The organism is Streptomyces sp. NPDC057616, from assembly GCF_042800575.1.
GTDB lineage: Bacteria > Actinomycetota > Actinomycetes > Streptomycetales > Streptomycetaceae > Streptomyces.
In genome coordinates, this window is the sequence record NZ_JBHVGU010000010.1 from 1 (window position 1) to 43,221 (window position 43,221).

42 protein-coding genes and 4 pseudogenes are annotated in these 43,221 nt (G+C 71.4%); 29 read left to right on the plus strand and 17 right to left on the minus strand.

Translation table 11 applies throughout. From position 1 onward, the window contains the following. The 3 genes and pseudogenes from ACFU97_RS14210 to ACFU97_RS14220 form a co-directional block, all read right to left on the minus strand. Window positions 1-886 (minus strand): ATP-binding cassette domain-containing protein (locus ACFU97_RS14210; protein ID WP_384255369.1); only part of this gene is annotated, 886 nt, incomplete at its 3' end. Between the two features lie 167 nt (window positions 887-1,053). After that, window positions 1,054-1,845, minus strand: a complete 792-nt coding sequence (locus ACFU97_RS14215; protein WP_384255371.1) for a hypothetical protein — start codon at window positions 1,843-1,845, stop codon at window positions 1,054-1,056. A gap of 158 nt (window positions 1,846-2,003) precedes the next feature. Further along, window positions 2,004-2,401, minus strand: a pseudogene (locus ACFU97_RS14220) (flavodoxin family protein); the annotation flags it as partial. Between the two features lie 115 nt (window positions 2,402-2,516). On the opposite strand from ACFU97_RS14220, the gene ACFU97_RS14225 reads away from it, so the two are divergent. Both ACFU97_RS14225 and ACFU97_RS14230 read left to right on the plus strand, forming a co-directional pair. Further along, entirely contained in the window at window positions 2,517-2,846 is a 330-nt protein-coding gene (locus ACFU97_RS14225) for a TfoX/Sxy family protein (protein ID WP_384255373.1), read from the plus strand. Between the two features lie 86 nt (window positions 2,847-2,932). After that, a complete protein-coding gene (locus tag ACFU97_RS14230) occupies window positions 2,933-3,511 on the plus strand; it encodes a dihydrofolate reductase family protein (protein WP_384255376.1) in 579 nt (192 codons plus the stop codon). 18 nt (window positions 3,512-3,529) lie between these two features. On the opposite strand, the gene ACFU97_RS14235 is transcribed toward ACFU97_RS14230, so the two are convergent. Further along, complete coding sequence (locus ACFU97_RS14235) at window positions 3,530-4,996, minus strand: sensor histidine kinase (RefSeq protein ID WP_384255378.1); 1,467 nt, start codon at window positions 4,994-4,996, stop codon at window positions 3,530-3,532. Next, complete coding sequence (locus ACFU97_RS14240; RefSeq protein WP_384255381.1) at window positions 4,989-5,675, minus strand: response regulator transcription factor; 687 nt, start codon at window positions 5,673-5,675, stop codon at window positions 4,989-4,991. The genes ACFU97_RS14235 and ACFU97_RS14240 overlap by 8 nt, the downstream gene beginning before the upstream one ends. Window positions 5,676-5,813: 138 nt before the next feature. On the opposite strand from ACFU97_RS14240, the gene ACFU97_RS14245 reads away from it, so the two are divergent. From ACFU97_RS14245 to ACFU97_RS14265, 5 genes are all read left to right on the plus strand, one after another. Continuing rightward, complete coding sequence (locus tag ACFU97_RS14245) at window positions 5,814-6,482, plus strand: PepSY domain-containing protein (RefSeq protein ID WP_384255383.1); 669 nt, start codon at window positions 5,814-5,816, stop codon at window positions 6,480-6,482. Window positions 6,483-6,811: 329 nt separating this feature from the next. Continuing rightward, window positions 6,812-8,677 carry a phosphatidylglycerol lysyltransferase domain-containing protein gene (locus ACFU97_RS14250; RefSeq protein ID WP_384255385.1) on the plus strand — a complete coding sequence of 622 codons (1,866 nt, stop codon included), beginning with the start codon at window positions 6,812-6,814 and terminating at the stop codon, window positions 8,675-8,677. Between the two features lie 9 nt (window positions 8,678-8,686). Continuing rightward, the gene (locus ACFU97_RS14255) at window positions 8,687-9,067 is read left to right on the plus strand and encodes a BlaI/MecI/CopY family transcriptional regulator (RefSeq protein WP_384255388.1); all 381 of its coding nucleotides are present in this window, start codon (window positions 8,687-8,689) and stop codon (window positions 9,065-9,067) included. A 123-nt stretch (window positions 9,068-9,190) separates the two neighbouring features. Continuing rightward, window positions 9,191-10,201, plus strand: a complete 1,011-nt coding sequence (locus tag ACFU97_RS14260) for a hypothetical protein (RefSeq protein ID WP_384255390.1) — start codon at window positions 9,191-9,193, stop codon at window positions 10,199-10,201. Beyond that, window positions 10,176-10,742 (plus strand): GtrA family protein, encoded by a 567-nt coding sequence (locus ACFU97_RS14265; protein ID WP_384255393.1) that lies wholly within the window; start codon window positions 10,176-10,178, stop codon window positions 10,740-10,742. Before ACFU97_RS14260 ends, ACFU97_RS14265 begins: the two co-directional genes overlap by 26 nt. Here ACFU97_RS14265 and ACFU97_RS14270 read toward each other — a convergent pair. After that, window positions 10,654-12,978, minus strand: coding sequence for a glycoside hydrolase family 95-like protein (locus ACFU97_RS14270; RefSeq protein WP_384255395.1), 2,325 nt, complete (start codon window positions 12,976-12,978; stop codon window positions 10,654-10,656). The two genes, ACFU97_RS14265 and ACFU97_RS14270, sit on opposite strands and share 89 nt — an antisense overlap. 218 nt (window positions 12,979-13,196) lie before the next feature. Between ACFU97_RS14270 and ACFU97_RS14275 the strand changes: the two genes are divergently transcribed. Both ACFU97_RS14275 and ACFU97_RS14280 read left to right on the plus strand, forming a co-directional pair. Then, window positions 13,197-13,670: a carboxymuconolactone decarboxylase family protein gene (locus tag ACFU97_RS14275; RefSeq protein WP_384255398.1), complete on the plus strand. Its 474-nt coding sequence runs from the start codon at window positions 13,197-13,199 to the stop codon at window positions 13,668-13,670. Between the two features lie 142 nt (window positions 13,671-13,812). Further along, window positions 13,813-14,709, plus strand: coding sequence for an RNA polymerase sigma-70 factor (locus ACFU97_RS14280; protein WP_384255400.1), 897 nt, complete (start codon window positions 13,813-13,815; stop codon window positions 14,707-14,709). Window positions 14,710-14,855: 146 nt separating this feature from the next. On the opposite strand, the pseudogene ACFU97_RS14285 reads toward ACFU97_RS14280, so the two are convergent. Further along, window positions 14,856-14,939, minus strand: a pseudogene (locus tag ACFU97_RS14285) (chemotaxis protein CheB); the annotation flags it as partial. 177 nt (window positions 14,940-15,116) lie between these two features. Here ACFU97_RS14285 and ACFU97_RS14290 point away from each other — a divergent pair. From ACFU97_RS14290 to ACFU97_RS14300, 3 genes are read left to right on the plus strand one after another with little or no spacing between them, the layout of a single operon-like run. After that, complete coding sequence (locus tag ACFU97_RS14290; protein WP_384255402.1) at window positions 15,117-15,479, plus strand: DUF2089 domain-containing protein; 363 nt, start codon at window positions 15,117-15,119, stop codon at window positions 15,477-15,479. Further along, window positions 15,479-15,736: a hypothetical protein gene (locus tag ACFU97_RS14295; RefSeq protein WP_384255404.1), complete on the plus strand. Its 258-nt coding sequence runs from the start codon at window positions 15,479-15,481 to the stop codon at window positions 15,734-15,736. Before ACFU97_RS14290 ends, ACFU97_RS14295 begins: the two co-directional genes overlap by 1 nt. Window positions 15,737-15,767: 31 nt before the next feature. After that, a complete protein-coding gene (locus ACFU97_RS14300; protein WP_384255406.1) occupies window positions 15,768-16,199 on the plus strand; it encodes a hypothetical protein in 432 nt (143 codons plus the stop codon). A gap of 30 nt (window positions 16,200-16,229) precedes the next feature. Here the strand turns inward: ACFU97_RS14300 and ACFU97_RS14305 are convergent, their stop codons facing one another. Further along, window positions 16,230-16,931, minus strand: coding sequence for a TetR/AcrR family transcriptional regulator (locus ACFU97_RS14305; RefSeq protein ID WP_384255409.1), 702 nt, complete (start codon window positions 16,929-16,931; stop codon window positions 16,230-16,232). Window positions 16,932-17,048: 117 nt separating this feature from the next. Here ACFU97_RS14305 and ACFU97_RS14310 point away from each other — a divergent pair, with 117 nt between their 5' ends. The 3 genes from ACFU97_RS14310 to ACFU97_RS14320 all read left to right on the plus strand — a co-directional run bounded on the left by ACFU97_RS14310 (window position 17,049) and on the right by ACFU97_RS14320 (window position 20,901). Continuing rightward, window positions 17,049-18,185 carry an FAD-dependent oxidoreductase gene (locus tag ACFU97_RS14310; protein WP_384255411.1) on the plus strand — a complete coding sequence of 379 codons (1,137 nt, stop codon included), beginning with the start codon at window positions 17,049-17,051 and terminating at the stop codon, window positions 18,183-18,185. Window positions 18,186-18,366: 181 nt separating this feature from the next. Then, on the plus strand, window positions 18,367-20,067 hold the full coding sequence (locus tag ACFU97_RS14315; RefSeq protein WP_384255965.1) for an FAD-binding protein: 1,701 nt from the start codon (window positions 18,367-18,369) through the stop codon (window positions 20,065-20,067). Between the two features lie 87 nt (window positions 20,068-20,154). Then, a complete protein-coding gene (locus ACFU97_RS14320) occupies window positions 20,155-20,901 on the plus strand; it encodes an SDR family oxidoreductase (RefSeq protein WP_384255413.1) in 747 nt (248 codons plus the stop codon). A 55-nt stretch (window positions 20,902-20,956) separates the two neighbouring features. Here the strand turns inward: ACFU97_RS14320 and ACFU97_RS14325 are convergent, their stop codons facing one another. Both ACFU97_RS14325 and ACFU97_RS14330 read right to left on the minus strand, forming a co-directional pair. Further along, window positions 20,957-22,519: a cytochrome bc complex cytochrome b subunit gene (locus ACFU97_RS14325; RefSeq protein ID WP_384255416.1), complete on the minus strand. Its 1,563-nt coding sequence runs from the start codon at window positions 22,517-22,519 to the stop codon at window positions 20,957-20,959. Window positions 22,520-22,688: 169 nt separating this feature from the next. After that, entirely contained in the window at window positions 22,689-22,973 is a 285-nt protein-coding gene (locus ACFU97_RS14330; protein ID WP_384255418.1) for a WhiB family transcriptional regulator, read from the minus strand. A 230-nt stretch (window positions 22,974-23,203) separates the two neighbouring features. On the opposite strand from ACFU97_RS14330, the gene ACFU97_RS14335 reads away from it, so the two are divergent. From ACFU97_RS14335 to ACFU97_RS14345, 3 genes are all read left to right on the plus strand, one after another. Then, on the plus strand, window positions 23,204-24,139 hold the full coding sequence (locus ACFU97_RS14335) for a tyrosine-type recombinase/integrase (protein ID WP_384255421.1): 936 nt from the start codon (window positions 23,204-23,206) through the stop codon (window positions 24,137-24,139). Window positions 24,140-24,204: 65 nt separating this feature from the next. Next, window positions 24,205-26,628 carry a hypothetical protein gene (locus ACFU97_RS14340; RefSeq protein ID WP_384255423.1) on the plus strand — a complete coding sequence of 808 codons (2,424 nt, stop codon included), beginning with the start codon at window positions 24,205-24,207 and terminating at the stop codon, window positions 26,626-26,628. Continuing rightward, a complete protein-coding gene (locus ACFU97_RS14345; protein ID WP_384255425.1) occupies window positions 26,625-27,149 on the plus strand; it encodes a DUF6262 family protein in 525 nt (174 codons plus the stop codon). The genes ACFU97_RS14340 and ACFU97_RS14345 overlap by 4 nt, the downstream gene beginning before the upstream one ends. A gap of 39 nt (window positions 27,150-27,188) precedes the next feature. Here ACFU97_RS14345 and ACFU97_RS14350 read toward each other — a convergent pair whose 3' ends face one another. Beyond that, the gene (locus ACFU97_RS14350) at window positions 27,189-27,662 is read right to left on the minus strand and encodes a diadenosine tetraphosphate hydrolase (protein WP_384255428.1); all 474 of its coding nucleotides are present in this window, start codon (window positions 27,660-27,662) and stop codon (window positions 27,189-27,191) included. A 128-nt stretch (window positions 27,663-27,790) separates the two neighbouring features. Continuing rightward, window positions 27,791-27,931 (minus strand): annotated as a pseudogene (locus ACFU97_RS14355) (WhiB family transcriptional regulator); the annotation flags it as partial. 218 nt (window positions 27,932-28,149) lie between these two features. Here ACFU97_RS14355 and ACFU97_RS14360 point away from each other — a divergent pair. Beyond that, window positions 28,150-28,938 carry an RNA polymerase subunit sigma gene (locus tag ACFU97_RS14360; RefSeq protein WP_384255430.1) on the plus strand — a complete coding sequence of 263 codons (789 nt, stop codon included), beginning with the start codon at window positions 28,150-28,152 and terminating at the stop codon, window positions 28,936-28,938. On the opposite strand, the pseudogene ACFU97_RS14365 reads toward ACFU97_RS14360, so the two are convergent. Together ACFU97_RS14365 and ACFU97_RS14370 are read right to left on the minus strand one after the other, a co-directional pair. Continuing rightward, window positions 28,853-29,616, minus strand: a pseudogene (locus ACFU97_RS14365) (sigma factor). The gene ACFU97_RS14360 and the pseudogene ACFU97_RS14365 sit on opposite strands and share 86 nt — an antisense overlap. A 59-nt stretch (window positions 29,617-29,675) precedes the next feature. After that, on the minus strand, window positions 29,676-31,055 hold the full coding sequence (locus ACFU97_RS14370; protein WP_384255432.1) for an NAD(P)/FAD-dependent oxidoreductase: 1,380 nt from the start codon (window positions 31,053-31,055) through the stop codon (window positions 29,676-29,678). 126 nt (window positions 31,056-31,181) lie between these two features. Here ACFU97_RS14370 and ACFU97_RS14375 point away from each other — a divergent pair, with 126 nt between their 5' ends. Beyond that, on the plus strand, window positions 31,182-32,366 hold the full coding sequence (locus ACFU97_RS14375) for a Rieske 2Fe-2S domain-containing protein (RefSeq protein WP_384255434.1): 1,185 nt from the start codon (window positions 31,182-31,184) through the stop codon (window positions 32,364-32,366). A gap of 64 nt (window positions 32,367-32,430) precedes the next feature. On the opposite strand, the gene ACFU97_RS14380 is transcribed toward ACFU97_RS14375, so the two are convergent. Continuing rightward, entirely contained in the window at window positions 32,431-32,676 is a 246-nt protein-coding gene (locus tag ACFU97_RS14380) for a DUF397 domain-containing protein (protein ID WP_384255437.1), read from the minus strand. Window position 32,677: 1 nt separating this feature from the next. After that, entirely contained in the window at window positions 32,678-33,544 is an 867-nt protein-coding gene (locus tag ACFU97_RS14385) for a helix-turn-helix domain-containing protein (RefSeq protein WP_384255439.1), read from the minus strand. 345 nt (window positions 33,545-33,889) lie between these two features. Between ACFU97_RS14385 and ACFU97_RS14390 the strand changes: the two genes are divergently transcribed. The 5 genes from ACFU97_RS14390 (at window position 33,890) to ACFU97_RS14410 (ending at window position 37,987) form a co-directional block, all read left to right on the plus strand. Continuing rightward, on the plus strand, window positions 33,890-34,384 hold the full coding sequence (locus tag ACFU97_RS14390; protein ID WP_384255442.1) for an ATP-binding protein: 495 nt from the start codon (window positions 33,890-33,892) through the stop codon (window positions 34,382-34,384). Then, the gene (locus tag ACFU97_RS14395; RefSeq protein WP_384255444.1) at window positions 34,381-35,082 is read left to right on the plus strand and encodes a DUF6624 domain-containing protein; all 702 of its coding nucleotides are present in this window, start codon (window positions 34,381-34,383) and stop codon (window positions 35,080-35,082) included. The genes ACFU97_RS14390 and ACFU97_RS14395 overlap by 4 nt, the downstream gene beginning before the upstream one ends. A 91-nt stretch (window positions 35,083-35,173) precedes the next feature. After that, window positions 35,174-35,668 (plus strand): peptidylprolyl isomerase, encoded by a 495-nt coding sequence (locus ACFU97_RS14400; protein ID WP_384255447.1) that lies wholly within the window; start codon window positions 35,174-35,176, stop codon window positions 35,666-35,668. A 154-nt stretch (window positions 35,669-35,822) separates the two neighbouring features. Next, on the plus strand, window positions 35,823-37,055 hold the full coding sequence (locus ACFU97_RS14405; RefSeq protein WP_384255449.1) for a CaiB/BaiF CoA transferase family protein: 1,233 nt from the start codon (window positions 35,823-35,825) through the stop codon (window positions 37,053-37,055). Next, entirely contained in the window at window positions 37,052-37,987 is a 936-nt protein-coding gene (locus ACFU97_RS14410) for a hydroxymethylglutaryl-CoA lyase (RefSeq protein WP_384255451.1), read from the plus strand. Before ACFU97_RS14405 ends, ACFU97_RS14410 begins: the two co-directional genes overlap by 4 nt. A gap of 34 nt (window positions 37,988-38,021) precedes the next feature. Here ACFU97_RS14410 and ACFU97_RS14415 read toward each other — a convergent pair whose 3' ends face one another. Further along, complete coding sequence (locus tag ACFU97_RS14415) at window positions 38,022-38,801, minus strand: IclR family transcriptional regulator (protein ID WP_384255453.1); 780 nt, start codon at window positions 38,799-38,801, stop codon at window positions 38,022-38,024. 233 nt (window positions 38,802-39,034) lie between these two features. Here ACFU97_RS14415 and ACFU97_RS14420 point away from each other — a divergent pair, with 233 nt between their 5' ends. From ACFU97_RS14420 to ACFU97_RS14435, 4 genes are all read left to right on the plus strand, one after another. Next, the gene (locus ACFU97_RS14420; protein WP_384255455.1) at window positions 39,035-40,456 is read left to right on the plus strand and encodes an MFS transporter; all 1,422 of its coding nucleotides are present in this window, start codon (window positions 39,035-39,037) and stop codon (window positions 40,454-40,456) included. 71 nt (window positions 40,457-40,527) lie between these two features. Continuing rightward, the gene (locus ACFU97_RS14425) at window positions 40,528-41,007 is read left to right on the plus strand and encodes a MarR family winged helix-turn-helix transcriptional regulator (protein WP_384255457.1); all 480 of its coding nucleotides are present in this window, start codon (window positions 40,528-40,530) and stop codon (window positions 41,005-41,007) included. Next, window positions 41,004-42,494 (plus strand): MFS transporter, encoded by a 1,491-nt coding sequence (locus tag ACFU97_RS14430; protein WP_384255460.1) that lies wholly within the window; start codon window positions 41,004-41,006, stop codon window positions 42,492-42,494. Before ACFU97_RS14425 ends, ACFU97_RS14430 begins: the two co-directional genes overlap by 4 nt. Next, the gene (locus ACFU97_RS14435; protein WP_384255462.1) at window positions 42,491-43,087 is read left to right on the plus strand and encodes a cysteine hydrolase family protein; all 597 of its coding nucleotides are present in this window, start codon (window positions 42,491-42,493) and stop codon (window positions 43,085-43,087) included. The genes ACFU97_RS14430 and ACFU97_RS14435 overlap by 4 nt, the downstream gene beginning before the upstream one ends. Window positions 43,088-43,221: the final 134 nt, after the last annotated feature.

Sequence of the window (43,221 nt, forward strand, 5' to 3'; positions counted from 1 at the left end):
CGGCATCCCTGGTCAGCTCCATGAACGCCTCCTCCAGCGACACCGATCGCGCGGTCAGCTCGAACAGCGGGATCCCGTGCTCGGCGGCCTTCAGCCCGATCTGGCGGGCGGTCAGACCGGTCACGTGCAGCTCCTCGGAGCCGATACGGCCGGTGATGTCGACGCCGGGCCCGGCCAGGACGTCGCGCAGCCGCGCCGGGTCCTCGGTGGCGACCGTGACCGTGTCGCCGCCGGCCTCGCGGACGAGGTCGCCCACGGTCGTGTCGGCCAGCAGCCGCCCGCGGCCCACGACGATCAGGTGGTCCGCGACCAGGGCCATCTCGCTCATCAGGTGCGAGGAGACGAACACCGTGCGGCCCTCGTCGGCGAGCGCCTTGAGCAGGTTGCGGATCCAGAGCACGCCCTCGGGGTCCAGCCCGTTGACCGGCTCGTCCAGCATCACCGTCTGCGGATCGCCCAGGAGCGCCGCCGCGATGCCCAGCCGCTGGCCCATGCCGAGGGAGAAGGCACCGGCGCGCTTCCCGGCCACGCTGCCCAGTCCGGCGAGCTCGATGACCTCGTCGACCCGGCGGCGCGGAATGCCGTGGGTGAGCGCCAGGGCCCTGAGGTGGTGGTAGGCCGAGCGGCCCGGGTGGACCGACTTGGCCTCCAGGAGGGCGCCGACCTCCTGCAGAGGTGCGCGGTGGCGGGCGTAGTGCTGTCCGTTCACGGTGACGGAGCCGCTCGTCGGGGCGTCCAGGCCGACGATCATGCGCATGGTCGTGGACTTGCCGGCGCCGTTGGGCCCCAGGAATCCGGTCACCGTGCCGGGCTTCACCTCGAAGTCCAGCCCGTCCACGGCGGTCTTCTCGCCGTACCTCTTGGTCAACTGCCGTGCGTCGATCATGCGCGCTCTTCCTGTCGGCCTGCGGCGTCGGTCGCCTGCGGCGCCTCACGACCACGCTAAGAGCCGGATCACCCCGAAACCGTGGTACCGGGAGGCTGGATTGCGCCGGGCGGGTGGTACCGCGGTACTACGCGCGGCTCCCCCCACGGGGCGCGGGTGCCGGCGGGTCACGCCGGGGCGTCGTGCTGGACGTCCTTGCGGGAGACGGCCAGGTGGCCGACGAAGCCGAGGATGGCCACGGTCCAGGACAGCGTGACCGGTCCCAGGCCCAGGGCGAGCCCGCCCCGGCCGTGCCCGACGGCCATCCAGTCGGCGACGGAGGCGCCGAGCGGGCGGGTGATGACGTACGCCGCCCAGAACGCGGTCACCGCGTTCAGGCTCCCCCAGCGGTGGGCGACGGCCGGGACGGCGATCGCGGCGGCGTACAGGACGGCGGAGCCCAGGTAGCCCAGGCCGATCGTCGCGGTGAGGTCACCGGCGGCGGTGCCCAGCGCGAACGTGGCCAGGACGGCGGCCCAGTAGAAGGCCTCACGGCGCCGCGTGTGGATGCTGTGGATGGACAGGGTGCCCTCGCTGCGGTGCCAGAGGACGAAGACGGCGGCGAGCGCGGCGAGGAAGAAGGGGGTGGACAGGGTGTACGGCACGCCGAGGCCGACGTGCAGGACGTCCGCGGCCATCGTGCCGAACACGCTGACCATCACGATCGCCGTCCAGTAGATCCAGGCGACGTAGCGCCGGACGGCGAACTGCACCGCCAGGGCGGCCGCCAGCGCGATGCCGCCCAGACCGACCGCCGGGACGGGGCCGAGCAGATGGGCCAGGAAGTCGGAGGCCGTCTCGCCCATCCCGGTCGTCAGCACCTTGATGATCCAGAAGTAGACGGTCACCTCCGGCACCTTGCTCGCCGCGTGTCGTACGTGGCGCATGGGTCGGTCGTGCGTGAGGTGATCTGTCGTCATGCGGGGCACCATGACACGGCGCCCGGTGATCACCCCAGACCCCTTTGCCATTGTTTTGGCGCTTCTGGAGACCGAGTTGGCCGAGGCCGCGGCGGGCCTGAACACAACCTGAACACCGAGGCCTACGGGCTGGTCAGAGGCGTGCGGCGGGTGTTAGGGGCGGTGTTGCCGTTGGTGAAGCCGTTCTCCGGGCCGCCCGATCCGGTGTCCAGGTACGAGGGGCCGGGGCCGGCCTGCCCGATCCAGCCGGCGTCCGCCTGCGGCGGGATGGTGTGGCCGAGGTGCTGGAGGCTGTAGAGGATGTTCATCGCGCGGTGCTTCACGCCGTCCGGGCAACGGCATGGGCGGCCACACCGACCGAGCTGTTGTCGCCCCGCCAGATCGGCCCCGCCAGCACCAGGCGGTCCGCGGCCATCACCTGCTCGTACAGCGCGGGCCACTCGTCCGTCGCGAAGCCGTGCTCGGTCATGTCGGGGTAGACGCCGGGCGCGAGGTCGTGGTCGACGGCGCGGGTCTCGGACACACTGACCCCCTGCGACATCATGATCGCCGCGCTCGTCATTCCGACCGATGTCGCGCGTCACGTCGCGGCCGCTGCGATCCTGGCCCTACGGCGGTCGAGCCGCTCCGGCCGGGCGGGCGACGGCGCCGGGAAGGAGGCGAGGCGTCCGATGGCGTACGACGAAGGGCTTGCCGAGCGGGTGCGGGAACGGTTGCGTGCCGATCCCGGGATCGGTGAGAAGCGCATGTTCGGGGGCATCGCCTTCCTGTACCGCGGCAACATGGCCGTCGGCGTCACCGGCGACGACCTCATGGTCCGGGTCGGACCGGATGCCACGGACGCCGCACTGGCCCGGCCGGGCGCGCGGCTCTTCGACATGACGGGCCGGCCGATGCGCGGCTGGGTCGTGGTGGCGGGCTCCGCCGTCGCGGAGGACGAGGCGCTCGGCGAGTGGATCGACGAGGGGCACGCGTTCGCGGCGGGTCTGCCGCCCAAGTAGCGCGGCCGCCGGGACGCCGCGATGACTTTCTTGGAGGGCCCCGGTCTGCACCTGTGACACGTGACCTCACACGCGAGGAGATCATCATGACCGCCACCTACACGTTCGACGTCTTCTGCAGCCTCGACGGCTTCGGCGCCGCCGGCGGCGACTGGACCGGCTACTGGGGCAAGCAGGGCCCCGAACTCCTCGACCACCGGCTCTCGTTGTACCGCGAGAAGCAACGGATGGTCTTCGGGGCCAACACCTACCGCGAGTTCGCGCAGATGCTGGCGTCCAGCACCGAGGAGTCCGAGGTGCGCGACCCCTGGGTCACCCGGATGAGGAACATGCCGGCCACGGTGGTGTCGTCCACCCTGGAAGGCAAGCTCGACTGGCCGGACGCGACCGTCGCCCGGGGCGACGCCGTCGACGTCGTCGCGCGGCTCAAGGAGGAGTCGGACGTGCCGCTGCGCTCGCACGGCAGCCTGTCGATGAACCGCGCGCTGATGGCCGCCGGCCTGGTCGACCGCGTCCAGGTGACGCTCTTCCCGGTCATCACCGGCGAGACCGGGCTCGACCCGATCTTCCGGGACGCGCCCGACTTCGACCTCGAACTGCTCGAGACCCGCACCCTCGACGGCCGCACCCAGGAACTCGTGTACCGGCCCACCCTGCACGGCTGAGTCCGGTCGCGCGGGAGTTCAGGCGAGGCGGGGGAACACGGCCCGGAAGACCGCTCCACCGCCCGGCTCCTGACCGAGCGTCAGCGTGCCGCCGTGGCGTTCCACGACGTCGCGGGCGATGGCCAGGCCGAGGCCGGCGCCGCCGTCGTAGCGGGTACGGGCCTCGTCGAGGCGGACGAAGCGCTCGAAGACGCGCTCACGGTCGGCCTCGGGGACGCCGGGCCCGTCGTCGTCGACGGTGAGCACGGCGTCGGCACCCTCGGCGCGCAGAGCGACGCCGACCGTGGAGGTGGCGTGCCGCTGGGCGTTGTCGAGGAGGTTGGCCAGCACTCGGGCCAACTGACCGCGGCTGCCCGCCACTTGGAAGTCCCCCTCGTCGAGGGTGGCGTTCGGGGTGATGTGGTCCGTGGCGGCGCGCTCGGCGATCTCGTCGCGGACGAGCGCCGCGAGGTCGACGCGGCCCTCCGCGGGGCGCTCCCCCGCGTCGAGACGGGCCAGCAGGAGCAGGTCGGCCGCCAAGTGCTGCAGCCGGACCACGTCCTGGAGCACGTCCTCGACGTCCAGCAGGCCGGGGTGCGCGAGCGCCACTTCGAGCTGGGTGCGCAACGAGGCGATGGGGCTGCGCAGTTCGTGGGAGGCGTCCGCGACGAAGCGGTGCTGCCGCGCCACGGACTGCTCCAGCGCGGTCAGCGTCTCGTTGGTGGTGGCGGCGAGCCGGGCGATCTCGTCGTGCGAGTCGGGCCGCGGCACACGGCGGGACAGGTCGCCGCTGGCCGTGATCTCGGCCATCTCGGCGCGGATGCCCTCCACCGGGCGCAGCGCCCGCCGGGTGACCAGCCAGGTCACCCCCGCCACCACGACGAGCAGGAACGGCAGCCCGATCAGCATGGCCTGGCCGACCTGGTCGAGGGTGGCCTGTTCGTCCCGGAGGGAGGTGCCGGCGTAGACGGTGTAGGTGCGGCCGTCGTAGGTCGTGCCCTGCACGGCGGCGAAGCGGTAGTCGTAGGTCTCGTCGCCGAGCCGGACCGCGAATGTCTCGCGGTCCACGTCCGTGCCCACCTTGCCCCTGGCCGGGGTGCTGTCGTCGTCGTCGCTGTCGTCGTCGCCGTGGCCGCCGCCGTGGTCGTCGCCGCCGCGCGACCCCGTGCTCGACGCGTCGGCCTCGGGAGCGGGCGCGTAGTTCGTGAGACGGCCGCGATCCTCCAGTTCGTCCCCGGCGGCCAGCACCTTGCCCGCGGAGTCGACGACCTGGACGAGCCGGTCCTCGTCGTCGGGCAGATCCAGGGAGCCGAAGTTCCCGTTGATCGCGGCCTGGGAGCCCGCCACCGTGCGGGCGGTGACCTCGGACTCCAGGCCCGCCCGGTCGGTGAGGTTGTGGCGCAGTACGGCGATCAGGGCGAGGCCCGCGACGACGAGGGCGACGGCGACCACCACCGTCGCGGCGAGCGCGGCGCGGGACCGTACGGAGGCGAACGGCCTACGCATGGCGGCCGCCGTCGGCCTCCAGCCGGTACCCGGCGCCGCGCACGGTGGTGATGGAGCGCCGCCCGAAGGGCACGTCGAGCTTGCGGCGCAGGGCGCTGACGTAGACCTCGACGATGTTCGGGTCGCCGTCGTAGGCGAAGTCCCAGACGTGGGCGAGGATCTCGGCCTTGGACACCACCTGGCCCGCGTGCAGGGTGAGATGTTCCAGGACCGCGAACTCCTTGGCGGTGAGCGGGACTTCCGTGCCCGCGCGCTCCACGCGCCGGGCCCCTGGCTCGACGGTCAGGTCGCCGATCCGCAGCACCTGCGCGCCGGCGCGGGTGCGGCGGCGCAGCAGGGCGCGGATGCGGGCCTGCAGGACGACGTAGGAGAAGGGCTTGGTGAGGTAGTCGTCCGCGCCGGTGTCCAGCCCCTCGGCCTCGTCCCACTCGCCGTCCTTCGCGGTGAGCATGAGGATCGGCGTCTCGTCGCCGGCCGCGCGCAGTTGGGCGCAGACGCGGTAGCCGTTCAGGCCGGGCAGCATGATGTCCAGGACGATCAGGTCGTAGTCCTGCTCCCGCGCCAGGTGCAGGCCGCTCACGCCGTCGTGGGCGACGTCGACGGCGAAGCCCTCGGCGGACAGGCCCCGGGCGAGGGCGGTGGCGAGGCGTTGTTCGTCCTCGACGATCAGCAGGCGCATACGCACAGCGTCGCAGACCCTTCCTGAACTGATCTTCAGGAAGCTTCAGCGTGGCTTCAGGGTGGTCCGCGCAGGGTTGTTTCCCGTCGGGCCGATCACCGTCGGCCTCCGTGACCCGAGAGGAAGGGACCACCCACCATGAAGGTTCTCCAGCGCCCTCCGACCGGCCGGCGCCGCACCGCCGCCGCCGTGCTCGCGACCGCCGTGCTGCTCGGCGGCGCGGGCGCCGCCACCGCCGTCCCCGTCGCCGACGACGGGGACGACGACGGCGCCCGGACGAGCGCCGGCTACGACCGGGAGAGGCGCGACGACCACGGCCGCGACGACGCGTACGACGACTCCGACGACGGCCGGGCCCGCGCCGCGAGCACCGGGACCGGCCTGAAGCAGGCGGCCGAGGCGGCCGTGAAGTCGGTTGCGGGCACGGTCACTTCGGCCGAGTTCGAGGAGGAGCACGGCAGGGCCGTATGGAAGGTCGACGTGCTCGACGCCGCAGGCACCGAGCACGACGTCACCGTGAACGCCGACGGGAAGGTCGTCGCCCGCAGCACTGACCAGGACGACGGCGACGACGCCGCCAGGGTGAAGCTCGACCGGACCGGCCTCGGCCGGGCGGTGGACGCCGCCCTCGGCAGGAGCGCGGGCACCGCGACCTCCGCCGAGCTCGACGACCACGGCCGCGCCGTCGCCTGGCAGGTCGACGTCACCGACGCCCGGGGCACCGAGCACGAGGTCACCGTCGACGCCCGGTCCGGGCAGGTCACGGCCACCACGGTCGACCGGGACGACGACCGTCACGAGGACTGAGTCACCGTCCCCGTTCCGGGTACCCGCGGGATGGTCGCCACCCGCCCCCTCCACCCCTACAACGTGTAGGGTTCTCTGTGCCCCGCAAGGCGTGGGGTGGGGCGGGTGGTGAGCACACGGGAGCAAGCATGGACAGAGCGCCGTACGCCCTCCCCGGCCGGCCGCCGCATCGCGTACGGTGAGCCACCCCACCTCGGGCATCGCGGACCTACGGCCGGCGCCTTCCACGGACTGCGCCACGCCGGAGGCCCGGCACGCGGCCACCCACCGCGCGCCCCGTCCCCACCCGTCCCGCACCCACCGCTCATTCCCCAAGGTGACCGCCAGTCATGTCCGTCCAGCAGCAGTCGGCACCGGTCCCCCGCCGGCGCACCGCTCCCGAACAACCGTCCGCCCCGTCCCAACTGCGCGCCCGGGCAGCCTCGTTCACCGTCTGGTACCTGCGGCTCATCGCCCTGGTCAACATCGTGGCGGTCATGTCGGTGCCGTTCCGCCGCGAGGTCGCGGAGCACAACACCGGCCGGATCTACGCCTCGCACACCGCCCACCGGTTCCACGCGCACCACGCGGGTGAGTACTTCACGCCGTACCTGGCCACGGCCGGCCTGGTCTCGGCGGCGCTCGCGATCTTCCTGTCGCTCGTGATGCGGCGCGGGAAGCGGGCCGCCTGGGTGGTCAACATGGCGCTGGCCGGGCCGCTGTTCGTGCTCTACGCCGTCGCCCTCACCCAGGACCCCTACCGCGCACACCTCTTCAACTGGGTCTCCGCCCTGCTCACCGGCCTGTTCGTGGCCGCCCTGATGATCGGGCGGCGGAACTTCGAAGCGGTCGGGGACCCGTCCAACCCGAAGCTGGCGCTCGCCGTCGGCGCGGGCGGCCTCGTGGTGAGCGGCACGATCGGCACGCTGCTCGTCGGCGCGACCAACACGCTGCAGGGCGCCACCCTGTTCGACAAGGTCGCGTACACGCTGCTGCGCGGCATCAGCGTCGGACCGCTCGCCGACCGGGTGTCGGCCGTGCACGCGCCGCGCTGGGTGGACGTAGTGATCAACCTCATGATGGCGGCGGGCTTCTGCCTGGTCCTCTACGCCGGCTTCCGCTCGCCCCGCGGCCGCGAACTGCTCGGCGAGGACGACGAGAAGCGGCTGCGCGCGCTGCTCGACCGGCACGGCGAGCGCGACTCCCTCGGCTACTTCGCGCTCCGCCGCGACAAGGCCGCCCTCTTCTCCCCCACCGGCAAGGCCGCCGTCACCTACCGCGTCGTCGGCGGCGTCAGCCTCGCCTCCGGCGACCCGATCGGCGATCCCGAGGCCTGGCCCGGTGCCATCGACGCCTGGCTCGCCGAGGCCCGGCGGCACGCCTGGACTCCCGCCGTGATGGGCGCGAGCGAGGAGGGCGGCACGGTCTACGGCCGGCACGGCCTGGACGCCCTGGAACTGGGCGACGAAGCCATCGTGGACGTCGCCGACTTCACCCTCGACGGGCGCGCCATGCGCGTCGTGCGGCAGGCCCACAACCGGGTGCGGCGGGCCGGGTACACCGTGCGCATCCGCCGCCACGCGGACATTCCCGACGACGAGATGGCCACGCTGATCGACCGGGCCGACGACTGGCGCGACGGCGCGACCGAGCGCGGGTTCTCCATGGCGCTCGGCCGGCTCGGCGACCCGGGCGACGGGCGCTGCGTGACGCTGGAGTGCCGGGACGCCGAGGACCGGCCGCGGGCGCTGCTGAGCTTCGTGCCGTGGGGCGAGCGCGGGCTGTCCCTGGACCTGATGCGCCGCGACCGGGCCTGCGAGAACGGCCTGATGGAATTCATGGTCGTGGAACTCCTGCTGCACGCGAAGGAGTTGGACGTACAGCGGGTGTCCCTGAACTTCGCCATGTTCCGGGCCGTCTTCGAGCGCGGCGCCCGGCTCGGCGCCGGGCCCGTGCTGCGGCTGTGGCGCTCGATCCTCACCTTCTTCTCCCGCTGGTGGCAGATCGAGTCCCTCTACCGCGCCAACGCCAAGTACCGGCCCGTGTGGGAGCCCCGTTATCTGCTGTTCGCCAAGAGCGCCGACATCCCGCGCATCGGTCTGGCCAGCGCCCGCGCCGAGGGCTTCCTGACCCCGCCGCGCCTGCCCCGGCTGGTGAACCGCCGCGCCCCGCAGGCGGCGGCGCCGGGCGGGGCCCACGAACCCTCCGCACCGTAGGGTTTCGGCATGGCAGGCACATCTCCCCGTGGCGGTGGGGAACGGCGCAGCGCCGGCGCGCTGGAGAGCGAGGTCCTCGCCGCGCTCTGGGCGACCGAGGACGCGCTGTCCCCGGCCGAGATCCAGGACCGGCTCGGCGGCGACCTGGCGTACAACACCGTGCACACCATCCTCAAGCGCCTGTACGACAAGGGGCTGGTGCTGCGGGACGTCGACGGGCGGCGTGGCGCGTACCGCCCGGCGAAGAACGCCGCCGAAGTGACGGCCGACGCCATGCGCCGGGCCCTGGACCGCGGGCCCGACCCGATCGCCGCGCTGCAGCAGTTCGTCAGCGAGCTGACCCCGCAGGAGGAGCAGGCGCTGCGTGACCTGCTCGACGAGGAGCCGTAGGGGGCCGGGCTCAGGCACCACCGGCGCCCTGCACCTCTACCCGACACGACGTAGGGTTGAGGAAGGGAGCCACGGGCGTCCCGGCCCGGACTCCACGTGTCAGCGGCCGAGGGGAACGGGCCGATGGGTGACTTCGGACAGCAGGCGTCGCGGCTCGGACGCCGGACCGTACTGCTGGCGGCGAGCGGCCTGGCGCTCGGCGCCGCGGGCTGCTCCACGTCCCACCCGCACCCCGCCGCCTCGCGCACCCGGAGCACGCAGGCGCCGGGACGGCAGCCGTCCGCGGGCACCAGCACACCGCCCGCCTTCCCGAGCGCCGTGGCCTGGCGCCCGAGCCCCGCAGACGTCGACCCGCAGGTCAAGCTCCGCGCGGTCCGGCTCGTCGAGGCACTCGGCAGCTGGCCGGCCGGGGATCACGGCATGGCCGCGGCCCGGCGCCGGGTGTCCACCCTCGGGCTCGATCCGGGACTCGCCGACTCTGCGAAACCGCTGCTCGCCACCGCCGACGAGGCCGTGCTGCGGGTGGTGGACGCGCAGTACGGCGGCATCCTCGCCGACACGGGCAGCGTGCTGGTGGTCTGCCGGCAGTGGACCCGCCGCGGAGGCACTGTCACCGCGGGCGGCACCACCGTGGACGTGCGCCTCAGCCGCGCCCGGCCGCGGTGGACGGTTACCGCCCTGCACCCGGCCGCCCCCGGCCCGGCGCTCCCGTCCCTGCCCGCCGCCGCGCACAAGGTGCTGGACGACGCGCGGATCGGGCTGCCGCCGGCCGCACGGGCCGATGTGCGCAGCGGGCACATCCACCCCTCCGTCCTGAGGGCGCTGCTGGATCTGGCGGGCACGTACCGGATGACCGTGAGCGTGCTCCGCTCGGGGCACCCGCTGTACGTCTTCGGCACCTCCCGCCGCAGCGACCATCCGCGCGGCCGGGCGTTCGACGTCTGGCAGATCGACGGCCGGTCCGTGGTCGATCCGGCCACCCCGCGCCGTCTGGTCGAGTCGTTCATGCGGGACGCGGCGGCGGCCGGCTCCTACAATGTCGGCGGCCCGGTACTGCTGAGCGGCCGGACCCCGGGCCAGTTCTTCAGCGACCCCACCCACCACGATCATGTCCACGTCGGCTTCCTCGCCTGACCGGCCGCCGGGCGAACCCCCGCGTCGCGCCCGCCGCGCGCTGACGGGCGAGATCGTGCGGTTCGCCGCGGTGGGCGGCCTCGGCGTGGTGGTGAACTTCGCGGTGTTCAACCTGTGCCGCGCGCTCACCCCGCTGCCCGTGGTGCGGTGCAGCGTCATCGGCACCGTCGTGGCCCTGCTCGTCAACTACGTGGGCTTTCGCTACTTCGCCTACCGCGACCGCGACAAGCGCCGGCCGGCCCGTGAGTTCACGCTGTTCATCGTCTTCAGCATCGTCGGCCTGGTCATCGAGAACGGCGTGCTGTACGCGGCCACGTACTGGTTCGGCTGGGACAGCGCCGTCCAGAACAACCTGTTTAAGGCGGTGGGCCTCGCGATCGCCACCGGCTTCCGCTTCGCGGTGTACCGCACCTGGGTGTTCCGGCCGCGGGACCCCGAGGGCGCACCCGGACTCAGCCCAGGGGCAGCCCCCAGCGGGGCTCATCCGCGTTCGGCCGTACCGGCGCCACGATCGGGTCAGGACGATCGCCCCTGGCTGTGATCAGCGCCGACTCCCCCTTCGCCAGGGCGACTTGAATCGCTCCGTCGCCCGCGTCGGAGTGGTCGAGGAGGCGGCCTCGGCGGTCGCGTACGTCGACCGGTCCCGGGATGCCGTGGCGTACGACGCAGGGGGCGCCCGCCTCGCTGACGAGGCGCACCCAGCGGGTGGCGCCGGCCTCGCGGTGGGCGCTCAGCAGGAAGGCGCCCTGGGTGCGGAAGCCGTGGACGGTGAGGTCGGCCCAGGCCGCGGGGAGCGCGGGGAAGACGCGGACGACGCCGCCCCAGGACTGGCAGATCATGTCGTGCAGGGACTGGGCCGCCGACAGGGGTGTCTCGATGACCGGGCCGGACTCCAGGTACATGGTGTTGGGCTTGATGAAGCGGGTCATCAGCTCGCCGAGGTAGTGCAGCGCGTCCTCGCCCTTGCCGAGCAGGGCCGACATCGAGGCGGCGCCGGTGAAGGTGTAGCCCTGCAGCGCGCCCTCGAAGCCGACCCAGTGGGCGAGGGACTTCTCGATGAGGGCGCGTTCGTCCGGGGTGCGGCCGGTGATCTCGTACAGCGGGTAGACGGCGAGCAGGTGCGAGTAGTGGCGGTGGGACTTCGCGAAGGGGATGTCCGCGCCGATCATGAAGCCGTTGGCGTCCGTCGGGTACGGCACCCGCCTGGCGAGGACCTCCCGCCAGCGGGGTGCCGACTCGTCGTCGACGCCCAGGAGTTCGGCGGACTCGAGGAGGGTGCGGCAGCCCCAGGTCAGGAGCATCAGGTCGTAGTTGCAGTCGCGGGAGTCGCCGCCGTACTCGGGGGAGAAGGTGGCGGGCAGGTGGAGTCTGCCGTCGGGGCCGGGTTCGAGGAAGTGCAGGTAGTAGGCGATCGCCTTGCGCAGCAGGGGGAAGAGGACGTCGCGGAGGAGCGTGATGTCCATGGTGTGGCGGTAGCTGAGCCAGACGTTGTGCAACGCCCAGGTGAGGTTGCCGACTTCGGGGGTCGGCGGGTCCTGGCCGGGGATGCCGACGCCGTAGCCCATGAGGGAACTGGCCGCGCCGTTGACCAGTTGGGGGTCGGTGGTGCGGGGGATGCCGAGCGAGTCGGCCCGGTAGGGCTGTGCGACCTCGGCGGCGAGGTTGTCCCGGAACTCGCTCAACGCCCTGGTGATCGCGTCGAGTTCCAGGTGGTTGGAGCCGTGGATCAGCCAGTACTCCAGCTGGGCGTTGAGGTTCCACCAGGTGTTGGGCCACGGGGTGGGTTCCAGCCAGGGGCCGCTGGTGGCCATGACGGGGGCGTCGCGCCGGGCGGCGGAGGCGGCCTTGTAGAGCTGGATCCAGTAGAAGCGCTGGATCCGGGCGTCGGGCACGGAGAGGAAGCTCTTGCGGTAGTACGCGTGCCACCAGGCGCGGTGGGGCACGGCCAGGGCGGCGTAGGGCAGCCGAGCCGCGTCGCGGACGGCCTTGAGGGCCCGGGCGAGGGCCGTGGTGTGCGGGTACGAGTGGGCCACGTGCACATACAGCGTGCGCGTCGCTCCTCCGGTGCGCTCCCGCCACGCGGTGACGTGCTGCCCGCCGGCCAGCAGTGGCTGTACGGCCGCGCTCACGCCGTTGTGATCGGTGACCTCGGCGGGCGGGTTGCCCCGGTAGCCGTCGGGCAGGTCCTTGAACGCCGCCCGCGGGCTGATCGCGTCCGCCGCGTGGAACACCCAGCGGAATCCGCGCTCGCCGTGGCTCGGGGTGACCTCCACGGCGAGGAGGGAGCGATCGTTGTGGACCAGGGCGCGCAGGGCCAGCGTGCCCCGGTCGGTGGTGAGCGTGCCGGTCAACTCGGCGTCGTGCAGCGACAGTCGCCAGTCGACACCCGTGATCGCGCCCACCGGCTCCAGCGTGAAGTACCCGATCGGCAACCGGGCGAGACCGAAGAGGGAGCCGAACTCGGGCCGGTGGTCCTGCACTTCGGAGTGCTGGACGTTGAAGCGCACGGCCGTCGAGGCGGCGCCCGGCTCGGCGTAGATGCCGGAGCCGAGGAGGCCGTTGCCGAGGAACGGGCCCTCGTACCAGGCCGCCGGCATCTTCTGCCACACCATGTCGGCGTCGTCGAGGACGATGCGCCAGGGGTCGCCGGGCGGCGAACCGGCCGCCGTCCGGTCGGCGGCGTCCGCCGGGGAGGCCGTCGGGCCGGCGGTCAGCAGCGTGCCGCCCAGGGCGGATCCGGTGGCGAGGACGGTACGTCTGGACGGGTGGTCGGGCACGGTACCTCCAGGCAGGCTCAGCGATTCATCGGAGCTATCCCGGGTTGCAACCTAGGGATGAGGTAGAAGTGCGTCAACAGGGCGTGACAGGTCCGATCTATCGAAGGCCGTCTGAGCACAGCGCGACGCGGTGACACAGGTCACCTCCAGCGACCTGTCACAGACCGCCGGGCCACCTGGTCAAGAGTGCGTATCCGCATCACGGCTAGGAGATCACCGTGGAATCACGTCTCAACTTCTTCACCCACCCCCTCGCGGGCAAGGTGCTGCGGCACATCAACTCCGCCAACAAGGTGGTGGCCGACTCGACCCTGCCGCTCGCCACGCAGGAGCTGGTGAAGATCCGCGCGAGCCAGATCAACGGCTGCGGCTTCTGCACCGACATGCACACCAAGGACGCCACGGCCGCCGGTGAGACCCAGCAGCGCCTCAACCTCGTCGCGGCCTGGCGGGAGGCCACGGTGTTCACCGAGGCCGAGCGCGCCGCGCTGGAGCTGGCCGAGCAGGGCACGCGTATCGCGGACGCGGCCGGCGGCGTCCCGGACGAGGTCTGGGAGAACGCCGCCAAGCACTTCGACGAGGACCAACTCGCCGCGCTGGTGGGCCTTATCGCGATCATCAACGCCTACAACCGTGTGAACGTCATCATCCAGCAGCCCGCCGGGGACTACCAGCCCGGCATGTTCGGCTAGTCCGCGCGCCCTTGCCGGTTCGGGGCCCACGTGCTCGACGTGGGCCCCGGAAGGTCGCGCGCGGGCCGAGGTGGCACGCGGCGCCGACCTTCACGGCCGTGGGGCGGCTTGTAGCATGGTGATCCACTTCTGGAGGACTCACATGCGCGCCGGAGAAGACCCAGACTCCCTCGATCAGGCGACGAGGGAGTTCATGGCCGCGCGGCCGCAGCTCTTCGGCATCGCCTACCGCGTACTGGGCAGCGCCACGGAGGCCGAGGACATCGTCCAGGAGGCGTGGCTGCGCTGGCAGCGGACGGACCGCACGGAGATCCAGGACCCGACCGCCTTCCTGGCCACGGTCACGTCCCGGCTGGCGATCAACCTCGCCCAGTCCGCGCGGAAGCGGCACGAGACGTACACCGGGCCCTGGCTGCCCGAGCCGGTCGACACCAGCAAGGATCCGCAGCTGGGCGCGGAGCGCGCGGAGGCGCTCGACATGGCGGTGCTGTTCCTCCTGGAGAAGCTGAACCCCGTCGAGCGCGCCGCCTACGTCCTCCGCGAGGCCTTCGACTACCCGTACCGGCAGATCGCCGAGATGCTGGAGACGAGCGAGGCCAACACGCGGCAGCTGGTCAGCCGGGCACGCAAGCATCTGGCGAAGGAACGCAAGGAGCCCGTCAGCCCCGAGGCGCACCGGCGGCTGCTGGAGGTGTTCCTCGCCGCCGCACAGACCGGCGACCTGTCGGTCCTGGAGGACGTGCTCACCGCGGACGTGGTCAGCTACACCGACGGCGGAGGCATCCGCGGGGCGACCAGGATCCCGGTCGTCGGGCGCCTGCACGTCTCGAAGTACCTCGCCGCCTTCGCGCCGCGCTTCTGGCCGCAGGCCGAGGTCCGCTGGGTCGAGGCGAACGGCTGGCCGGCCGTCCTGGTCACGTCCGGCGGCAAGGCGGTGGCCCTGCTCAACATGGAGGCGTCGGAGCACGGCATCGAACGCCTCATGTGGGTCATGAACCCGGCCAAGCTGGCGCCGTACGTGGCCTCGCTGGACGACTGAGACGCACCCGCTCTTCCACGGCGAAGGGTGCACAGAAGGCCGGTGATGGTGGGGGAATGGCGTCGAGCGGTGCGACGTAGTCCACGGCCCGTGCCGGCGGCGGCCTTGGGCATGCCCTCGAACTGGGCCGTCCCGGGGTCCTGCTCGATGACCGTGCCTCCGTGGTCCTTGACCGCTTCCACACCCCGGGCGCCGTCGCTGTCCGTGCCGGTGAGCACGCAACCGATGACTCCGGGCCCGTACTCCTGCGCCGCCGACTCGAAGAGCGGATCGGCTGCCCGGCGGGCGAGGCGATGTGGACGGTCCCCGCCTGAAGATTGAAAAAATTAAGCTGGCCGTGATGTGACCTTAAAAAAATCAAAGTACAAATAAATGACGGGCAGTCGCCGGACGTAAGGGAGCCGAGGGTGGACTGGCAGGAACTGACGGACCTGACGCACGGCCGGCCGTTCGTCGTGGAGCGCGTCCGCCTCGCCGACAGCGGCGTGGCGATCGAGGGGCAGTTCGAGCCACCGCAGCTCGCTCAACTCGGCATCGAGGACCAGGTGTTCGTCGCGGCGTTCGTACGGTCGCACGGTTCGATCAAGGAGATGGAGCGGGTCTTCGGGGTGAGCTATCCGACGGTCAAGGCCCGTCTGAAGCGGATCGCCGTGCAGCTCGACTTCGTCGACATCGAACCGGCGGCCCCGGGCGCCGATGTCGTCGACCGCCTGCGGCGCGGGGAGATCAGCGCCCAGGAGGCGCTGGCCGAACTGGAGAACTCCCGTTGATGCCGCAGCTGGTGACGGTGCGCCGCCGCCGTCCCGACGGCCGCCGGCGACGCCTGTACGTACCCGTCGTGCCGGTACTGCTGGTGCTGTCCCCGCTGTTGCTGCTCGCGGCACTGGCGGGCCTGGTCGCGTGCCGGGTCTTCGGGGTGAGTCCGGCGGGCGCGCTGCGCGGCACCGGGCAGCTGCTGTGGGCGCTGCCCGGCACCCGGTTCGAGCTGGAGTACGACCGCAAGGCCGTACTGGTCAGCGTCAGATGAGTCACCGCGGTTCGAAGCAGAAGGAGCAGCAATGAACGAGCAGCGCCGTCAGATCCTGGAGATGCTCGCCGAGGGCAAGGTCACCACGGACGAGGCCGAGCGGCTCATCGACGCCCTCGAACGGCAACGGCCCGAGGCGGCGCCGGGAGCGGCGTCCCGCGCGAGGACCCGGCCCAAGTACCTGCGCCTCATGGTGCTGTCGGGCGAGACCACCGAGGGCGACGGGCCGAGCCGGGTCGACGTCCAGATCCCGCTCCAGCTCCTGCGTGCCGGTGTCCGGCTCGCCGGCCTCATCCCTCCGCAGGCACTCACCAAGGTGAACGCGGAGCTGGCCAGGTCGGGCGTGCCGATCGACCTCACCGAGCTCAAGCCGCAGCAGCTGGAGGAACTCGTCGACCACCTCGACGACGTCACCGTGAACGTCGAGGAACCCGATGCCAAGGTGATGGTGTTCTGCGAGTGACTCCGTCGCGGGTGGCGCCGCGACGGCGCGTCAGCGAGCCGCCATCCCCGCGAGGACGAGATCGATCCCGGCGAGGAACTGCTCACGGTCGTCGTGCCCCCGCATCCGGTGCGCGACGGGGCGGGTGAACGGGTAGGCGTCGGGGTCGAGTTGCTCCCATTGCGCCGACACGTCGTCGAGGAACCGGGCACGGTCGACGCCGGGTCCGAGCGCGCGGCCGCTCTCGGTGTTGACCGCGTTCTGGCCGGCGGCGCCGAGGATGTAGTGGACCAGCACCGAGGTCGCGGTGAACCAGCCGTCCTCGGACACGCCGAGCGCGCCGACCTGCCGCCCGATCCCTTCGAAGATGCGCGGTGCCACCGGCCCGCCGGGGCTGCGGGACAACTGCAGCGCCAACTGCGTCGCCAGCCATGGGTGCGCCTCGATCGCGTCGTACAGCCCGAGCGCGACGGCGCGGACCCCGTCCCGCGGCGAACCCGCCGACCGCGGCGAGGACACATCGGCGGACACCGCCTCCGCCACGACCGCGTCCGTCGCCGCTGCCAGTAGCTCGCCCTTGTTGGCCACGTGCCAGTAGATCGCCCCGGCGCCGGTGGAGAGGCGCTCGGTCAGGGCGCGGAAGGTCAGCCCGCTCTCGCCCGCCGTGTCGAGCAGTTCGACGGCGGCCTCGACGATGCGCTCACGCGAAAGCGCCTCTGTGCGCCGCGGTGACCGGCGCGCCCGTGGTGTCATGCGGCCATTTTGACATGACTGGAATGACGTTCCAAGATGGGGACAGGAAAATGGAATGACGTTCCAGAGTGGGCGGCCCCACTGGTCCGGGCGGCCTCGGCACCGAAGGAGTCCACCATGAACACCGCACCCGTCACGATCATCGGCGCCGGACTCGGCGGCCTCACCCTCGCCCGTGTCCTGCACATCCACGGCATACCCGTCACGGTCCACGAGGCGGAGGCCTCGCCGACCGCGCGCACGCAGGGCGGCATGCTCGACATCCATGAGCACACCGGACAGCCCGCGCTCCAGGCCGCCGGGCTGACCGAGGAGTTCCGCGGCCTCGTCCTGGAGGGCCGGCAGGCCACACGGATCCTCGGCCGGGACGGCACCGTCCTGTTCGACGAGCCCGACGACGGCACGGGCGGACGTCCCGAGGTGCAGCGCGGCGAGCTGCGCCGCGTCCTGCTCGACTCGCTCCCGGCCGGCACCGTCCGCTGGGGGCACAAGGTCAGCTCCGTCCGCCGCCTCGGCGAGGGCCGGCACGAGGTGGCCTTCGCCGACGGCACCACCGCCGCCACCGGCCTGCTGGTCGGCGCGGACGGCGCCTGGTCACGGGTCCGGCCGCTGCTCTCCGACGCCACGCCCGAGTACATCGGCAGGTCGTTCGTCGAGACCTGTCTGTTCGACGCCGACACCCGGCACCCCGCCGCCGCCAAGGCGGTCGGCGGCGGATCGCTGTTCGCGCCCGCGCCGGGCAAGGGCATCCAGGCCCACCGGGAGAGCGGCGGGACCCTGCACACCTACGTGGCGCTCTCGAAGCCGCACGACTGGTTCGCCGCCGTCGACTTCTCCGACCCCGCCGCGGCGGCCGCGCGGATCACGGCGGAGTTCGACGGCTGGGCCCCGGAGCTCACCGCGCTGATCACCGACAGCGACACCGCGCCGGTGCTGCGCCCCCTCAACGCCCTCCCGGTGACGCACCGTTGGGACCGGGTGCCGGGTCTGACCCTGCTCGGCGACGCCGCCCACCTCGCGGCACCGAACGGCGAGGGCGCCAACCTCGCCATGTACGACGGTGCCGAACTGGGCCGCGCCCTTGCCGCGCACCCGGACGACGTGGAGGCCGCACTCACCGCGTACGAGCAGGCCCTGTTCCCGCGCAGCGCCACGGCCGCCGCCGACGGCGACGAGCTTCACGAGCTCCTCTTCGGAGACGAGGCGCCGCACAGCCTGGTTGCCATGTTCGCCGGGGACCCGCGGACCGCCTGAGCCGGCCGTCGTCCCACGTCGTCCCCGGCTCCCGGCCGGCGTACCGCCGCGGGTGCGCGGTGGCGGCAGCCGCGGGAGAATGTCACAGACGCCCCGCTTGCCCGGTCGTACTGATGGAAGTGCACGACAACCTTGGCAACCGGAGACGACCGTGGCTCTCACCGAACAACGTCTTTCGACCATGGTGCTGGTGATCGGCACCGGAGGAGCGGGCCTGCGGGCGGCGATCGAACTGGCCGAGGCCGGGGTCGACGTGCTCGCGGTCGGCAAGCGTCCCAAGGAGGACGCCCACACGGCCCTTGCCGCCGGCGGCATCAACGCCGCGCTGGCCACCATGGACCCCGAGGACAGCTGGCAGCAGCACGCGGCGGACACGCTCAAGGAGAGCTATCTGCTGGCCGACCCCCGGACCGTGGAGATCGTCACCCAGGGCGCCGCCCGCGGCATCGACGATCTGGAGCGGTACGGCATGGCCTTCGCCCGCGAGGAGGACGGCCGGATCTCCCAGCGCTTCTTCGGGGCGCACAAGTTCCGGCGGACCGCGTTCGCCGGTGACTACACCGGCCTGGAGATCCAGCGCACCCTCGTCCGCCGGGTGGAGCAGCTCGACATCCCCGTACTGGAAGGGGTGTACATCACGCGGCTGCTGGTGCACGAGGGCGCCGCCTTCGGCGCGTACGGCTTCGACCTGACCAACGGCAGGCGCTACCTGATCCACGCCGACGCCGTCATCCTGGCCGCGGGCGGCCATACGCGGATCTGGCGGCGCACCTCCTCGCGGCGCGACGAGAACACCGGCGACTCCTTCCGCCTGGCGGTGGAGGCCGGGGCCCGGCTCCGGGACGCGGAGCTGGTGCAGTTCCACCCGTCCGGGATCATCGAGCCGGAGAACGCGGCCGGCACCCTGGTCAGCGAGGCCGCGCGCGGCGAGGGCGGGATCCTGCGCAACGCGCTCGGCGAACGGTTCATGACGCGCTACGACCCCGAGCGCATGGAACTGTCCACGCGTGACCGGGTGGCCCTGGCCTCCTACACGGAGATCAAGGAAGGGCGCGGGACGCCCAAGGGCGGCGTATGGCTCGACGTCTCCCACCTGCCCCGGCAGACGATCATGACGCGGCTCCCCCGCGTGTACCAGACCATGCTGGACCTGCAGATGCTGGACATCACCCGCGAGCCGGTCGAGATCGCGCCCACGGCGCACTACTCGATGGGCGGAGTGTGGGTGCGGCCCGAGGACCACAGCACCGACGTGCGCGGCCTGTACGCCATCGGCGAGGCCTCCAGCGGGCTGCACGGCGCCAACCGGCTCGGCGGGAACAGCCTCATCGAGCTGCTGGTGTTCGGCCGGATCACGGGCCGGGCGGCCGCCGCGTACTCCGACTCCCTGACCGCGCAGCCCCGGTCGGCGTCGGCGATCGCCGCGGCCCGCGCGCAGGTGGACGACCTGCTCGCGGCCGACGGTGCGGAGAACGTACGCGCCCTGCAGCGCGCCCTGCGCAACACCATGACCGAGCACGCGGGCGTCGTACGCGACGAGGCGGGGCTGCGCGCCGGGCTGACGGAGCTCGCGGCGATCGAGAAGCGGATGGAGGACGTCGGCGTGCACCCGGACATCGCCGGCTATCAGGACCTCGCGCACGCCTTCGACCTCAAGTCCGCCGCCCTGGCGGCCCGGGCCACCCTCGAATCGGCCCTGGAGCGCCGCGAGACGCGGGGCTGCCACAACCGCAGCGACTTCCCGGACCAGGACCCCGCGCTCCGGGTCAATCTCGTGTGGTCGCCGGAAACCGGCGTCACCCGCGAGAGCATCCCGGCCGTTCCGGAGGAGATTTCCGCCCTGATGCAGGAGATCTCGACCGAAGGGAAACTCGCCGAATGATCGCGTCACAGGCAGGGGGGCTGCCCGGTCTCTTCTGGTGCAGAGGTAGTGCAGAGGATCGCTTTGTCCCCCCGAAAGGAACGCGTCATGAAGGTCGTAGTGATCGGTGGCACCGGGCTCATCGGCTCGAAGCTGGTCGAGAAGCTGAAGGAGCACGGGCACGAGGCGGTTCCCGCCTCCCCCAACACCGGCGTGAACACGCTGACGGGTGAGGGCCTGGCCGAGGTGCTGGAGGGGGCACCGGTCGTGGTCGACGTCTCGAACTCCCCGTCCTTCGCGGACGACGCGGTGATGGAGTTCTTCCGCACCTCCACCACCAACCTGCTGAAGGCGGAGGCCGAGGCGGGCGTGCGGCACCACGTGGCGCTGTCCGTGGTCGGCACCGACCGCCTCCAGGGCAGCGGCTACTTCCGCGCCAAGCAGGTCCAGGAGGACCTGATCAAGGCGTCGGACATCCCTTACACGATCGTCCACGCCACCCAGTTCTTCGAGTTCGCGAAGGGGCTGGCCGACGGGGTCACCGAGGGCGACACCGTGCGCCTGCCCGCCGCCAAGATCCAGCCCATGGTCTCCGACGACGTGGCCGCGGCCGTCGGCCGTGCGACGGTCGGCGCCCCGGTGGGCGGCGTGGTGGAGGTCGCCGGTCCGGAGACGTTCGAGCTCGAGGAGTTCATCCGCATGGGGCTGGCCGCCACGAACGACCCCCGCAAGGTCGTCACGGACCCGAACGCCACCTACTGGGGTGCCGAGTTGGCGGACGACACCCTCCTGCCCGGTCCCGGTGCACAGCTCGCCGGCACCAGGTTCGCCGACTGGCTCGCACAGCAGCGGTAAGCGCACGAAGAAGTGGCCCCCGCCGGAAGGCGGGGGCCACTTCCTTGTGTGCGGTTCACGCACCGGCCGGCGGTGTGGGGCCGCCCGCGATCTCCTGGTGCTCCCGCGCGGGCGGCTCGTCGATCGGGACCTCGTCACCGTAGAAGGTGCGGTTCAGCGCGGCACGCAGACGGCGTACGGGGCGGAATCCGCCGTCCGGTCCTCCCCCGTCGGCGGGAGAGCCGGGACCGTCGACCGTGGTGCCGGGAACGATCGGCTTGAAGGTGTCGCGCTGCGTGAGAAGGGCCAACTCCTCCTGGCCGAGCGGCTCGTGCACCTCGACGAACTCGCCGTTCGGCATGCGCTTGACGATGCCGGTCTCGCGGCCGTGCAGCACCTTGTCGCGGTCCTGGCGCTGCAGGCCGAGTGCCCAGCGCCTGGTGAGGACGTAGACGAGGGGAGGTACGACGACGAGGCCGATGCGCACCGCCCAGGTCACCGATTCGACGGCGACATGGAGACGGGTGGCGATGATGTCGTTCGCGGCGCCGATCAGGGCCACCAGGTAGAAGCTGATCCAGGAGACACCGAGTGCCGTGCGTACGAGGCGGTTTCGGGGCCGGTCCAGCAGGTGGTGCTCACGGGTGTCCCCGGTCACCCAGGCTTCGAGGAACGGGTGGACGCCCATGGCGACGAAGACGCCGACGCCCGCGAGCAGCGGGATCAGGTTGTCCAGCGCCAGGGTGTGGCCCCAGAAGGTGAGTTCCCAGCCGGGCATGACCCGCAGCAGGCCGTCGGCGACGCCCATGTACCAGTCGGGCTGGGACCCGGCCGAGACCTGGTCGGCGCGGTAAGGGCCGTACCGCCAGACGGGGTTGATCTGTGCGACCGCGGCGAGCGTGAAGATCACGCCGGCCACGAGGAGGAAGAAGCCCGCGGACTTCACGGCCCGCACCTTCAGCGGCGGGCCCACGACGTTCCGCTCGGTGCGTCCTCGGCCCGGGTACTGCGTGTGCCGGTGGGCCGGCGCCAGGAACAGGTGGGCCAGCAGCAGTCCCACCATCAGGGCGGGGATGATCAGCACGTGGATCGTGTGGAACCGGGCCACCAGATCGGTCCCGGGGAACTCGCCGCCGAAGAGGAACATCGAGAGGTACGTCCCGACGATCGGGATGGAGAGGATCGTGCCGTTCACGACGGCGAGCCCGGTGCCGGACAGCAGGTCGTCGGGCAGGTCGTAGCCGGTCAGGCCGGCGAACATGCCGAGGACCAACAGCAGGAATCCGAGCACCCAGTTGAGCTCGCGGGGTTTGCGGAAGGCGCCCGTGAAGAAGACCCGCATCATGTGCATCAGCAGGGCGGCGACGAAGACCAGCGCGGCCCAGTGATGGGCCTGCCGGATGAGCAGGCCGCCACGGACGTCGAAGGAGATGTGCATCGTCGAGTCGAACGCCTCGGACACCAGCCGGCCGCGCAGCGGTGCGTAACTGCCGTGGTATTCCACCTGGTTCATCGACGGGTGGAAGAACAGCGTCAGATAGACGCCCGTGATGATGACGACGACGAAGCTGTAGAGGCTGATCTCGCCGAGCAGGAACGACCAGTGGTCGGGAAAGGCTTTCCGCGCCTTTCCTCGCATCAGGCTGTGGAGTCCGAGGCGTCCGTCGGCCCAGTCGGCGACCTTTTCGCCCCTCCCCCGTTCCGCTCCGGCCTTTTCCCGGAGGCCGTCATCCTGTGGCCCGACGTCCTGGAGTCCGTCACCCACGGCCCCATCACCACCATTCCGTGAAGTGTCAGAAGTAGTGCGTTCAGGCCGCGGTGGTGACCGGGTCCTGTGTCGGGTGTGCGTCGCGCCGGCTCATCGCCCGGCGTTCGCTCTCCGTGCTGCCGCCCCAGATGCCGTCCACCCGCCCCGCCTTCAGCGCCCAGCGGAGGCACTGCTCGGCGACCGGGCACCGGCCGCTTCTCTGGGGGCTGGTCCTTTGTGGTGGGACGTTGCACCGGAGAGCTATGTTGATCTTCTGAAGATCGTTCTCTGGGGGTGCGGCTCTGTGGCGGGTTGTTGCATCAACCGTCGGATCATGGAGTTGCATTGCGTGCCTTTCCTGTCAGATTGCCCTCTGGCGTGCGGTACTGGACGGTCGTCGATGACGGCTACGAGGTCGTGTTCATCGCTGATCAGTGGCTGAGGTTCTTGCGGTTCGGCCGAGGTCGTTCCGAGTTGACGACGAGGGCGTACGCCGGCGGGATAGCGCTGTACCTGCGGTGGTGCCGGTCAACCGGGCGCGAATGGTCCGTCGCGGCCCGGGACTTGGGCTTGTTCATGGTCTGGCTGAAGTACACGCCGTCACCGCTGGATGAGGACCCGGCGCCGGTGGTGCTGGGGCCAGGCGCCGACCCGGCTCGCAAAGAGCGGAGGGTCAACGGCGTCCTGACGGCGGTGCGGGGGCTGCTGTCCTACGCGGTGTCGGTCGGTGAGGCACCAAGGTCGGTGCTCGGGCAGATCTACGAGCTGGCCGACAGCCGGGACCTGCCGGTGGAGGCCCAGGGCGAAGACTCCGGCCTGTCCTACCGGCTGCGAGCTGTCCACCGGAGCCAGGAGCCGGAGGCCGAGGTGGACCGGGCCACCGACGAAGAGCTGGTGGCGATGTTTCTGGAATGCCGCAACGCCCGTGACCGGCTGATCGTGCTGCTGCTCGGCCGGGTCGGGCTGCGCCGCGGCCAGGCGGCCGGCCTGCACCGCAGTGACTGCCACCTGCTTCCCGACTCGCGGGCCCTGGGCTGCGACTACAGCGGCGCTCACCTCCACGTCCGGCGACGGGTGAACAGCAACCGGGCCTGGTCGAAGTCGAAGCAGGCATGGACACAGCCGTTGGACTTCCTGGTGGTCCAGGCTTTCGACCAGTACGTCGACGAGCGCCACGAAGTACTCGGGGCGGGCGGCAGCGACTTCCTCCTGGTGAATCTGTTCCGTGAGCCGCTGGGGGCGCCGATGCCGCCGGACGCGCTGGGCGAGCTGTTCGAGCGGCTGAGCCAGCGGGCCAGGCTGTCGAGGAAGGTCGGCCCCCACATGGCCCGCCGGGCCTTCGGCAGCAACGTCGCGGACGCCGGCGGATCGGTGGACGAGGTGCAGGCCCTGCTCGGCCAGACACACCCGGAATCGCCCAGGCCCTACCTGATCCCCGACCGGGCCCGATTGCGCGAGGCGATCGAGCGCGTTCCCTCCCCTCGATCCCTGCACAGGACGGTGGAGAAGTGATCGGGACACCTCTGCCGCTGGCCCATGAGCTGCAGGACCTGCGGACCAAGGTCATCATCGACGCCTTGGACGCCGAGTTCCTGAGCCTGGTGAGCTGGGACTGGGAGTCACGCGTCGTGCGCTACCCCAAGGCCCACCCGGTGCTGGGCATGCCGGACTGCGAAATCCCCGGCTGCACGAAAGGCACCCCGCTCGGCGAACCGGTCTGTATCGGCTGCCTCGGCCGCTGGCGGCGGTCCGGCCTGTCCTTCGAGGACTTCGCCGCAGTCCCGAGGAAGAGCGCCTATCACCGCTCCGACGGGCAGATCCTCTGCCGCGTCCCGGGCTGCCAGCGGCCGCCACGGCTGGTCACGCATGGTCTTTGCACCACTCACCAGGCACGCTGGCACAGCTCGTCCGAGCTGACCGTGGAGGACTTCCTGCGCAACTCCCCGCAGCAGGGGCTGCCCGGGTTCGGACCCTGCCAGGTCGCCGCCTGCTACCGGCTGCGCGGCTCGGAGCGGACCCGCTACTGCGAGGTCCACCGAGGCCGCCTCAACCGCGAACGGCGGTCGGGGACCTTCGACGGAGACGAGGAACGGTGGCGCCTGACGTCGTCGTCAGTGCCGGTCAACCGCGAAGTCAGCCTGCGCGGGCTGCCTGACCGGCTGGTCGCCGAGCTCCTCTACTGCCTTCAGATCCGCACCGCCAGGGAGGCGAAGACCAAGGATCACCGGATGCGGCACATCAGCGATCAGCTGCGTCTGCTCCAGGTCCCGAGCCTGGAGACGCTGGGAGAGGACGACCTGATCCGCGCGGGGATGGTCGATGACCTGCGGATGATCATCCGTGGCGCACAGACCGCGCTGCGCAGGCTGGGGGCGACCGCGGAGACCGAGCGGCTCAAGGACGCCTGGGACCTGTTCGTCTTCGGCCACCACGGCACACTCACGTTTAGCCGGATCCACCAGCGTCCCCTGCGCGAGGCGGTCAAGGTCTGGGCCTATGACGAACTTCCTCGGCGTCGCGGCCGGCATGTCGCCAGTTCCATGCAGAACATGATCCGCGGCATGGAACAGCTCTCGGACAGCCTGCGGCTGCAGCGAGACGACGAAGGGCACGAAATTCGGCTTCTGAGCCGCACGGACATGGTCAGCTTCTGCAACCGCGTCGCGTTCCTCGCCGAGACCGGCGTCTTCGGGGCTCACCACCGGGTCAACGTGATCCGCTACGTCCGCAGAATCGTCAACCGGATCCGTGTCCTGGGTCTCACTGGCCCAGGCCAGATGCTGGAGGGCCTGCCGGCGGACTTCTCCCTGTCCATGGAGGACATCCCCGACGAGCCCGAGGACACCGAGGCTGGACGGGACCTGCCGGACGAGGTGATGCGGGAACTTTGTGACAACTTCGATCTGCTGGAGAAGTTGAGCAACCGCGAGTATCGCGTCGCGGCCGAGTTGCTTGTCGACACCGGCCGGCGGCCGGACGAGATCAGCACGCTGGCGCTGGAGTGCCTGGGCAAGGACCCGGACGGGACCTTGGTCCTGATCTATGACAACTCCAAGAACTACCGGCTGGGTCGTCGTCTGCCGATCGCGAAGGCGACCGCCGCCGTGATCACGGAGCAGCAGGAGCGGGTGCGTGAACGCTTCCCCGATACTCCGGCCGACAAGCTCAAGCTGCTGCCGAGCCCGGTGGCCAACCCAGCAGGAACGAAGCCGATCGGTTCGATCGGCGACGCCCACCGGGCCTGGGTCAACGCGCTGCCCGACATCATGATTCCGGTCGTCGTCGAGGTCGACGGGCAGCTGGTGACGAAGCTGCTGCCGTTCGACAAGTCCAAGATCTTTCCCTACGCCTACCGGCACTCCTTCGCTCAGCGGCACGCAGACGCCAACGTCGACCCCGACGTGCTCATGGATTTGATGGACCATCGTGAACTCTCCACAACTCAGGGCTATTACCGGGTCAGCCAGGAGCGACGCCGTGAGGCCGTCGACCGGGTCACCGCGTTGCAGTTCGACCGCCGCGGCACCCGCGTCTGGCGCAAAGCACAAGGACTCCTGGACTCCGAGCACGTGCGGCGGGCCATCGGCGAAGTCGCCACGGCCTACGGCATCTGCCTGGAACCCCACAACGTCGCGGCCGGCGGCCAGAGCTGCCCACTGCGCTTCCGCTGCATCGGCTGCGACCACTTCCGCACCGACGTCTCCTACCTGCCTGACCTGGAGCGATACCTATCTGATCTCCTCCGCAGCCGCGAACGGCTGATGTCGGCCTTCGAGGCCGACGACTGGGCCCGCAGCGAAGCGATGCCCTCCGAGGAGGAGATCAGCCGGGTCCGCCGTCTGATCAACCGGGTCAAGGCGGACCTGGACGACCTATCGGATGAAGAACGTGCCCAGATCGAAGACGCGGTCGCTGTGGTCCGCCGCGGCCGCTCAGTGATGCTGGGCATGCCCCGCGTCGGCCAGCCACTTCCCGACGTCAGGCCCTGGAGGCTTCCGTGATCCCCGCCATGCGCGACGGCCGGCAGGCCGACACCGAGCGGCGCCGCCAGCGCGTCGCCACCGCAGTGAAGAACGCCGCGAGGAACGGCACGCCCATCAGCGTCTCGGCCATCGCCCGGCAAGCCGGAGTCGATCGCAGCTTCCTCTACCGTCACCGCGACCTGCTGGAGATCGTGCACGCGGCCGAGCTCGAACCTGCGACTCAGGACCCGGCAGGCACTTCGCCAGTGAGTCGGGCTTCGCTTCAGGCCGATCTCGCGAACGCCCAGGCTCGCAACGCCCGCCTTGCCGCGCGCCTCCAGCAGCTGGAAAAACGACTGTCACAGGCGCTGGGAACTCAGGCGTGGCAAGAGTCAGGGCTCGGAGCCCCAGCGGACATCGACGAACTCCAGCGGAAGGTCACGAGGCTGGAGCAGCACAACGTCGAGCTGACCTCCGCGTTGGAGGATGCCCGATCCGACCTCGATGCCGCGAGGGCGGCTAACCGGGATCTGACCAGAGCATTGAACCAACGCGGCTGAGTCAGCCGCTGAGGTGTCCGGGTCGGCGACCCGGACACCTCAAGCAAGGAGGCTGTCCAGCTCCTCGGTGATCGCCTCACGCACCACGTCGTGTTGCGAGCCAAGGGCATGTTGCTGGTCACTCCACCGCTCACGCGGGTATAGCCACACCGGACGGCTCACAAGATCAGCCGGCTCCCAGTCGAACCGCGGCCACACATGCGCGTGCAGGAAGGGGTCGGTGTTCCCCAAAATCTCCAGATTGACCCGCCGGAAGGCTGGGTCCAGCCGCCCGCAGGCACGCGCAACGGCCTCGCCTAGCATGTCCATGTCCGACAAGAAGGACAACCTCTTCGCTTTCGGCAGGTCAGAGAGCCGCTGCACCTGCGGATCGTCCGCGAGGAGAACCGAGTATCCCGGCAGGAACTGGACGTCCCCGATCACCGCAAACCCCGCCTCCAACTTCCGGAGCACCGCAGGGTTCTCGCCTCGAAGGGCACTACCGATCCGGTCATTCCGCCAGTCATGAGTCATGATCGGCGACCCTACCCAACATCAAGTAGCGCCACAGGTGTTGCACACGATACTGTCGCTCCCACCAGCGCTGAGCTGCACAAAGTGGTCTCCACTTGCCTCGTGCTACACGGTCACCCCCAGAGAAGACGGCAGACGGCCTTGGCCTCGTCGATCTGGACGAGCGCCGGACCGCGGTCGCCCACGGGGAAGAACAGCTCGGGGTCCTGTCCCAGGCAGGCGGCCCGTTCGTGCCAGGGCAGGGTGGGGTCTCCACTTACGGCCGTCATGGGAAGCGCGCCTCCAGCCTTGTCGGGAGTGGTTCCGGTCTCTGTAGTGGAGACAGGCCGGCCGGCGCAGATGTGACAAAGCAGGGGGCGTCCGCGGCGAGACGCGTGTCACAACATCCGCGGGTGCTCGGTCAGACCCAGTGAACCGACCCGGCGGGAGCGCCGCGCCGGTCGGCTCCGAGGCCGCCGAAGCCCTGGTGCGGGAGGGAGCATGCCGTATGGACGAGGCGGACGGGGTGGCGATCGCGGACCTGGTCGACGAGCGCCGGTATCTGCTGGACGTGGCCTGCCGCATGCTCGGCGGCGCCGGGGAGGCGGAGCGGGTCGTCGACGAGGTCTACCGCCTCTGGTACGGGCTGTCCGACGAGGCGCGCCGGCAGATCGTACGGCCGAGGTCCTGGCTGGCGGAGACGGCGGGCCGGAGCTGCCGGAGCCGCCTGGCCGGGACCGGGCAGGACGCGTGCCCGGCCGAGTCGGGCGACGGCGGAACCGAGCAGGGCGACGGCGGACCGGCGCCGGAGAGCGCGGGGTCGGAGACGCTGGCGCCGCACCAGCGACGGGAGACCGTGCCGATACGGCAGCCGCGCCCGATCGCGTCGCGGGAGCAGGACGCCGTGGTGCGCGCGGTGGGGCGGGCGTGTCGGGACGGGGACGGTGAGCTGCTGGCGTCGCTGCTGTGCACGGGGGCGACGGCGTACGTCGACGGCGGCGGCAGGATCAGGGCGCCGGACCGCCCGGTCCACGGAGGCCGGCAGGTGGCCCGCACGCTCCTGACGCTGCTCGCGGACCGGCCGCGCACCACCGTGAGCGCGCAGTCGGTCAACGGGCGGACCGGTCTCGTCGTCCGCTACGAGCACCGGGTCGCCGCGGTGGTCTGCCTCGGCGTCACCGATCACGGCGTCGCGCAGGTCTGGGTGATCCTCAACCCCGACAAGCTGCGGTCATGGAACCGGCCCCCAGGCCCCCCTGCCCACGGGAGCGTGAATCCAGGAACGCCGCGACCTTGACCGGGCCGAACAGCCACAGCACCGTGTGGATGCCGTCCGTCGACGCGGCCACCGTGACGAACGCGGGAGGCCCGCCGCCTCGGCGGACCACCGCGCCCGTACGCCCGTTGACGGCGCCCGGGGCGAGCAGGGCTTCCAGCGACGCCACGTCCCCGTTCCGCGCCGCCGACACGAAGGCGTGCAGCAGGCGCCGGTGCTCGGCCGCGTCCACGCTCTCCCGCTGCTCCGCGGCCAGATGCCGGCGATCTCGGGACAGCCGTGGTCGAAGGCCTCGCGCAGGACGTAGACGGGGCGTTCGGTGGGACGGAGCTTCTGCAGCACCAGCAGCAGCGCCGGTTCCAGGGCCTCGGCGCGCTGGGCGCCGAGCTCCGGATCCGCGCTGGTGTCGACGGGCTCGGGCAGCCACGGTCCGATGCAGGTCTCCCGCCGTACGCGCGCGGACCGGGCGACGTTGATGGCCAGCCGGGTCGCGGCGCTCGTCAGGAAGGCCCCGGGGCTGAGCACCACGGAGCGGTCCGTCTTCTGCCGGCGCAGCCACGCGTCCTGGACGACGTCCTCGGCCTCGGCGACGCTCCCGAGGATGCGGTAGGCGATGCCGAACAGGCGGCGCCGGTGCCGCTCGAAGACGGCGACGGCCTCCTCCAGATCGCTCCTGGTGGGAGGAGGGTCGAGATCCATGATCGGGCGGTCTCCGTTTCTTCCGGTCAGCTCTTGGAGGAAGAGTCCGACCGGGGCCGCTACCGCACCGGGCTCTCCTGCACCTCCTGCGCTTCCGGCGCCTGCTGCGCCTCCTCAACGGCGGGCCGCGGATTGCCGCTCGCCACGAACGCGTCCCTGGGGTGCTGCACCGAGGCGAGCGAGACCAGGTCCCGGCCGAACAGGGCGGCGGTGAGCCACACGGTGAGGACGCGGACCTTGCGCTCCCAGGACGGCACGGCCAGGACGTGATAGCCGCGGTGCGTCAGCCAGGCCGGGAAGCCCTTGATGACCAGGCGCTTGTACTGGAAGATGCCGCACCCCATGCCCAGCGTCGCCACCACGCCCAGGCTGGGGTGGCGGTAGTCGCGGAGGCGTCCACCGTGCAGGTCGGCGGCGATGTTCCGGGCCAGCAACCTGCCCTGGCGTACGGCGTGTTGGGCATTGGGCACGGTACGGGCGCCCGGCACGCGCGAGGCCAGGTCGGGCACGGCCGCGTCGTCCCCGGCGGCCCACGCGTCGGGAACGGGTTCGCTCTCGGTGCCCACGCGGAGGTCGGGCCGGACCACGAGCAGACCGCGCTCGTCGACCGGGAGGTCCGTGTGCTGCCGTACGACGGGGTTCGAGCCGTTGCCGGCGGTCCACACGATCAGTTCGGCGTCGAACTCCTCGCCGCTGGACAGGACGACATGGCCGTCCTCGGCCGACAGGAGCTGGGTGTCGAGGTGGACGTGCGCACCGCGGCGCTCCAGCGACCGCACCACCCAGGCACCGGGCCCGTCGCTCACCTCGGGCAGGATGCGGCCGCGCGCCTCGACCAGGTGGAAGGACAGGTCGTCCAGGCTCAGTTCCGGGTACGACGTGAGCATCGCCGTCGCCAGGCACAGCAGTTCGCCGAAGCCCTCCACGCCGGAGAAGCCGCCGCCCACGAACACGACGGTGAGCAGCTTCTGCCGTTCGGGGCCGGGCGGCAGGGAGGCCGCCCGGTCGAAGGCGGTCATCAGCCGGTCGCGGACGGCCACCGCCTCCTCCACGTGCTTGAGCCCGATCGCCTGCCGGTCGAGTCCCGGGATGGGGAAGGTCCGGGTCACGGCACGGGCGGTGACCACGAGGGTGTCGTAGCGCAGCTCGTGGTCGGGCCCGCCGGCCGGCCGGACGGTGAGGCGCCGGTCCGCGTGGCGGACCTCGACCACCGTCCCGGAGATCACGCGGGTGGTGCGCAGATGCCTGCGCAGGGACACCGCGGCGTGCCGCGCCTCGACCGAGCCGGCCGTCACCTCGGGCAGGAAGGGCTGGTACGTCATGTAGGGGCGGGGATCGACGACGGTGACCCGCGCCTCGCCGGACCGCAGCTTCTTCTCGAGACCCCAGGCGGCGTAGAAGCCCGCGTAGCCGCCACCGACGATCACAATCTCGCGCATGGTTCCCTCTGCTCCTCGTTCGTCACCGGATAGACCGGACGAGGCGCTCCGTTGTGACAGGTACAGGTTCGGCGCGGCTACGACGCGGGGACTGTCCGCGCCGGATCCCATGTGCTAAGGAAAGGGATGACCGATATCGAATCCGTCAAAACGGGGAGCGATCGCCTCTCCGGGCATCGCGCAACGAACCACGGCAAAGCCGACCTTCGGCGTATCGGGGCGCACCCCGACCACTGGTATCCCGTCGCGCTGTCCCGCGGCGTACGCGCCGGGCGCGCCGTCGCGGCCACGTTCGCCGGTGAGCGCATCGCGCTGTACCGCGGGGAGAGCGGGACCGTGCACGCCCTGGAGGACCGGTGTGCGCACCGGCAGGTGCCGTTGAGCATGGGCGTCGTGGAGGGCGAGACGCTGCGCTGCTGCTACCACGCGTGGGCCTACCGGGGTGACGGCCGCATCTCGCAGATCCCGTATCTGTCCAAGGGCGACGGCAGGCCGCCGCGCGGGGTGCGCGGCTATCCGGTCCGTGAGGCGTACGGCCTGGTGTTCGTCTTCCCCGGCGACCCGGAGCGGGCGGAGACCGTCCCGCTGCCCGCGCTGCCGGCCTTCGGCTCGGCGCGCTACCGGACCATGACGTACTCGCGGACCGTGCGCTGCCACTACTCGTTCATGCACGAGAACCTCCTCGACATGAACCACCAGTTCCTGCACCGGGGCGTCGTCGGCAAACTCCGTCCCGAGCTGCTGGGCCACCAGGCGGACGCGCGGTCGGTGGAGGCGAGATACCGCTTCACGCACGCGGGAGGGAAGCGGAACCGCGGCGCCGGCATCCTGGCCGGCGAGGGCCTCACGGGGCGCGGCTCCAGCGATGTCATGACCATTCGCACGGAGTATCCGTACCAGACGCTCGACCTGGTGCCGGAGGGCGCCGAGCGGCCGGCGTTCCGGCTGTGGGCCGCGTACGTGCCGCGGGACGCCGAGCAGCGGGTCTGTCACACCTACGGCCTGCTGATGATCGAGAGGCCCCGGGTGCCGGGCGTGCTGCAGCTGGCCTGGCCGCTCATCCGGCGCTTCACCGAGCGGGTGTTCGCCGAGGACCGGATGGCCGTCGAGGCCGAGCAGCGGGCCTGGGACGAGCAGGGCGGGGACCGCAACCACGAGGTCTTCCCGCTGATCCTGAACGTCCGCGAGGTGCTGCGGAACAATGGCGTCCCGCTAGGGTCCGCGGACGGCCGTGCCGCCGGCCCGGTGTGCGGCGGCACCGCGTCGGCGGCCTGCCACCGGCACGAGGAGCCGGGCGCGCCCGCCGGGTGACGGCTCGCGTGCTCAGGCGGCACCCCGTGCCCGCCGGCTCCGCGCGCCCAGGCGGCTTGCGCGCTCAGGTGACGAGGAAGTCCGCCTGGCCGGCCTTGGCGCCCCGCAGGAAGCAGATCATCTCGTCGCGGGTGTAGACGAGCGCGGGCCCTTCGGGATCCGCGGACTGGCGGAAGGCGACGCTGCCGTCGGGCAGCCGCTTCGCCTCGACGCAACTGCCGCCGTTGGTCCCGCTCCAGGGCTTGTGCCATCCCTCGGTCCCCAGGTCGGCGGCGGGCATACCACTGCGGACGCGGCCCTCGACTCCCATGTCACAGCTCCTTACGCAGGTCACCCAGGATTTCCTGGGTCCGTGTGGCCGGCTCCGCCTGCGCGGACATCCGGTCCAGGACGTCGAGATGGGCGGCGACGTCTTCGGGCCGGTCCGTGTAGACGGCGCCGGTGAGGTTCTCGGCGTACACGACGTCGGGCAGTTCGGAGAATCCGAAGCCGAAGTACTGGAAGGGGCCGAAGGCGCCGGGGTGGGCTCCCACGGAGACGGGCATGACCTGGATCCGGACCTGCGGCCGGGCCAGGGACTCGACCAGCCGGTCGAGCTGAGCCCGCATCACCTCGGCGCCGCCGACGGGCCGGCGCAGCACGGTCTCGTCGAGGATGGCCCACACGGCGGGTCCGTCCGGCCTGTCGAGGAGGTCCTGGCGCCGGAGGCGCAGGGAGACGCGTCGGTCGATCTCCTCCTCGGACGTGCCGGGGAAGCCGGTGCGCAGGAGCGCCGTCGCATAGTCGTACGTCTGCAACAGGCCCGGGACGTAGTGCGGTTCGTACAGACGGATGACGCCGGCTTCGCTCTCCAGGCTCACATACGTGCTGAACCACTCGGGCAGCACGTCGCGGAAGGTGTGCCACCAGCCGGGCCGGTTGGCCTCCTTGGCGAGGGACGCGAAGGCGTCGATCTCCGGCGCCGGGACCCCGTAGCGGTTCAGCAGCTCCCGTACGTACGGGATCCGCAGCCCGACCTCGGCCTTCTCGATCCTGCGGACCGTCAGCGGCGTCACGCCGAGGACCCGCGCCGCCTCGTCGAACGACACCCCGGCCCGCACGCGCAGGGTCCGCAGGCGTCGGCCCAGGACGATCCGCAGGACCGTCGGCGCGCTGCCGCCCGAGCGGTTGTCCCCCACGTTCCACCTCCCGGAACGGCGGTCACGCTCTGCAGTCTGCCACGACCGGCGTGACGCCGACAGAACGATTCGATAGATCTGAAATTATCGGAACGAAGGTTGCGGGCTGCGTTTGCCGGACGTCATAGTGATCTGGTGACCTGTCGAGCTGCGCGCTTACGTGGTGCCCAACTGCCGTTGGCACCAAGGGAACTGATGTTCCGACGGGTCGGCCGGTTCACCTCACCTCCGGACCTCGGCACACCGGCCCACCGCCGGCGCCGACGGCCACCGGGGCAGCCACCCCACATCAGGGCTGCGTACGAAGGAGGTTCGATGACGGCCTTCAGGGCTTCATCGCGCCACATGCCGTCACCCCCAGCGGCACCCGACGCGGACACCGCCGTCGCCCCCGTGCCGATCGCTCAACTCCCGCCCTCCAGACCCGTGGTGGACGAGCTCCTGCGCACCACCTTCCCGGCCGACCCCTCCTGGGGCACCGCGGTGCGGCGTCTGGTCGTCGAGCGGCTGGCCGCGCTGCTGCCGCATCCCGAACGGCTCGACGACGCGGCCACGGCGACCGGCGAGCTCTTCGCCAACGCCGTCCGGCACGCCAGCCGCGGCCCGGACGACACGGTCACGGTGGCCATCGAGTGCACCGAGCACACGCTCCGCGTCCTGGTCGCCGACCGCTCCCCCGTGCCGCCGCGGCCGCGGCCGGCGGACGAGGTGGCCGAGTCGGGGCGCGGGCTCGCCATCGTCTCCGCGCTGACCGACGGCTGGGGCACGGCGCCACCCGAACCGGGCGCGCCGGGCAAGCGGGTGTGGTTCGCGATCGGACGACGGGGAGCGGCACCGTGAAGGGCGCGACGGGACGCGTGGGCGGCGGCGTGAACGGCCTCGTGCACGGCGACGGACTCCGCGACGCCGTACGAGGGGACGCCGTACGGCGGGACACCGAACCTCGCGCCACCGAACCGCGCGACGCTGAGGCGCGCGACACCGCGCCCTCGCTGGCCGCCGCGCCGGACCTCTCGGCCGCGTCCGCCGCACCCGCGCCCCTGGCGACGGCCTCGGCCCTGGCAGCCGAGCTGCTGCGCCGGGCCGACGAGGACCGGCAGCTGACGCGCCAGGCGCACGCCGACCCCACGCCGCTGCGCAAGCACCGCATCGCCCAGTGCCACCGCGACAACGGCCAGGCGCTCGCGGCGATCGTCGACCGCCACGGCTGGCCGCACGCGCTCCTGGTCGGCTCGCCCGCCTCGACGGCGGCCCTGATGATCCTGCTGCACGCCCCCGACCTCGGCTTCCGGCTGAGGTGCCGCGACCTGATCGCGCACGCCACGGCGGACGGCCACGTCCCCGCCATCCACCTCGCGTACATCGCCGACCAGTGCGCCGTCGACCTGGGGCAGCCGCAGTTCTACGGCACGCGGATCAATCCGCGCACGCTGCGCCCGTATCCCATCCGCCGCCCGGGGAGCGTCGACGAGCGCCGCGGGGACGTCGGCCTGGGCCCGCTCCAGGAGCAGTTGCGGGCCCTGCGCATCACGGGCTGACACACGCCGGGCCGCCGTTACCACGCCAGGTCGGACACCTGCGCGTGGGGCCTGTTCGACCTGGGCGCGCCAGTTGTGGAGAATCAGGGCCATGAGCGAGAACGTTTATTTCGAGATTTCGGCCAATGGCGAGAAGCTCGGCCGCGTCGTCTTCCGGCTGTTCGACGACGTCGTGCCGAAGACCGCGCGGAACTTCCGTGAGCTGGCGACCGGCCAGCACGGGTACGGCTACAAGGGTGCGCCCTTCCACCGGGTCATCCCGGAGTTCATGCTGCAGGGCGGTGACTTCACCAACGGCAACGGCACCGGCGGCAAGAGCATCTACGGCGAGAAGTTCGCGGACGAGAACTTCCAGCTGAAGCACGACCGGCCGTTCCTGCTCAGCATGGCCAACGCGGGCCCCGGCACCAACGGCTCGCAGTTCTTCATCACGACCGTGGTGACGCCGTGGCTGGACGGCAAGCACGTCGTCTTCGGTGAGGTCGTCGAGGGCGAGGACGTCGTCAAGGCCGTCGAGGCCCTCGGCAGCCGTTCGGGAGCGACCGCCAAGAAGATCATCGTCGAGGACTCCGGCGTCGTCGCCTAGTCCCCGCATCCCACCCAGGCCAGGCAGCTCCTGCTGCCTGGCCTTTTTTGCGCCCGCAGCACCTGTCCGGTGTGTGGACACCGGTTGACCACTCTCCGGAACACTCACATTATGAGTGCAGCACTCAGAATGTGAGCACAGAAGGGTGTGCGAGATGAGCAGGGAACGTTCCACGGAGTCCGCGGGATCGGAAGACCTCTTGGCGGGACTGCGCGTGCTCGAACTCGGCAGCTTCATCGCGGCGCCGTCCGCGGGCCGGCTGCTGGCGGACTTCGGCGCCGACGTGGTGAAGGTCGAACGGCCCGGTACGGGCGACGAGTTGAGGCGCTGGCGACTGCACGAGGGCGACACCTCGCTGCTGTTCCGCGTGATGAACCGCAACAAACGGTCGGTGACCCTGGATCTGCGGACGGACGAGGGCCGCGAGCTGTGTCTGGACCTGATCCGCTCCTGCGACGTCGTCCTGGAGAACTTCCGTCCGGGCACGCTGGAGCGCTGGGGCCTCGGCCCGGAGGAGATCCGCCGCGTCAATCCCCGGGCCGTCCTCGTGCGGATCTCCGGGTACGGCCAGAGCGGCCCGTACCGCGACCGGCCGGGCTTCGGCGGTGTCGCCGAGGCGGTGGGCGGGCTGCGTCATCTGACCGGGTATCCGGACCGGGCGCCGACCCGCGTCGGCATCAGCATCGCCGACCAGATAGCCGGTCTGTACGCGGTGATCGGCGCCCTGATGGCGCTGCACCGGCGCGACCGCGACGGCCGCGGCGAGACCGTGGACGTGGCGCTGTACGAGGGCATCTACTCGCTGATGGAGTCCCTGGTCCCCGACTTCGACGCGTTCGGCGTCGAACGCGAGCGCACCGGCAGCGCCCTGCCCGGCGTGGTGCCCTCCAACACCTACCGGTGCGCGGACGGCAAGTACGCCGTGATCAGCGGCAACGGCGACGCCATCTACCGGCGGCTGATGGCACTGGTCGGCCGCCCCGACCTGGCCGCGGACCCGGCGCTCGCCGACAACGCCGGACGCGTGGCCCGGGCCGACGAGCTGGACGAGGCGATCGGCGCCTGGACCGCGACCCTGCCCTGCGCCGACGTACTGCGCGCCCTGGAGCAGGCCGCGGTCCCCGGCGGCCCCATCTACACGGCGTCGGACATCCTCGACGACCCGCACTACCAGGCACGCGGCATGCACGAGCGGCATCCGGTCGCCGTGGCCTCCGGCGACAAGGCGGAGGTGGTCTTCCCCGGCGTCGTGCCGCGGTTCGAGGACCGGCCGGGTGGCACCCGGTGGCTCGGCCCCGACCTCGGCGAGCACACGGACGACGTCCTGGACTCGCTCGGCGTCGGCGCGGCCCGGCGCGAGCGGCTGCGTGCGGAGGGGGTCCTGTGACCACCGAACCGGCGGCCGAGCGGCGGGTCGAGCAGGTGCTCATCACCGACGTCCTGCTCCGTGACGGCCTGCAGATCGAGCCCGTCACCGTGCCCACCCCCGACAAGATCCGCCTCGCGTACGGCCTGATCGACGCGGGTCTGACCTCCCTGGAGGTCGGGGCGTTCGTCCACCCGAAGAAGGTGCCGCAGATGGCGGACACCGACCCGCTCGTGGCGGCCCTGCAACCGGCCACGGACGCCGCCCTGCACACCCTGGTGTTCAACGAGCGGGGCGCGCGGCGCGCCCTCGCGGCCGGCGCCCGGCACGTGCGCTTCGTCGTCTCCGCGAGCGACGGCCACAGCCGGGCGAACGCCGGCGCGGACACCCGCGGCGCCCTGGAGCGGCTGGAGCCCTGCGCCCGGCTGCTGAACGAGCACGGCGTACGCCTGGAGGCCTCGATCGCGACCGCGTTCGTCTGCCCCTACGACGGGGAGACGCCGCCCGCGCGGGTGGTGGAGGTCGCCCGCCGGCTCGCCGAGACGGGCGCCAAGGTCATCCACCTCGCCGACACGATCGGCGCGGCCAGTCCGGCGCACATCCGCCGTACGGTCTCGGAGGTGCGCGCAGCGCTGCCCGGGCAGGCGCTCGGGCTGCATCTGCACAACACCTACGGCATGGCCTCGGCCAACGCCTGGGAGGGCGTCCAGCTGGGCATCCGGCGTTTCGACGCGGCGCTGGGCGGGATCGGCGGCTGCCCGTTCGCACCGGGTGCGGCGGGCAACATCGCCACGGACGACCTGGTCAACCTCTTCCACCACGTCGGCATCGCCACCGGGGTCGACACCGTGAAGCTGGTGGCCGTACGCGACCAGCTGCACGCGCTGCTCGGCAGGAGGCTCGAGTCCGCGCTGTCCTCGGTGCCGGCCACGCCCGTACCCCTGCGGATGTGAGAGCGGAGACGTGAGGGACGGGGAGGGCGCCCGGTCAGTGCGCCCCTGGGCGGTGACCGAGCCGGCGTGAGGCGTCCTCCGCGGCGGCCACCACCTTCGGCGCGACGGTGCCGACGTCGGAAGGGGTCAGCCGCTGCGTCGGCGCGCCGACGCCGAGCACGGCGACCAGTTCGCCGGTGAGGCCGAAGACCGGGGCGCTGACCGAGGCCGCCCCCAGGTCGCGCTCCTCGAACGAGGCGGCGTACCCGAGTTTGCGGATCTCCTCCAGCTGCTGGTCGAGCAGGTCGATGTCGACGATGGTCCGGGCGGTGTGCCGGCTCAGTCCGTGGCTGACGGCGGCGGAGCGGGCCAGGGGGTCGTAGGCCATGAAGACCTTGCCCGCGGAGCCCGCGTGCAGGGCCATGACCATGCCCACCATGAACAGGCGCATGACCACGTGGTGGGTGTCGGCGATGGAGACCACGGTGCGGTAGGCGCCGTCGCGCACGTACAGGCACGCCGTCTCGCCGGTGGCGTCGCGCAGGTCCTGCAGCGCCGGCCTGGTCAGGCGCACCATGTCCAGGCCGAAGGTGCCGGGAGCCGCCCAGCGCACCAGGCCGAGGCCGATGCGGTAGCCGTCCTCGTCCCGGTCGAGGAACCCCTCGCGGACCAGGTTGTGGACGAGGCGCTGGCAGGTGCTGCCCGGCAGCCCCGTCTTCCTGGTGATCTGCTGCAACGTCAGGCAGGGCTCCGTGATGGTGAAGCACTCCAGCACCTGGCGGAACTTCTGCAGCACCAGGATCGGCGGGATGCCGCTTTTCTCGCCCGCACTCACCACTGGTCTCCTCTCCCCCGGTCGTTCCCCCGGCGGTCCGCAGTGCGCGGACCGGTGCCCAAGATTACTGAGCGTGGCCCGGACAGCGGCCGGTCGGTCTGGTTCCGTTTTTCGTTGGACTTTGCACAACTCGTGGGCACCAGGCCATTGACGTCAGACCATGACCGCCTCCAGAGTGAGTCGCGTAACCACATCGTGAGTCTATTACTCACTTTCCGCTCGCTGGAGGGCCCGTGAAGGACGTCTCGGTCGCCACCAGGCTCGATCGCCTCCCCATCACCCGTATACATCTCATGGCCGTCCTCGTGGTCGGCCTCGGTATCTTCTTCGATCTCTACGAGGTCTTCCTCGCCGGCACGGTCAGCACCGCGCTCAAGGACGACTTCCACGTCGGCGAGGACCAGCTCAAACCGCTCCTGGCCTCGGCCTTCGTCGGCGCGTTCATCGGCGCGGTCGTCATGTCCCGCATCGCCGACCGCCTCGGCCGCCGCAGGGCCTTCTATCTCACTCTCGCCGTCTACTCCGCCTTCTCGGTCCTCGCGGCGTTCAGCCCGAACGTCGAGATGCTGATCGTCTGCCGCTTCCTGGCCGGCCTCGGCATCGGCGGCGAGCTGCCGCTGTGCGACGCCTATCTCTCGGACCTGCTCCCCAAGCGCCACCGCGGCCGGCTCATCGGCTGGGCCTACACGGTGGGCTTCTGCGGCGTGCCGCTCGCCGGCTTCCTCGCCCTCGGCATCGTCCCCCACGCCTACCTGGGCGTCGACGGCTGGCGCTGGATGTTCCTGATCGGCGGACTGGGTGCGGCCCTGTGCTGGGCCCTGCGCCGCCGGCTTCCCGAGTCGCCGCGCTGGCTGGAGGCGATGGGCCGGCACGAGGAGGCCGACCGTGTCGTGCGCCTCTTCGAGGAGTCGGCCCACCGGAACACCGTCGCACCGTCGCAGTCGCAACCCACGGCCGCGCCGGCCCCGGCCGAGAACGCGCCGGCCGAGAAGGCCCCGCTGCGCCAGCTGGTCACGCCGCCCTGGCGCACCCGCACCATCATGCTGGTGATCTTCCAGATCCTTCAGGTCTTCGGCTACTACGGCTTCGGCACCCTGGCTCCGCTGGTACTGGCCACCAAGGGCTACGACATCGTGCACAGCCTGACCTTCAGCGCGCTGTCGTTCGTCGGCTACCCCATCGGCTCGCTGCTGTCGGTGTTCGTCATCGAGCGGATCGAGCGCAAGTACCTGATCATGCTGTCCGCCTTCGGGATGCTCGCCTTCGGTCTGGGCTTCGGCTACGCCCACAACACCGCGACGATCGTCGCCTTCGGCTTCTGCTACACCCTGGTCAGCAATCTCTTCTCCAACGCCTACCACGTCTACCAGGGCGAACTCTTCCCCACCCGGCTGCGTGCCACCGGGGCCGGCGGCGCCTACTCCCTCAGCCGCCTCGCCTCCGCTGTCATGCCGTACGTGCTGCTCCCGCTGCTGATGAACCACGGCGCCAACGCGGTCTTCGTCTTCATCGCCTGCGCCATGACCGCGGTCATCGTCAACATCGGCCTGCTCGGCCCGCGCACGACCGGCCGCTCGCTCGAAGAACTCACGGCCCCCGGCACCCCCGCGGCCGTCGGCACGAACGTCCCGGTCAGGACCGCCCAGCAGCCGTAGGCTTCATGCCGCTCCCGAAAACTCCTCAAGCAACTTGGCAAAGTTGCTTGAGGAGTTTTACGGTGGTCGGCATGACCGCCGACCCCAGCCCGCAGCAGTCCACCGCCTCCGCCGAAGCCGCGCAGCGCCTTCAGGACGCGATGAAGCGGCTGCGGGCACGCCTGCGTGCGGAGTCGGGGCAGAACGCCACCGGACTGACCCCCACGCAGATCGCCGTCCTCGGCCGGATCATCCGGCAGGGCCCGCTCACCGCGGCCCGGCTCGCCGCGCTGGAGCACGTCAGCGCACAGGCCATCGCGCAGAACCTGACCGTGCTCAAGGCCGCCGGCCTGATCCACACCGCCCCCGACCCGCAGGACGGCCGCAAGAAGCTGGTCAGTGCCGACAGGTCCGCGACCGAACTGCTCGACCGGCTGCTGACCGGCCGCTCCGACTTCCTGGTGCGGGCCCTCGACGCGGTCATCGCCCCCGGCGAACGCGCGGACGTGGAGAAGGCCGTCGAGATCCTGGAGCGGCTGGCCGACGCCGACCTGCGCGGCGGCGGCATATGAGCCGCAGCACCGGCGAAAGCGCGACGCCCGAGCCGCGGCACGAGCCCTTCGCCTGGTCCTTCACCACCCCGCTCTACGTCGGCTCCGCCCTCAACCCGATCAACAGCTCCATCGTCGCGACCGCCCTGGTGCCCATCGCGGGCGATCTGCACGTCCCGGTGGGCGCCACCGCCGTCCTCGTGTCCTCGCTCTATCTCGCCAGCGCCGTCGCGCAGCCCACCGCGGGCAAGCTGGCGGAGGTCCTCGGCCCGCGCCGCGTCTTCGTCTCCGGCATCCTGCTCGTGCTGCTCGGCGGTCTGATCGGCGGTCTCGGCCAGAACCTGGCGACGCTGACGGTCGCCCGGGTGCTGATCGGCGTCGGCACCTCGGCCGGCTTCCCCTGCGCGATGGTGCTCATACGGCGCCGCGCCGCACAGGCCGGCCTGGACGCACCGCCCGGCGGCGTGCTCGGCGGCCTGGCGATGGCGGGCATGGCCACCGCCGCCGTAGGACCGCCCCTCGGCGGTCTCCTGGTCGGCGCCGCGGGCTGGCGCTGGGCCTTCCTCGTCAACCTGCCGGTCACGGCGATCGCCCTGACGATGACCTTGCGGCGGCTGCCCCGGGACCCCGCCCCGGACCGTGCGCACAGCGGCTTCCGGCAGATCGCCGACCGCATCGACCTGCCCGGCATCGTCGGCTTCGCCGCGTCGATGACCTCGCTCGTCGTCTTCCTGACGGCCCTCCCCCACCTGAGGTGGGCCGCCCTGGCCGTCTTCGCCGTGACCGCGATCCCCACGGTCGTGTGGGAGCTGCGCAGGACCGCGCCGTTCTTCGACTTCCGCGGCCTCGCCGCCAACGGCGCCCTCGCCCGCACCTACCTCCGCCAGGCCCTCGCCCTGCTCGGCGTCTACACCGTCATGTACGGCATGACGCAGTGGACGGAGGCCGCGCACGGCTACTCCACCGTGGCGGCCGGGCTCCTGCTGCTGCCGATGGGTGCCGTCTCCGCGCTGCTCTCGCGCCCGCTGGCCCGCCGCAACCAGGTGCGCGGCCCGCTGATCGCGGCCGCCGTGACGATGGTGCTCGGCTCCGGGGGCATCGTGCTGCTCACCTCGCACAGCCCGGCCGTCGTGATCGTCCTGGTCTCCCTGATCTTCGGCGTCACCTCGGCGGCCGCCACCGTCGGCAACCAGACCGCCCTGTACCTCGCGGCGCCGGCGGATCAGATCGGCACCGCCTCCGGCCTGTTCCGGACCTTCGGCTACCTCGGCACCATCACCTCCTCCGTGATCGCCGGCATCGTCTTCCGCGACGGCGCGGGCGACCACGGCCTGCACACCCTCGGCCTCGTCCTGGTCGCGGCGGGCGTAGCCGTACTGCTGCTCACCGTCCTGGACCGCCGCCTCGCGGCGCGCGGGACGCAGGCCGCGCCCGAGGCCTCCCGCCCCCACACCCCTGTCCTCACTGCCGATACAGCAACGAACCCCCGCAAGGAGCACCACGCATGACCACCCCCGCCACCCCCTCGATCGACCCCGCCCGGACGGCCCTGCTCGCGATGGACTTCCAGAACGGGATCGTGGCGCAGGTGCCCGAGTCCGACGCGCTCGTCAACCGGGTCAAGGACGTGATCGCCGACGTCCGCGCCGCCGGCGTCACCGTCGGCTACGTCCGCGTCGCCTTCACCGAGGACGACTGGGCGACGATCCCGGCGACGAACAAGACGTTCAGCGCGGTCGCCGCCGCGAAGCTGATGCACCACGAGGACGACGCCACGAGGATCGACACGCGCATCACGCCCGAGGACGGCGACATCGTCGTCCGCAAGATCCGCTTCGGGGCGGGCTCGACCACGGACCTCCACGAGCAGCTGCGCGACCGCGGCATCGACACCCTGGTCCTCTCCGGCATCAGCACCAGCGGCGTCGTCCTGTCCACCCTGATCGACGCGGCCGACCGCGACTACCGCGTCTACGTCCTCACCGACGGCGTCGCCGACTCCCGTCCCGAGGTCCACCGGGTGCTCCTCGACGAGGTGTTCCCCTCCCGCGCCCACCTGATCGACACGGCGGAGCTGCGGGAGCTGCTCAAGACCGCCTGACGCGCACCGCCGGAAGGGGGGGGAGGGGAAAGGAAAAAAAAGAAGGTGTCCCCTCCTTGCGTTTCCTTTCCCCTCCCCCCACAAAAAAAGAAAAAAAGCAGTGGCAGAGAGGCTTCAGTTTCCGGGGGGGAGAT

Excerpts from the sequence above, each read along its gene's own strand:
- ACFU97_RS14215 (WP_384255371.1), bottom strand. The coding sequence starts at position 1,845 with ATGACGACAGATCACCTCACGCACGACCGACCCATGCGCCACGTACGA.
- ACFU97_RS14225 (WP_384255373.1), top strand. The coding sequence starts at position 2,517 with ATGGCGTACGACGAAGGGCTTGCCGAGCGGGTGCGGGAACGGTTGCGT.
- ACFU97_RS14230 (WP_384255376.1), top strand. The coding sequence starts at position 2,933 with ATGACCGCCACCTACACGTTCGACGTCTTCTGCAGCCTCGACGGCTTC.
- ACFU97_RS14235 (WP_384255378.1), bottom strand. The coding sequence starts at position 4,996 with ATGCGTAGGCCGTTCGCCTCCGTACGGTCCCGCGCCGCGCTCGCCGCG.
- ACFU97_RS14240 (WP_384255381.1), bottom strand. The coding sequence starts at position 5,675 with ATGCGCCTGCTGATCGTCGAGGACGAACAACGCCTCGCCACCGCCCTC.
- ACFU97_RS14245 (WP_384255383.1), top strand. The coding sequence starts at position 5,814 with ATGAAGGTTCTCCAGCGCCCTCCGACCGGCCGGCGCCGCACCGCCGCC.
- ACFU97_RS14250 (WP_384255385.1), top strand. The coding sequence starts at position 6,812 with ATGTCCGTCCAGCAGCAGTCGGCACCGGTCCCCCGCCGGCGCACCGCT.
- ACFU97_RS14255 (WP_384255388.1), top strand. The coding sequence starts at position 8,687 with ATGGCAGGCACATCTCCCCGTGGCGGTGGGGAACGGCGCAGCGCCGGC.
- ACFU97_RS14260 (WP_384255390.1), top strand. The coding sequence starts at position 9,191 with ATGGGTGACTTCGGACAGCAGGCGTCGCGGCTCGGACGCCGGACCGTA.
- ACFU97_RS14265 (WP_384255393.1), top strand. The coding sequence starts at position 10,176 with ATGTCCACGTCGGCTTCCTCGCCTGACCGGCCGCCGGGCGAACCCCCG.
- ACFU97_RS14280 (WP_384255400.1), top strand. The coding sequence starts at position 13,813 with ATGCGCGCCGGAGAAGACCCAGACTCCCTCGATCAGGCGACGAGGGAG.
- ACFU97_RS14295 (WP_384255404.1), top strand. The coding sequence starts at position 15,479 with ATGCCGCAGCTGGTGACGGTGCGCCGCCGCCGTCCCGACGGCCGCCGG.
- ACFU97_RS14300 (WP_384255406.1), top strand. The coding sequence starts at position 15,768 with ATGAACGAGCAGCGCCGTCAGATCCTGGAGATGCTCGCCGAGGGCAAG.
- ACFU97_RS14305 (WP_384255409.1), bottom strand. The coding sequence starts at position 16,931 with ATGACACCACGGGCGCGCCGGTCACCGCGGCGCACAGAGGCGCTTTCG.
- ACFU97_RS14310 (WP_384255411.1), top strand. The coding sequence starts at position 17,049 with ATGAACACCGCACCCGTCACGATCATCGGCGCCGGACTCGGCGGCCTC.
- ACFU97_RS14315 (WP_384255965.1), top strand. The coding sequence starts at position 18,367 with ATGGTGCTGGTGATCGGCACCGGAGGAGCGGGCCTGCGGGCGGCGATC.
- ACFU97_RS14320 (WP_384255413.1), top strand. The coding sequence starts at position 20,155 with ATGAAGGTCGTAGTGATCGGTGGCACCGGGCTCATCGGCTCGAAGCTG.
- ACFU97_RS14325 (WP_384255416.1), bottom strand. The coding sequence starts at position 22,519 with ATGCGAGGAAAGGCGCGGAAAGCCTTTCCCGACCACTGGTCGTTCCTG.
- ACFU97_RS14330 (WP_384255418.1), bottom strand. The coding sequence starts at position 22,973 with ATGCAACTCCATGATCCGACGGTTGATGCAACAACCCGCCACAGAGCC.
- ACFU97_RS14335 (WP_384255421.1), top strand. The coding sequence starts at position 23,204 with ATGGTCTGGCTGAAGTACACGCCGTCACCGCTGGATGAGGACCCGGCG.
- ACFU97_RS14350 (WP_384255428.1), bottom strand. The coding sequence starts at position 27,662 with ATGACTCATGACTGGCGGAATGACCGGATCGGTAGTGCCCTTCGAGGC.
- ACFU97_RS14360 (WP_384255430.1), top strand. The coding sequence starts at position 28,150 with ATGGACGAGGCGGACGGGGTGGCGATCGCGGACCTGGTCGACGAGCGC.
- ACFU97_RS14370 (WP_384255432.1), bottom strand. The coding sequence starts at position 31,055 with ATGCGCGAGATTGTGATCGTCGGTGGCGGCTACGCGGGCTTCTACGCC.
- ACFU97_RS14375 (WP_384255434.1), top strand. The coding sequence starts at position 31,182 with ATGACCGATATCGAATCCGTCAAAACGGGGAGCGATCGCCTCTCCGGG.
- ACFU97_RS14380 (WP_384255437.1), bottom strand. The coding sequence starts at position 32,676 with ATGGGAGTCGAGGGCCGCGTCCGCAGTGGTATGCCCGCCGCCGACCTG.
- ACFU97_RS14390 (WP_384255442.1), top strand. The coding sequence starts at position 33,890 with ATGCCGTCACCCCCAGCGGCACCCGACGCGGACACCGCCGTCGCCCCC.
- ACFU97_RS14400 (WP_384255447.1), top strand. The coding sequence starts at position 35,174 with ATGAGCGAGAACGTTTATTTCGAGATTTCGGCCAATGGCGAGAAGCTC.
- ACFU97_RS14405 (WP_384255449.1), top strand. The coding sequence starts at position 35,823 with ATGAGCAGGGAACGTTCCACGGAGTCCGCGGGATCGGAAGACCTCTTG.
- ACFU97_RS14425 (WP_384255457.1), top strand. The coding sequence starts at position 40,528 with ATGACCGCCGACCCCAGCCCGCAGCAGTCCACCGCCTCCGCCGAAGCC.
- ACFU97_RS14430 (WP_384255460.1), top strand. The coding sequence starts at position 41,004 with ATGAGCCGCAGCACCGGCGAAAGCGCGACGCCCGAGCCGCGGCACGAG.
- ACFU97_RS14435 (WP_384255462.1), top strand. The coding sequence starts at position 42,491 with ATGACCACCCCCGCCACCCCCTCGATCGACCCCGCCCGGACGGCCCTG.